General features: G+C 61.6%; 49 protein-coding genes, 1 other RNA gene and 1 pseudogene (2 of these 51 cut by a window edge). 26 read left to right on the forward strand and 25 right to left on the reverse strand.

Features of this window, described 5'->3' with window-relative positions:
* From ftsZ to ligA, 7 genes are all read left to right on the forward strand, one after another.
* Positions 1–608: the 3' portion of a cell division protein FtsZ gene (gene ftsZ / locus IP85_RS21430; protein ID WP_054151758.1), read on the forward strand. 1,141 nt of this gene lie to the left of the window's left edge; only the last 608 of its 1,749 coding nucleotides appear in the window; its start codon lies beyond the left edge, outside the window; the stop codon is at positions 606–608.
* Between the two features lie 261 nt (positions 609–869).
* The gene (lpxC, locus tag IP85_RS21435; protein ID WP_054151684.1) at positions 870–1,826 is read left to right on the forward strand and encodes a UDP-3-O-acyl-N-acetylglucosamine deacetylase; all 957 of its coding nucleotides are present in this window, start codon (positions 870–872) and stop codon (positions 1,824–1,826) included.
* Between the two features lie 219 nt (positions 1,827–2,045).
* Positions 2,046–2,912: an outer membrane protein assembly factor BamD gene (locus tag IP85_RS21440; RefSeq protein WP_054151685.1), complete on the forward strand. Its 867-nt coding sequence runs from the start codon at positions 2,046–2,048 to the stop codon at positions 2,910–2,912.
* Positions 2,913–2,945: 33 nt separating this feature from the next.
* Positions 2,946–4,619: a DNA repair protein RecN gene (gene recN, locus IP85_RS21445; RefSeq protein ID WP_054151686.1), complete on the forward strand. Its 1,674-nt coding sequence runs from the start codon at positions 2,946–2,948 to the stop codon at positions 4,617–4,619.
* 58 nt (positions 4,620–4,677) lie between these two features.
* A complete protein-coding gene (locus tag IP85_RS21450) occupies positions 4,678–6,126 on the forward strand; it encodes a phospholipase D-like domain-containing protein (protein WP_054151687.1) in 1,449 nt (482 codons plus the stop codon).
* Between the two features lie 76 nt (positions 6,127–6,202).
* Entirely contained in the window at positions 6,203–7,015 is an 813-nt protein-coding gene (locus IP85_RS21455) for an endonuclease/exonuclease/phosphatase family protein (protein ID WP_054151688.1), read from the forward strand.
* Between the two features lie 63 nt (positions 7,016–7,078).
* Positions 7,079–9,235, forward strand: coding sequence for an NAD-dependent DNA ligase LigA (gene ligA, locus IP85_RS21460; protein WP_054151689.1), 2,157 nt, complete (start codon positions 7,079–7,081; stop codon positions 9,233–9,235).
* Between the two features lie 2 nt (positions 9,236–9,237).
* On the opposite strand, the gene IP85_RS21465 is transcribed toward ligA, so the two are convergent.
* From IP85_RS21465 to IP85_RS21485, 5 genes and pseudogenes are all read right to left on the reverse strand, one after another.
* Positions 9,238–10,086: a GGDEF domain-containing protein gene (locus tag IP85_RS21465; protein ID WP_054151690.1), complete on the reverse strand. Its 849-nt coding sequence runs from the start codon at positions 10,084–10,086 to the stop codon at positions 9,238–9,240.
* Between the two features lie 249 nt (positions 10,087–10,335).
* A complete protein-coding gene (locus IP85_RS21470) occupies positions 10,336–10,746 on the reverse strand; it encodes a hypothetical protein (RefSeq protein ID WP_054151691.1) in 411 nt (136 codons plus the stop codon).
* A gap of 11 nt (positions 10,747–10,757) precedes the next feature.
* Positions 10,758–11,627 carry a TIGR02587 family membrane protein gene (locus IP85_RS21475; protein WP_054151692.1) on the reverse strand — a complete coding sequence of 290 codons (870 nt, stop codon included), beginning with the start codon at positions 11,625–11,627 and terminating at the stop codon, positions 10,758–10,760.
* A 143-nt stretch (positions 11,628–11,770) separates the two neighbouring features.
* Positions 11,771–13,876, reverse strand: coding sequence for a DEAD/DEAH box helicase (locus tag IP85_RS21480; RefSeq protein ID WP_054151693.1), 2,106 nt, complete (start codon positions 13,874–13,876; stop codon positions 11,771–11,773).
* A 168-nt stretch (positions 13,877–14,044) separates the two neighbouring features.
* Positions 14,045–14,577: pseudogene (locus IP85_RS21485) on the reverse strand (GNAT family N-acetyltransferase).
* A gap of 247 nt (positions 14,578–14,824) precedes the next feature.
* Here IP85_RS21485 and IP85_RS21490 point away from each other — a divergent pair.
* Positions 14,825–15,466 (forward strand): 3'-5' exonuclease, encoded by a 642-nt coding sequence (locus IP85_RS21490; RefSeq protein ID WP_054151694.1) that lies wholly within the window; start codon positions 14,825–14,827, stop codon positions 15,464–15,466.
* Positions 15,467–15,509: 43 nt separating this feature from the next.
* Positions 15,510–15,998 (forward strand): CreA family protein, encoded by a 489-nt coding sequence (locus tag IP85_RS21495; RefSeq protein ID WP_054151695.1) that lies wholly within the window; start codon positions 15,510–15,512, stop codon positions 15,996–15,998.
* A 210-nt stretch (positions 15,999–16,208) separates the two neighbouring features.
* Here IP85_RS21495 and IP85_RS21500 read toward each other — a convergent pair whose 3' ends face one another.
* From IP85_RS21500 to IP85_RS21515, 4 genes are all read right to left on the reverse strand, one after another.
* Positions 16,209–16,568 (reverse strand): hypothetical protein, encoded by a 360-nt coding sequence (locus tag IP85_RS21500; RefSeq protein WP_054151696.1) that lies wholly within the window; start codon positions 16,566–16,568, stop codon positions 16,209–16,211.
* 219 nt (positions 16,569–16,787) lie between these two features.
* Positions 16,788–17,252, reverse strand: a complete 465-nt coding sequence (locus tag IP85_RS21505; protein ID WP_006725961.1) for a chemotaxis protein CheW — start codon at positions 17,250–17,252, stop codon at positions 16,788–16,790.
* A 2-nt stretch (positions 17,253–17,254) separates the two neighbouring features.
* Positions 17,255–19,222: a methyl-accepting chemotaxis protein gene (locus tag IP85_RS21510; RefSeq protein WP_054151697.1), complete on the reverse strand. Its 1,968-nt coding sequence runs from the start codon at positions 19,220–19,222 to the stop codon at positions 17,255–17,257.
* Between the two features lie 194 nt (positions 19,223–19,416).
* Entirely contained in the window at positions 19,417–20,205 is a 789-nt protein-coding gene (locus tag IP85_RS21515) for a DUF2189 domain-containing protein (protein WP_054151698.1), read from the reverse strand.
* A 413-nt stretch (positions 20,206–20,618) separates the two neighbouring features.
* Between IP85_RS21515 and IP85_RS21525 the strand changes: the two genes are divergently transcribed.
* Together IP85_RS21525 and IP85_RS21530 are read left to right on the forward strand one after the other, a co-directional pair.
* The gene (locus IP85_RS21525) at positions 20,619–21,218 is read left to right on the forward strand and encodes an SCO family protein (RefSeq protein ID WP_054151700.1); all 600 of its coding nucleotides are present in this window, start codon (positions 20,619–20,621) and stop codon (positions 21,216–21,218) included.
* Positions 21,219–21,304: 86 nt separating this feature from the next.
* Positions 21,305–22,189 carry a 50S ribosomal protein L11 methyltransferase gene (locus tag IP85_RS21530; RefSeq protein ID WP_054151701.1) on the forward strand — a complete coding sequence of 295 codons (885 nt, stop codon included), beginning with the start codon at positions 21,305–21,307 and terminating at the stop codon, positions 22,187–22,189.
* 153 nt (positions 22,190–22,342) lie between these two features.
* Here IP85_RS21530 and IP85_RS22470 read toward each other — a convergent pair whose 3' ends face one another.
* Entirely contained in the window at positions 22,343–22,516 is a 174-nt protein-coding gene (locus IP85_RS22470) for a hypothetical protein (protein WP_054151702.1), read from the reverse strand.
* A gap of 264 nt (positions 22,517–22,780) precedes the next feature.
* Here IP85_RS22470 and IP85_RS21540 point away from each other — a divergent pair, with 264 nt between their 5' ends.
* The gene (locus IP85_RS21540; protein WP_054151703.1) at positions 22,781–24,616 is read left to right on the forward strand and encodes an aminopeptidase P family protein; all 1,836 of its coding nucleotides are present in this window, start codon (positions 22,781–22,783) and stop codon (positions 24,614–24,616) included.
* Positions 24,617–24,619: 3 nt separating this feature from the next.
* Here IP85_RS21540 and IP85_RS21545 read toward each other — a convergent pair whose 3' ends face one another.
* The 6 genes from IP85_RS21545 to pncA all read right to left on the reverse strand — a co-directional run bounded on the left by IP85_RS21545 (position 24,620) and on the right by pncA (position 28,741).
* The gene (locus IP85_RS21545; protein ID WP_054151704.1) at positions 24,620–24,931 is read right to left on the reverse strand and encodes an AzlD family protein; all 312 of its coding nucleotides are present in this window, start codon (positions 24,929–24,931) and stop codon (positions 24,620–24,622) included.
* Entirely contained in the window at positions 24,928–25,638 is a 711-nt protein-coding gene (locus tag IP85_RS21550) for an AzlC family ABC transporter permease (RefSeq protein ID WP_054151705.1), read from the reverse strand. The genes IP85_RS21545 and IP85_RS21550 overlap by 4 nt, the downstream gene beginning before the upstream one ends.
* Positions 25,639–25,838: 200 nt before the next feature.
* Positions 25,839–26,180 (reverse strand): hypothetical protein, encoded by a 342-nt coding sequence (locus tag IP85_RS21555; protein ID WP_054151706.1) that lies wholly within the window; start codon positions 26,178–26,180, stop codon positions 25,839–25,841.
* Between the two features lie 142 nt (positions 26,181–26,322).
* Positions 26,323–27,150 (reverse strand): 3-methyl-2-oxobutanoate hydroxymethyltransferase, encoded by an 828-nt coding sequence (gene panB, locus IP85_RS21560; protein ID WP_054151707.1) that lies wholly within the window; start codon positions 27,148–27,150, stop codon positions 26,323–26,325.
* 2 nt (positions 27,151–27,152) lie between these two features.
* Positions 27,153–28,025 (reverse strand): pantoate--beta-alanine ligase, encoded by an 873-nt coding sequence (gene panC / locus IP85_RS21565; protein ID WP_054151708.1) that lies wholly within the window; start codon positions 28,023–28,025, stop codon positions 27,153–27,155.
* A gap of 89 nt (positions 28,026–28,114) precedes the next feature.
* Entirely contained in the window at positions 28,115–28,741 is a 627-nt protein-coding gene (pncA, locus tag IP85_RS21570; RefSeq protein ID WP_054151709.1) for a bifunctional nicotinamidase/pyrazinamidase, read from the reverse strand.
* A gap of 192 nt (positions 28,742–28,933) precedes the next feature.
* On the opposite strand from pncA, the gene IP85_RS21575 reads away from it, so the two are divergent.
* From IP85_RS21575 to IP85_RS21585, 3 genes are all read left to right on the forward strand, one after another.
* The gene (locus tag IP85_RS21575; protein WP_054151710.1) at positions 28,934–31,273 is read left to right on the forward strand and encodes a glucose/quinate/shikimate family membrane-bound PQQ-dependent dehydrogenase; all 2,340 of its coding nucleotides are present in this window, start codon (positions 28,934–28,936) and stop codon (positions 31,271–31,273) included.
* Positions 31,274–31,413: 140 nt separating this feature from the next.
* Positions 31,414–31,695: a DUF6074 family protein gene (locus IP85_RS21580; protein WP_054151711.1), complete on the forward strand. Its 282-nt coding sequence runs from the start codon at positions 31,414–31,416 to the stop codon at positions 31,693–31,695.
* Positions 31,696–31,809: 114 nt separating this feature from the next.
* On the forward strand, positions 31,810–32,409 hold the full coding sequence (locus IP85_RS21585) for a thymidine kinase (protein ID WP_054151712.1): 600 nt from the start codon (positions 31,810–31,812) through the stop codon (positions 32,407–32,409).
* A gap of 12 nt (positions 32,410–32,421) precedes the next feature.
* Here the strand turns inward: IP85_RS21585 and IP85_RS21590 are convergent, their stop codons facing one another.
* Together IP85_RS21590 and IP85_RS21595 are read right to left on the reverse strand one after the other, a co-directional pair.
* Positions 32,422–33,204: a glycosyltransferase family 25 protein gene (locus IP85_RS21590; RefSeq protein WP_054151713.1), complete on the reverse strand. Its 783-nt coding sequence runs from the start codon at positions 33,202–33,204 to the stop codon at positions 32,422–32,424.
* A 76-nt stretch (positions 33,205–33,280) separates the two neighbouring features.
* Entirely contained in the window at positions 33,281–35,758 is a 2,478-nt protein-coding gene (locus IP85_RS21595) for a UvrD-helicase domain-containing protein (protein WP_054151714.1), read from the reverse strand.
* 300 nt (positions 35,759–36,058) lie between these two features.
* Between IP85_RS21595 and IP85_RS21600 the strand changes: the two genes are divergently transcribed.
* From IP85_RS21600 to IP85_RS21615, 4 genes are all read left to right on the forward strand, one after another.
* On the forward strand, positions 36,059–37,270 hold the full coding sequence (locus IP85_RS21600) for an efflux RND transporter periplasmic adaptor subunit (protein ID WP_054151715.1): 1,212 nt from the start codon (positions 36,059–36,061) through the stop codon (positions 37,268–37,270).
* Positions 37,267–40,416, forward strand: a complete 3,150-nt coding sequence (locus IP85_RS21605; protein ID WP_054151716.1) for an efflux RND transporter permease subunit — start codon at positions 37,267–37,269, stop codon at positions 40,414–40,416. The genes IP85_RS21600 and IP85_RS21605 overlap by 4 nt, the downstream gene beginning before the upstream one ends.
* Before the next feature lie 117 nt (positions 40,417–40,533).
* Entirely contained in the window at positions 40,534–41,943 is a 1,410-nt protein-coding gene (locus tag IP85_RS21610) for an FAD-linked oxidase C-terminal domain-containing protein (RefSeq protein WP_054151717.1), read from the forward strand.
* 73 nt (positions 41,944–42,016) lie between these two features.
* Positions 42,017–45,751, forward strand: a complete 3,735-nt coding sequence (locus IP85_RS21615; protein ID WP_054151718.1) for an AsmA-like C-terminal region-containing protein — start codon at positions 42,017–42,019, stop codon at positions 45,749–45,751.
* Here the strand turns inward: IP85_RS21615 and IP85_RS21620 are convergent.
* The 4 genes from IP85_RS21620 to ssrA all read right to left on the reverse strand — a co-directional run bounded on the left by IP85_RS21620 (position 45,744) and on the right by ssrA (position 47,391).
* The gene (locus IP85_RS21620; protein ID WP_054151759.1) at positions 45,744–46,022 is read right to left on the reverse strand and encodes a ribbon-helix-helix domain-containing protein; all 279 of its coding nucleotides are present in this window, start codon (positions 46,020–46,022) and stop codon (positions 45,744–45,746) included. The two genes, IP85_RS21615 and IP85_RS21620, sit on opposite strands and share 8 nt — an antisense overlap.
* A gap of 62 nt (positions 46,023–46,084) precedes the next feature.
* Complete coding sequence (locus IP85_RS21625; protein WP_054151719.1) at positions 46,085–46,273, reverse strand: DUF4169 family protein; 189 nt, start codon at positions 46,271–46,273, stop codon at positions 46,085–46,087.
* 53 nt (positions 46,274–46,326) lie between these two features.
* Positions 46,327–46,830: an SspB family protein gene (locus IP85_RS21630; RefSeq protein ID WP_054151720.1), complete on the reverse strand. Its 504-nt coding sequence runs from the start codon at positions 46,828–46,830 to the stop codon at positions 46,327–46,329.
* A gap of 184 nt (positions 46,831–47,014) precedes the next feature.
* Positions 47,015–47,391: a transfer-messenger RNA gene (ssrA, locus tag IP85_RS22090) on the reverse strand.
* A gap of 117 nt (positions 47,392–47,508) precedes the next feature.
* Between ssrA and IP85_RS21635 the strand changes: the two genes are divergently transcribed.
* The 6 genes from IP85_RS21635 (at position 47,509) to IP85_RS21660 (ending at position 52,991) form a co-directional block, all read left to right on the forward strand.
* The gene (locus tag IP85_RS21635; RefSeq protein ID WP_054151721.1) at positions 47,509–48,303 is read left to right on the forward strand and encodes a thymidylate synthase; all 795 of its coding nucleotides are present in this window, start codon (positions 47,509–47,511) and stop codon (positions 48,301–48,303) included.
* Positions 48,304–48,326: 23 nt separating this feature from the next.
* Positions 48,327–48,851: a dihydrofolate reductase gene (locus tag IP85_RS21640; RefSeq protein ID WP_054151722.1), complete on the forward strand. Its 525-nt coding sequence runs from the start codon at positions 48,327–48,329 to the stop codon at positions 48,849–48,851.
* A 149-nt stretch (positions 48,852–49,000) separates the two neighbouring features.
* Positions 49,001–50,137 (forward strand): FtsH protease activity modulator HflK, encoded by a 1,137-nt coding sequence (hflK, locus tag IP85_RS21645; RefSeq protein ID WP_054151723.1) that lies wholly within the window; start codon positions 49,001–49,003, stop codon positions 50,135–50,137.
* 1 nt (position 50,138) lies between these two features.
* The gene (locus IP85_RS21650) at positions 50,139–51,095 is read left to right on the forward strand and encodes a protease modulator HflC (protein WP_054151724.1); all 957 of its coding nucleotides are present in this window, start codon (positions 50,139–50,141) and stop codon (positions 51,093–51,095) included.
* A gap of 4 nt (positions 51,096–51,099) precedes the next feature.
* Positions 51,100–51,285 (forward strand): DUF2065 domain-containing protein, encoded by a 186-nt coding sequence (locus tag IP85_RS21655; RefSeq protein WP_054151725.1) that lies wholly within the window; start codon positions 51,100–51,102, stop codon positions 51,283–51,285.
* Between the two features lie 110 nt (positions 51,286–51,395).
* Positions 51,396–52,991 carry a Do family serine endopeptidase gene (locus tag IP85_RS21660; RefSeq protein ID WP_054151726.1) on the forward strand — a complete coding sequence of 532 codons (1,596 nt, stop codon included), beginning with the start codon at positions 51,396–51,398 and terminating at the stop codon, positions 52,989–52,991.
* Position 52,992: 1 nt separating this feature from the next.
* Here IP85_RS21660 and IP85_RS21665 read toward each other — a convergent pair whose 3' ends face one another.
* From IP85_RS21665 to serB, 3 genes are read right to left on the reverse strand one after another with little or no spacing between them, the layout of a single operon-like run.
* Positions 52,993–55,368, reverse strand: coding sequence for an EAL domain-containing protein (locus IP85_RS21665; RefSeq protein ID WP_054151727.1), 2,376 nt, complete (start codon positions 55,366–55,368; stop codon positions 52,993–52,995).
* Between the two features lie 48 nt (positions 55,369–55,416).
* On the reverse strand, positions 55,417–55,980 hold the full coding sequence (locus IP85_RS21670) for a GNAT family N-acetyltransferase (RefSeq protein ID WP_054151760.1): 564 nt from the start codon (positions 55,978–55,980) through the stop codon (positions 55,417–55,419).
* A 9-nt stretch (positions 55,981–55,989) separates the two neighbouring features.
* Positions 55,990–56,880: a phosphoserine phosphatase SerB gene (serB, locus tag IP85_RS21675; RefSeq protein ID WP_054151728.1), complete on the reverse strand. Its 891-nt coding sequence runs from the start codon at positions 56,878–56,880 to the stop codon at positions 55,990–55,992.
* On the opposite strand from serB, the gene miaA reads away from it, so the two are divergent.
* Positions 56,879–57,671, forward strand: partial view of a tRNA (adenosine(37)-N6)-dimethylallyltransferase MiaA gene (miaA, locus tag IP85_RS21680; RefSeq protein WP_054151729.1) — the 5' portion only. The gene runs 122 nt beyond the window's last position; the window shows 793 of its 915 coding nt (coding positions 1–793); the start codon lies at positions 56,879–56,881; its stop codon lies off the right edge, out of view. The genes serB and miaA overlap by 2 nt on opposite strands.

Here is a 57,671-nt window from a genome sequence, read left to right on the forward strand (position 1 = left end):
AACTCGAAATCGCAACTGCCCGCCAGCCGATCATGAGCCAGCCGCAGCCCGCTTCGCAGCAGGAATTCCGTCCGGCAAGCCGCCTGTTCGCTTCGCCGGCTCCGGAAGCAGCTCCCGCTCCGCAGATGGTCCAGCCGGTTGCTCCGGCTCCCGTCATGAGCCAGCCGGCACCGGTGGTGCAGCAGCCCGCTCCGGTCATGCAGGCGCCGGTCGCTCCGGCACCTGTCATGACAGAGCCGCGCATGGCAGCTGAGCCCGTCCGCATGCCGAAGGTGGAAGACTTCCCGCCGGTGCTGCGCGCCGAGATCGACCACCGCGCCCAGCCGGCAGCACCCGCTGCCCAGGACGAGCGCGGCCCGATGGGTCTCTTAAAGCGGATAACCAATTCGCTCGGTCGTCAGGCTGACGAAGAGACTGTCATGGGTGACATGACCGGTTCTGCGCCGGCTGCTCCGTCGCAGCAGCGTCGTCCGCTGTCGGCCGAAGCCAGCCTCTACGCTCCGCGTCGTGGCCAGCTCGACGATCAGGGCCGTGCCACGCCGGCACGCGCCACCAGCGAAGACGATCAGCTTGAAATCCCTGCTTTCCTGCGTCGCCAGACGAGCTAAGGAAAGCACGACTCACCTTCGAGAGACCCGGGTCGAGAGGCCCGGGTTTTTTGCGTCTCACACTTTGTGACAACACGTCGAATTCTTGAGGATAATCAAGGGACTGCCTTCGTTACAAAGCGAAAGAATCAGTGATTTGGCTCACGTCCCGGTCACACGTATGTATGTGATCGAACACAGGGCCTATCAGCCCTTTGACAAGAGATTGCGACGGGAAGCAAACGATCCACCGCCTCGTCGCTTCATTTTAAGGCTATCGGAATGGCAATTGCTTTGCTCGGATTTCAGACCACGATCGCAGCGTCTCTCACGCTGACGGGTATCGGGGTTCATTCCGGCCGCGAGGTCTCCATCACCCTCCAGCCGGCTGAAGCCGGGACAGGTATCGTGTTCGTCCGCCAACACGATGACGGTTCTACCAGTGAGTATCGCGCAGTGTCTGCGCATGTCGGCAATACCGATCTCTGCACCGTGCTCGGCACCAATCCGGCGCGGTCCGTGGCCACGATCGAACATGTCATGGCCGCATTTTATGCGCTCGGTCTCGACAATGTCGTGGTCGAAGTCGATGGTGCTGAAATGCCGATCATGGATGGCAGTTCGGAAGTCTTCATTGATGCGATCGAACAGGTCGGCATCACGAATCTCGGGGTAAAGCGCCGCTACATTCGCGTCATCAAACCGGTTCGCATCGAGGCCGGTGCGTCCTGGTCCGAGTTCCGCCCCTATGACGGCACGCGTTTCGAGGTCGAAATCGACTTCGACAGCAAGCTGATTGGTCGACAGAAGTGGGAAGGCGACCTGACGGCCGAAACCTTCAAGACCGAATTGTCGCGCGCGCGCACCTTCGGCTTTATGCGCGATGTCGAGCGCCTCTGGGCTGCGGGCTTCGCACTGGGTTCTTCGCTTGAAAACTCGGTGGTCATCTCGGACGACGATACCGTGATCAATGTCGAAGGCCTGCGCTACGAGAAGGACGAGTTCGTCCGGCACAAGACGCTCGATGCCGTGGGTGACCTCGCTCTCGCCGGTGCACAGTTCATCGGCTGCTACCGCTCCTATCGCGGCGGTCACAAGATGAATGCGAATGCACTGAAGGCATTGCTCAGCGACCCGACCGCCTATGAGGTCGTGGAAGCGCCGAGCCGCAGCCACCAGGTTCGCGCCCGGGAATTCGTTCCGGTTCAGGTTTCGGAATTCGCGCCCTGGTCGGCGTAACTACAAGACAGGTCAATCAAAGTTCAACGCCGGCTTCTTCCTGAAGGCCGGCGTTTTGCTGAGCAGGCAAGGATAAAGGCAGAATGGCACTTTCTGGGTGCCCTGCCACAAAAATGCGTTAAAGTCACATCACTGCGTTGCCCTAGTGCCGCTTTTGTGGCTAGAAACGCCAGTTGAAGGCGACGGTTTTCAAGCGGCGCTGCAATCGGGATCTTTCGAATGAATCAAGTGGGATCGGTCGTTGTGAAGAATGCCGTGCGTATTGCGGGCCTGAGCGTGATGTTGTCTTTCGGCGCCGTGCTCGCGGGATGCCAAAGCGACCCTGATATCGACATCAGCAAGCTCGCTGCCGAGACCGAGCCGCCGGAAGTGCTCTACAATCAGGGCCTTGCCAACATCAAGGCTGGCAATATGAGCGAAGCGTCCCGCAAGTTTGACGCGGTCGACGCCCAGAACCCGTTCTCTGAATGGTCGCGCAAGGCACTCGTCATGAGCACCTTCACGAAGTACCGCCTTGGCCGCTATGCCGACGCGATTGCGACCGGCAACCGCTACCTGAGCCTCTATCCGAAGTCCGAGGATGCGGCTTACGCGCAGTATCTCGTCGGTCTGTCCTATTGGAAACAGATTTCCAACGTCACGCAGGATCAGCGCAATTCGGTCAAGACGATCGAAGCGATGCAGCGCGTCGTCAACGACTTCCCCGATTCGGAATATGTCGATGACGCACAGGCGAAGATGCGTTTCGCGCGTGACCAGCTCGCCGGCAAGGAAATGCAGGTTGGACGCTACTATCTGGAGCGGAAGGAATATCTTGCTGCCGTCTCGCGCTTCCGCGTCGTCGTCGAGCAGTATCCGAACACCAACCAGATCGAAGAAGCTCTCGCCCGTCTGGTCGAGTCCTACTATGCGATGGGCGTCGTTTCGGAAGCCCAGGCTGCGGCGGCCGTGCTCGGACACAACTATCCGGACAGCCAGTGGTATGCCGACAGCTATGCGCTGTTGCAGAGAGGCGGCCTTGAACCGCGTGAGAATTCCGGTTCGTGGATCACCCGCGCCGGTCGCAGGCTGCTGATCGGGACCTGACGGTCTTAAGTCACGAAGTGAGAAACTGAGCCTATGCTGGTCCAGCTGTCGATCCGCGATATCGTTCTGATCGAGCGGCTGGATCTTGCCTTCGAGACCGGTCTATCCGTGCTGACCGGTGAAACCGGCGCCGGCAAATCCATTCTTCTCGACAGCCTCTCGCTGGCCCTTGGGGGCCGCGGCGACGGCTCGCTCGTGCGCCATGGCGAGGACAAGGGGCAGGTCACTGCCGTCTTCGATGTCGGCGGTAGCCATCCGGCCCGGACACTGCTGAAGGGCAATGGCGTCGATGATGACGGCGACCTCATCTTCCGACGCGTCCAATCCGCCGATGGCCGCACCCGTGCCTACATCAATGATCAGCCGGTCAGCGTGCAGCTGATGCGCCAGGTCGGCCAGTTGCTGGTCGAGATCCATGGCCAGCACGACGATCGTGCGCTGATCGACACGAACGCCCACCGCATGCTGCTCGACGCCTTTGCCGGTCTGACCGACGAAGCGCTTGAACTCGGGGACAGCTATCGCCGCTGGCGTGAGGCCGAGCGGGCCTACAAGACCCACAAGGCGAAGGTTGAGGCGGCCGCACGCGAAGCCGATTACCTGCGGGCCTCCGTCGAGGAGCTGGAGGGTCTCTCGCCGCTTGATGGCGAGGAGGACGAGCTCGCCGAGCGGCGCTCCGCCATGCAGAAATCTGAACGCATCGCCGGCGATATCGCCGAGGCCTCCGAATTCCTGAATGGCAATGCCTCGCCAGTACCGCATATCGCATCCCTTATGCGCCGACTGGAGCGCAAGAGCCACGAGGCTCCCGGACTGCTGGAAGAGACCGTGCAGCTGCTTGGCACGGCCCTCGACACGCTGTCTGCAGCGCAGATGGAAGTCGAAGCCGCCTTGCGCCGCACGGAGTTCGATCCGCGCGAGCTGGAGCGCGTCGAGGAGCGTCTGTTTGCGCTTCGCGCGGCGGGCCGGAAATATTCGGTTGCCGTGACAGATCTCCCGGCACTTGCCGAAAAGATGGTGGCCGATCTCGCCGATCTCGATGCCGGAGAAGAGCGGCTTGGCCAGTTGGAGGCAGCCGTCCTCGAAACCCGGGCGCATTACGACCATCTGGCGCTGCAACTGTCCGGCAAACGGCAGAACGCCGCCCAGGCGCTTGCCGATGCCGTCATGCAGGAACTGCCGGCGTTGAAGCTTGAGCGTGCGCGCTTCATGGTCGAGGTCTCAGCCGACGCCGAGAACGCGACCGCGGACGGTATCGACACGGTCGAGTTCCACGTTCAGACCAACCCCGGCACGCGACCCGGCCCGATCATGAAAGTTGCCTCAGGCGGTGAGCTCTCCCGCTTCCTGCTGGCACTCAAGGTGGCGCTTGCGGATCGAGGCTCCGCGCCAACACTCGTGTTCGATGAGATCGACACGGGTGTCGGCGGTGCGGTGGCCGATGCCATCGGTCAGCGGCTGAAGCGCCTGTCTGCCAAGGTACAGGTGCTGTCCGTCACCCATGCGCCGCAGGTTGCGGCTCGCGCGTCGGCACATTTCCTCATCTCCAAGGGTCCGACCGGCGATGCGGGGGACAAGATCGCTACCCGGGTTGCCATCATGGAGCCGGAGCATCGGAAGGAAGAGATCGCCCGCATGCTTGCCGGCGCTTCCGTCACCGATGAGGCGCGGGCGGCAGCCGCCAAACTTCTTGCCGCCGGCGAGTGAGCCACATCCATCCGGCCGTGGTTGCCTTCCACCCTGAAACCTGTTTCGTTGCCGCATCATGATGGACCTGATCCAGATCTACTGGGCCGAAACCCTTGCCGTTCTGTCCGTCGTTTTCGGCACGGTGGCGGCCACCCATGCGGCGATGACGAAACGCGAGGTGCGCTCGGCGCTTGGCTGGGTCGGCATCATCATCCTGTCGCCGCTGGTGGGCGCAATGATCTACGCGGTCGCGGGGATCAACCGCATCCGGCGCGCAACGCTCATCTCCAGACGCGCGCTCGAACTCGACGAAATCTGGCGCAGCCTCTCGCTCTACAGCATCGACCGCGAAACCGTGGCCGCCCAGTTCGGCGACCGATTCGGACCGATGAAACTGCTCGGTGACAGGGTAACCCGGCATCCTCTGTCGTCGGGCAACCACATCGCGATGCTCTCGACCGGGGAGGAGACCTTCGATGCCATGTGCCAGGCAATCGAAGCCGCGCAACACAGCATCATCCTCGAAACCTACATCTTCGATCGCGATGTCGTCGGCCGACGCGTGGCCGACTGCCTGATCGCCGCGCATCAGCGTGGTGTCGCCGTCCGGGTGATCGTCGATGCCGTCGGTGCGCGTTACAGCGTACCCAGCATCATCGGCTATCTCGAAGAGGGGGGCGTTCCGGTCGCCGTCTTCAACGGGCAGGTCATCATGGGCCTGCGGCTGCCTTACGCCAATCTGCGGACGCACCGGAAAATCCTGGTGACGGACGGGACCACAGCTTTTGTCGGCGGCATGAATATCCGTGCGGGGTTTACCGGGCCGGATGGCGCGCGCGACACCCATTTTCGGGTGACCGGACCTGTTGTCGCCGACATTCTGGCGGTTGCTGCCGAAGACTGGCACTTCGAGACCGGTGAAGTGCTGCTGGGGCCGGAATGGGGCGTCCGGCTCGATGACGCGGTGCCGGGGGCAGGGACCGCTGTTCGGGCGGTGGTATCCGGCCCTGACACCCATATCGAGACGAATCATCGGCTTCTGCTCGGCGCGTTTTCCGTGGCCGAACGGTCGATCCGGATCGTCTCTCCATACTTTCTGCCCGACACGACATTTATTGCGGCACTGAACACGGCTGCCCGTCGGGGCGTTCAGGTGGACGTGATCGTGCCCTCGCAGAACAATCTGGCGATCGTTGCGCGTGCAATGATGGGGCAGTTCGACCAGATCCTGCGCGAAGGGTGCCGGGTGCATCTGGCGGATGGTCCATTCGATCATTCGAAGCTGATGGTCATCGATCGGCAATGGTGTTTCATTGGCTCCTCCAATCTCGATTCGCGTTCGCTGCGACTGAATTTCGAGATCGATCTTGAGGTCTATGATCGTGACCTTGCCGCGCAGATCGAAGACCGGATCGATCTCAGGCTGTCCAGCGCCGGGCAGGTCACTCTTGATACACTCCGCACACGATCTCTGCCCAATCGGATGATTGATCGCTTGTTCTGGCTCGGATCGCCCTATCTTTGATCGAGGACGGCGTTTAGTGCGTGGCCTCAACCGCAACCGGCCCCCGGCCCAACCGACGACGGATGCAACAGGTGTGATGAAGAAGACCAAGCCGAGCCTCGCCCGCACGATGGTGACATCCATTCGCAATCGCAGATGGCGTCCAGCGGAGCGGGTGGTCCAGGCACAGGTCGATGGTTCGTTGACCGTCGCTTCCTACAATGTGCACAAATGCGTCGGCACAGACGGCCGATTTGATCCCGAGCGCATTATCGACGTTATCAGGGAAATCGGTCCGGACGTGATCGCGCTGCAGGAGGCAGACCAGCGTTTCGGCGAGCGCTCCGGGCTTCTCGATCTCAATCGGCTGCGGCTGGAGACTGGCCTTCTGCCGGTACCGGTACTCACCGGGCCGAAGTCGCATGGATGGCGGGGCAATGTGCTGCTGTTTCGCGAAGGGATTGTGCGTGACGTGCATCAGGTGGCACTGCCCGGTCTTGAGCCGCGGGGCGCTCTGGTGGCGGAAATCGATATTGAAGGCCGGGCCGGGCTGCGGGTGATTGCGGCGCATCTCGGATTGTTGCGCTGGGCGCGCCGCCAGCAGGCGGATGTCATTCTCGATCTCTTGCAGAACCGCGCCGAGCGGGCCACGCTCTTGATGGGAGATTTCAACGAGTGGCGGCTGGGGCCCGGCTCGGCGCTCACACGGCTTGAGCCGGTTTTTGGGCCGTTACCGCCACCAATCCCGAGTTTTCCGGCTCGTCTGCCGGTTCTCTCGCTCGATCGGATCATGGCGAACCGGTCCGGCCTGATCGTCGATCTGACGGCCCATGATACACCTCTTGCCCGCCTTGCTTCCGATCATCTGCCGCTGACGGCAAGGCTCGATCTCAGCAAGGTGGAGGAGTGAGCGCACGCTCTTTTCATTCGCCGATTTTCCGCTAAACCCGACTGAAGAAATGCGGAGGTTGCCATGGCTTTTGAGACCATTCCTGTCGAGGCCTTGACCGAGGAACAGGCGAAGGCCGAATTGCAAAGGCTGGCAAGCGAGATTGCCCATCATGACGCGCTTTATCATGGCAAGGATAAGCCGGAGATCTCGGACGCGGATTATGACGCGCTGAAGCGGCGCAATGACGCGATCGAAGCGCAGTTTCCGCAGCTGGTGCGGATCGATAGTCCCTCCCAGCGCGTCGGTGCAGCTCCCGCGGGGATCTTCGCGCAGGTGGTTCACGCCCGCCCGATGCTGTCGCTCGACAACACCTTTTCGGATGAGGACGTCCAGGACTTCGTGTCTTCCGTCTACCGCTTCCTCGGTCAGTTGCCGGACAATTCCATTGCCTTTACCGCCGAACCGAAGATCGACGGGCTCTCCATGTCGCTTCGCTACGAGAACCGTAAACTGGTGACGGCCGCGACCCGCGGTGACGGGACGACGGGCGAAAACGTCACCGCCAATATCCTGACGATCAAGGAAATCCCGACCGAGCTTCCGGCGGATGCGCCTGATATCGTCGAGGTGCGCGGCGAAGTCTATATGGCGAAGTCCGACTTCCTGGCGCTCAACGCGCAGATGGAGGCCGAGGGCCGGCAGACCTATGTCAATCCACGCAACACGGCTTCCGGCTCACTGCGCCAGCTCGATCCAAAGGTGACGGCGAGCCGCAAGCTGCGCTTCTTTGCCTATGCCTGGGGCGAGATGAGCCAGATGCCGGCCGAGACGCAATGGGAGATGGTGCAGGTCTTCGGCCGCTGGGGTTTCCCCATCAATCCGCTGACGCAGCGGCTGACGTCGATTTCGTCCATACTCGACCATTACCGCGAGATCGGGCTGCAGCGTCCAGATCTCGACTACGATATCGACGGTGTCGTCTACAAGGTCGACCGGCTCGATCTTCAGGCGCGCCTCGGTTTTCGGTCCCGATCGCCGCGCTGGGCGACGGCGCACAAGTTCCCGGCGGAGCAGGCCTTCACCACGGTCGAAGCCATCGACATCCAGGTGGGCCGCACGGGTGCGCTGACGCCTGTCGCGCGTCTGACGCCGATCACCGTCGGAGGCGTCGTCGTGACCAACGCGACGCTGCATAACGAGGACTACATCAAGGGCATCGGCAATTCCGGCGACCGCATCCGGCCTGACGACCATGACATTCGTATCGGCGATACCGTGATCGTCCAGCGCGCCGGAGATGTCATCCCGCAGGTGCTCGACGTGGTGCTGGAAAAGCGGTCAGAAGACTCCGCGCCGTATGTCTTTCCGAAGACCTGCCCGGTCTGTGGCAGCCATGCTGTGCGGGAGAAGAACGAGAAGACGGGCAAGCTTGATTCTGTCACGCGCTGCACCGGCGGTTTCGTCTGCCGTGCGCAGGCTGTTGAGCACATCAAGCATTTCGTCTCACGCAATGCTTTCGACATCGAAGGGCTCGGGACGAAGCAGGTGGACTTCTTCTTCGAGAGCGACGATCCGGCGCTGATGATCCGCACGGCGCCCGACATCTTCACGCTGAAGACACGTCAGGACCAGTCGCTGACGAAACTTGAAAACATCGATGGGTTTGGTCGTGTCAGCGTGCGCAAGCTGTTCGAGGCGATCGATGCCCGGCGCGAAATCGCGCTCCACCGCTTGATCTTCGCGCTCGGCATCCGCCATGTCGGCGAGACCACGGCGAAGCTTCTGGCCCGCTCCTATGGCAGCTACGCAGCCTTTGCGGAAGCCATGCAGGCGGCAGGGCCAAAGTTTGGCGACGCCTGGAACGAGTTGAACAGCATCGATGGGATCGGCGAGGTGGTCGCCGCCTCGATCGTCGAGTTCTTCAAGGAGCCGCGCAATCTCGAAGTCGTGCAGCGCCTTTTGAGCGAAGTGACGCCCGTGGACGCCGAGGCGCCGGTCGCAAGCGACAGTCCCGTGGCTGGCAAGACCGTCGTCTTCACCGGATCGCTGGAGCGCTTCACGCGTGACGAGGCGAAGGCCCGAGCAGAAGGGCTCGGAGCCAAGGTTGCGGGCTCCGTGTCGAAGAAGACGGATTATGTGGTCGCGGGGCCGGGTGCCGGCTCCAAGCTCGACAAGGCCCGTGAGCTCGGCGTCCAGGTGATGACCGAAGACGAGTGGTTGACGCTGATCGGCGGCTGAGGTCAGGCTGCGGTAATCGCCGTTTCCGCAAGGTCGAGCCGAACGTGTTCCGGCTGATAGGGCGTGCGCGGCAGATCGCGTTCGAGCACGATCCTGTTGCGGCCGGACGACTTCGCGAGATAAAGCGCCTGATCGGCTGCGGCGTAGACGGCCGTGAAATCGCGAAGCGGTGTGATGTCGGCCAAGCCGCCGGATATGGTGACGGCGATCGACTGGTGCATGGACTCGACCAGACGGTTGGCAATGGTTCGCCGTAGCTTTTCTGCCATCGCGATGACATCGGCAAACTCGGCATCCCGAAAGAGGATGGCGAACTCTTCCCCGCCGATACGCGCGACGAGATGGGCGGGTCCGGTGATTTCGCAGAGCGTTCTTGCTACCGAGACAATCACGTCGTCGCCGGCCAGATGGCCGTAGCGATCGTTGATCTGCTTGAAACGGTCGATATCCAGGATCAGCAGATGCCCGCGCTCAACCTGAGAGAGATCATCGATGAAGGCGCGGCGATTGAGAAGGCCGGACAGCATGTCGGTTCGGCTCAACTGGCGGAACTCGAGCCGTGTTCTGGCGAGGTGAATGACCGCATAACCCATGTAGAGCGAGCAGAGCATCGTCAGGACGAAGGATACAATCATGGCGATGCCGCAGCCGATTGCCAGATCGCGCAACAACGGGTTGAGCAAGACATCGAAGGCATGCAGGACAAGCAAGATGCCTGCGACCATGAAGCAGGCGATGATCGAATTACGGATCGACAGTCTGGTCGCAAAGCGGATTACCGCATCCCAGTTGTCGAATTCTGTGAGCCCAATATCGCGGATGACCCACGCTTCAATCCGTTGCTTCAACATAGGTTTTGACCATACAGAATGACTTGAAACGAAAATCGATCAGTCGACGCGAGAGCTTATCTGCCGCCGTCTGCTGTCATGAAATATGTTTGCTCGCAAACATTGCGACCGTCTTACGTCAAGGTGCCGAATGCAACCCTGGCCGTAAAGAGTTCATTTTCATTTATACTAGTATTAATCCCCTAAAAATTAAGGTTCGATGAATCCAAAACCCTGGATTGCATATAGCCGCGTGCCGATCCGAGACGTTCACGGCTCAGTGAAACCGGATGGGACAACCTGCAGCTGATAGAGAGACGGATTGTTGACGAAAAGCAGACCGCCCCGGGAAGTCGACCCGGCAGCGACGTAGTCGAAGGTCATTCCCGCTTCCTCGACCAGCTCAGGTCCGTCGAGGAGCGCCGCCTTTACTTCCACCGCAGCGGCCGCCTGATCACCTGCATTGCGCACCTCGATCATGACGCGCCAGCCTGAGGGCTGGGGATCAATGGCGAGGATCTGGACGGCAAGCTCCGGTGGGCGGTCGTCGCTCGTCATCGCTTCGAATACCATCCAGCCGATCATCGCCACGACAATGGTGGTTGCCGCAAGGCCGGTGAGCCATTCCACCCAATGCGGGCGGATGGGGTCGGTCGCTTTGCTGGCATTGTCACGGGTCATGTCGGGCCTCCTTAAAGAATAAGTCTGGCGGCGGCCGCGCCGATCGCTGCCGGAAAGCCGAGCACGACCAGCGTCAGAAGGGCCTCTGCCATGCCGAGGTCATCCAGCCGACCGAAGGTCCAGAGGCTGTAGAGGCTGACGGCGAGGGCGACAACGTAACCGGGGATGGTGAACCTGACAAAGGCATGCCAGACCGGCGTTTCCTCCTGAAGACTGTGGCCGCCCTTGAAGGCGAGCGCATAAACGAAGCCATGCATCAGCATCATCGACAGTGCCATGAGGGCAAGCGCGTGCCAGATGGTCATTTTATAAGCGAGGAGGATCATCTCCTCTGTTGGCGCCAGATTGAGCGACAGGAAAAGCGCGCCGACGGCCATCATGAAGAGCTCAGTGAGATAGCCCGTATTGGCCTCCTGGCTTGGATCGGCACCGTCCTGCTCGTCATCGGCATCCTCGTCCTGCATGCTGAGCTGGCTTCGGCCGAGCAATGCACCGATGCTTGCCGGTACTGCCTGTAGTGCCACCATGCCGACCCATTCGCGCGGCGCCATATCGAGCGTGATCACCCCGAGCAGCACAAGGATCAGCGCACTGGCGGCGACGCCCATGCCATAGGCAACGATCGCGTCGCGGGCCGATTCGCGCCATGTGGCGGTCCGTTCGAAGCCGATACGGTGGGAAAGTCCGACGAGGAGAGGCAGGTTGAGGACCAGCAGCAGAAGAAGTCGCTCTCGGTCCATGTAGAAGCCGAGGAACCACATCTCCATGGTCATCAGCATGGGGATGGAGAAGAGAAGGGCACCGGCAAGCCCGCGTGCAAGGCCGACGAGAAAGCGGCTTACCCGTGCCGATTCGTGACGTTCATCTGCGACTTCTGCCATTGTTCCACCGTCCCTTGCCGCGCAGGGAATGCGCAAATGGGGGTGGTTGTTCCGTCTGGCGGGAGGTTGACCGGCTGCCGTGAGGCAACCGGTTCATGTCTGGCAGGAGCGTTGCATGTACACGTCCTGCGGCCAGGGGCCGATCAGCCCTTCGGCTTGAAGGTCTTTTTCTTGGGGCCTGCCGATGGGCCACGGTCGTCGAACTTGCCCTTGGGCTTGCCGGCGCCGGCGGGCTTGTCGCCCTTCGGCTTGCCGGCCCAGTCGGGCTTGGCAGGCTTGTCCCAGGAATTCGACGCACCCTTCGGCTTCTTCTTGAAACCGGGCTTGTCGTCGCTCCAGTCGGGACGCTTCGGCTTGGGCGCGTCGCCCCAGACTTCCGAGTCCGTCACCGCCATGGCGTCGCGCGGTGGCCGGGCAGGGCCGTCTTCCTTGCGGGCGTAGGGCTTCTTGTCGCCGAACGGCTTCTTCTCACCATAGGGTGCCTTGTCGCCATAGGCCTTCTTTTCGCCATAGGGCTTCTTGTCACCATAAGGCTTCTTGTCGCCAAAGGGCTTGCGATCGCCTTCCTCTCGCGGTGGGCGGGGGGCGCGCTCCTTCGGAGCCGCGTTGAAGTCCGGCATGCCGGGGAGCTGTGACAGCGTAATGCCGCGCTCAAGCGCCTTGTTCGGGCCAAGCGCGCCCAGGAACGTGTCGAGCGCGCTTTCAGCGATCTCGACGAAGGTTTCCTCCGGCTGCATCTTGATCGCGCCGATCTCGTTCTTGGTGATGTTGCCGTTGCGGCAGAGCATCGGGATCAGCCAGCGCGGCTCGGCATTCTGGCGGCGGCCGACGGAAACGGAGAACCAGACGCTGGCGCCAAAATCGCCCCGCGGCTTGGTCGCCGAGTTGGCCGGGTTGGCATAGTCCGGCTCCTTGCGGGCCTTGCCGGCTTCGAGGCTGACGGGGATCAGATCTTCGGGTGCCGAACGCTTGCCGCGCTGCAAACGCAGGAAGGCAGCGGCCACCTGTTCGGCGCCGTGGGTCGCGATCAGCGATGCGATCATCGGCGCTTCGTCTTCGGTGATCACTTCCGTCAGCATGGGATCGCCCATCAGGCGTTCATCGTCGCGGGCCTGAACTTCGTCGGCGGAGGGCGGAAGCGCCCAGGTCGGGCGAACATTGGCGCCGCCAAGCAGGCGCTCGGCCTTGCGACGGGCACTGTTCGGCACGATCAGCGCCGAGACGCCCTTGTTGCCGGCGCGGCCTGTGCGGCCAGAACGGTGCAAAAGGGTTTCGGAATTGGTCGGCAGGTCCGCATGGATGACGAGCTCGAGGCCCGGCAGGTCGATGCCGCGGGCGGCAACATCGGTCGCGATGCAGACGCGCGCACGGCCATCGCGCATGGCCTGCAGCGCATGGGTGCGTTCATTCTGCGAAAGCTCGCCTGACAGCGCCACGACCGAAAAGCCGCGGTTGTGCAGGCGTGAGGTCAGGTGGTTGACGGCAGCACGGGTGGAGCAGAAGACAATGGCGTTGCGGGCTTCATAGAAGCGCAGCACGTTGATGATCGCATTCTCGCGATCGGGATTGGCGACGGCGAGCGCACGATACTCGATGTCGACATGCTGCTTCTGTTCGGACACGGCCTCGATGCGGCGTGCGTCGCGCTGGTAGCTCTTGGCGAGGTCAGCGATCGAGCGCGGCACGGTTGCCGAGAACATCAGCGTGCGTCGATCGTCGGGCGATTCTTCCAGGATGAATTCGAGGTCTTCGCGGAAGCCGAGATCGAGCATCTCGTCGGCTTCGTCGAGCACGACGACACGCATCTGGGACAGATCGAGCGCGCGGCGGGTAATGTGGTCGCGCAGGCGTCCCGGTGTGCCGACGATGATATGGGCACCGCGCTCTAGAGCGCGGCGCTCATTGCGAATGTCCATGCCGCCGACGCAGGAACCGATGATCGCGCCGGTCTCGGCAAAGAGCCACTCCAGTTCGCGCATGACCTGCATGGCCAGTTCTCGGGTCGGTGCGATTGCGAGAGCCAGCGGTGCGCCGGCGCGCTCGAAACGACCGCCTTCCGGCAGCAGCGTCGGGGCCATGGCGAGACCGAAGGCAACCGTCTTGCCGGAGCCAGTCTGGGCGGAGACGAGCGCGTCGCGACCTTCCAGCTCGGGGTCGATCATGGCCTGCTGCACGGGTGTCAGGGTATCGTAGCCGCGCTTGCGCAAGGCCTCAGCGATCGCCGGAACGATGGCGTCGAAATCAGTCATGGAGTGGTCTTTCGAATGTGATGGATGATGCGGGCCAAAGCACCGCGCCCGCCGATTGCGGGTATGTTGGCGCTGTTCCTACCCGTCTCGACCCAGAAAGTCGAGGGGCAGGGAACGAAAACGCTGCGCTATGGTGAACCATAGGCCTCGCACCACCCGGACACGTCATCAGCGAAGCCGCGCCATGGCCAAGGCCTCGACATAGGCTCCGCCGCGAAAAGCGTAGTCCGCCATCCTCCCTTCCACGGTGAAGCCGAAGCTCTCATAGAGGGCGATCGCGGCGCAATTGTCCGCATAAACGGTCAGTTCAAGGCGTCGCAGGTTCAGCCAGTCATCGGCGATGCCGACGGCTTCGCCGAGGAGCGCGCGCCCGATCCCGCGTCGGGTGAAGTCGTCATGCACGCCCATGCCGAGCGTTGCGACATGGGCACGCCTGCCTTTGGCGGCGACAAACCGATATCGCCGACCACCGTGCCGTCGAATAAGGCCACGAGGTATCGGGCATCGCCGGACTGCTGTTCTATGCCGCGCCTGATTTCCTCGACGCTGTGATAGGGGAGGCGCATGGTGCCCCAGCGGTAGCCTGGCAGATTGTGCAGGTCGGCGATCGCGGCGGCGTCGACTTGAGATCGCGCACGGATCATCAGGCCTTCTGGCCAGGGATGCTCCTCGCGGGAAGCGACGGGATGTGATTGCGGCATTCTTGCTCTCCATGTCGTGGGCGGGAGAGCGAACCGGACGCCTGCTCAACCGCAGGGCGTTCGAGATAAGTAGGTTCTACAGACGCGACCTGACCCGGACACCCTTGCAAAGGGGGATCACAAGAAGGGTCATAGAGGTGGTCGAGTAAGTTTTAGCCATAGGCATATGGTGGAGAGGGCGCAGGCGTCGGTCAAGAGCGACGCCCGGACCCTTGTCCGAATCCGCTTGAGGTTTTAAGGCTTTCGAATGTCCACCTCCCAATTCTCCGGCAAGACGATTGCCATCGACTTCGAGACCGCGACCGAGGCGCGTGCCAGTGCCTGCTCCATCGGCCTCGCCTTTATCGAGAACGGCCGCGTCGTGCGCGTCGAGGAGCGCCTGATCCGGCCGCCGGAAAACCGCTACTCGCCCTTCAACGTCGCCATTCACGGCATCCGGCCCGAACATACGGCCAATGCGCCCGAGTTTCCCGATGTGATGGCAGAGTTCTCCGGTGACTTCGAGGGCGCGCGCATGATCGCCCACAATGCCTCCTTTGATTTTTCGGTGCTGAGGGCCTGCCTCGATTTTTCGGGACTGGAGTATCCGGAGCTGTCCTATCTGTGCAGCGTCAAGCTCGCCCAGCGCCACTGGCCCTCGCTCGGATCGCACCGGCTGAACGTGCTGGCCGCGCATCTCGGCTTCAGCTTCCTGCACCACAATGCCGCCGAAGATGCGCGCATCTGCGCCGAAGCCTGCCTTGCCATGGCTTTGGAGGCCGAGGTTGAAGACCTCTTCGATCTCGCTGTGACGCTCGGGCTCAATCCGGGGCGTTTGCACCGGCATGGCTATGATGCCTGCTCCTTTGCCCGCAAGCCGAAGAAGAAATCGCTCGCCTTGCAAGCGTGACCGGGCATCCTATCTTCAGGGATATCACGAAGGAGTGAAGTCCATGTCGATTCGCAAAGCCGCCGCCGCCGCCGCCATTCTCGCCTCGACGGCGATCCCCGCATCGTCCGAAGTCGTCGGCAAGGTCGGCGTGGACTGGGTCGGCAATGACATCGTCATCGAAGCGATGACCGATCCCGAAGTGAAGGGCGTTACCTGCCACGTCACCTATTTCGATCGCTCGATCATCGATCGGCTGTCCAAAGGCAACTGGTTCGAGGATCCCTCGAACAACTCGATTGCCTGCCGCCAGACGGGACCGATCGAAATCGGCGATATCGATCTTTCGGAGGATGGCGAAGAGGTCTTCCGGGAAGGGCTCTCGATCATCTGGAAGTCGCTCGTCGTCAATCGCATCTACGACAAGAAGAACGATACGCTGATCTATCTTGCCCATTCGCGACAGGTTGTAGAAGGCTCGGCCAAGATGGCGATCTCGACCGTGCCGCTCTTCAATCAGACGGTCGTCTGGACATCGGGCAAGCCGAACTGACAGACCAGTTTTGGGGAGAATCGGGATCGGCATGCCCGGTGTGACATCTGTCACTTCAATGGGGCGATACAGTGGGTCATGCATTTTGAACCGGCTCCGCGTTACCCCCAATTTCGCAGCCGGACGGAGAGCATCCTGTTCAACTCTCCACACAAAGACGCCCTGGAACCTTGCGGATCCAGGGCGTTATTGAACGTTACGTAAGCGAGCTTACTTAACGTAGACGACCTTGCCACCGTTTGCGGCCGTCTCGACGTCGATGACGTTCATGGTTTCGATGCTCTTTTCCTGCAGAGCTGCCATGATAGCCGGATCAGCGCTTGCTTCAGCCTGCGCTTCAGACAGGGCGCTCTGGTCGTTGACCATGGCTTCGAGGCGCGTATGCTGCTGACGGTTCTGATCATTGTTCAGGCTGTCAAGGTAAACGATGTTCACGCCTTCAGCCATCGTCGTGGAATTGGTGGTGGTCGTCGTGTCGACCATCGGTGTAGCGGTCTGCGCGAGAGCAACGCCCGAAACAGAGGCGATAGACATAGCACCGGCGAGCGCGAGCTTTACTGCATTATTCATGATGTTTCTCCTTGGTTTCTTTTCAGAAACTTCCGCGTCGTTGGAAGTCATGGAGAAACGTCAAAATGCCGCGACGGTTCCGTATTTGGTAAAATAAGTGTTGACTATAACTTTTAGTCCCGCTCGCCCAGGCGGATATCCAGCGGGCCTGTCTGCTGCGCAAACGGGAACGAGCCCCGACAATGTCGAGGCTCCTTCCTGGGAAGAAATAAGATCTGATCAGGCGGCCTGAGCGAGCTCGTCGGCGATGACGGTGTCGAGGTTGAGGAAGCAGACCATCGACTTCTCAAGTGCGACGATGCCGCGGCAGAAGGCGCGCTGGGCTTCCGGGATGATCTCCGGTGCCGGCTGCAGGTCTTCACTCTTGATCGTCATCATGTCCGAGACCTGTTCGACCAGGAGACCGACCAGCTTGCCGGCGATGTCGGTGACGATGATCGCTGCGCGTTCCGACGGTTCGGTCATCTTCATGCCGAGACGGCAGGCCATGTCGATGACCGGAATGACGGCGCCGCGCAGGTTGATCAGGCCGAGAACGTAAGGGGGAGTATGCGGCATCGGGGTGACCGGTGCCCAGCCGCGGATTTCGCGGATGGCCATGATGTCGATGCAGAATTCCTGGTCGCCGAGGTGGAAGGATACGATTTCCAGATAGGCGCCCGACTGTTTGATGGCATTACTCATGTTCAGAACTCTTCCCAGTGTTCCTGTGCTGCGGCAGCAGAGGCTGTTGCCGTGGCGGTACGGTTGAACGATCCCGCAACCTTGTTCATCAGCGCCCGTGCGGGAGACGGTCTCTGAGGGGAGGCGGCACGCGCAGCCTCCTGATATTGGTCATGAGCAGCCCCGCCCAAGTTCACCTTGAACTGTCCGACAAGGCGCGAAAGGTTTTCCGCGTCACTCGCCAGCGTGTGGCTCGCCGCATTGGTCTGCTCCACCATAGCGGCATTCTGTTGCGTGACCTGGTCCATCTGGCTGACGGCCGAATTGATCTCGCTCAGTCCAACTGATTGTTCTCTCGCGCTGGTAACGATTGCCTTAACGTGCTCGTTAATTCGTAAAACATCTTCGCCAATCCGATGCAGAGCCTGTCCGGTCGCCGTCACCAGCTCCACCCCGGAGCGCACTTCGTCATTGGAACGGCTGACCAGGGTCTTGATGTCACGCGCCGCATCGGCCGCGCGTCCGGCCAATGCCCGGACTTCCTGTGCCACGACGGCGAAGCCCTTGCCGGCGTCGCCGGCACGGGCCGCCTCGACGCCCGCGTTCAGGGCGAGAAGGTTGGTCTGGAAGGCGATCTCATCGATGACGTTGATGATCTTGCCGATTTCCTCGGTCGCATCCTCGATGCGGTTCATCGCGGACATGGCGTCATTGACGACGGCGCCGGATTTCTCGGCGTAGTCCTTCGCGTTATCGACCATATGGCTGGCTTCTTCGGCCCGGTCGGTTGCGCTCTTGACGGTCTCGGTGATCTCGGAAAGGGCGGCGGACGTTTCCTCGAGCGAAGCGGCCTGCTGCTCCGTGCGGCGCGCAAGATCGTCTGCGGCGCTCTTCATCTGCTGGCTGTTGGCGCGAATCGAGCTGCTGTTGGTCGCGATCTCGGTCATCACCCGCTTTAGGTTGGTGGCCACTTCGTTGAAATCGATCCTGAGCCGCTCCAGATCCTGCGGGAAGGGGCCGGCGATGGTTGCGCAGAGATCCCCCTCAGACAGGCGGGTCAGTCCTTCGCCGAGCGCGTCGACCGCGAGCTTGAGGGCGCGTGTATCGGCTTCCATGGTTGCCGTGCGGCTCTCCCGCTCAGCCTCGTTCTGCCGCCGCTGGGAAAGGCTTGCTTCCTCCAGGTCATGCTTTTCGATAGCCGCCTTGCGGAAGATATCGGCCGAACGGGCCATGCCGCCGATTTCGTCATGCCGGTCAGTCCCGGCGACTTCCGTCTGGTAGTCGCCATCCGTGATGCGTTGCATGCTTGTGCGAACGAGCCGGATGCCGTTGGCAATCGAGTTGCCGTGAATGAGCTGGAGTGCGATCACCGAGAAGAAGGCGATACTGCCCAGCCCAAGCTGGAAGGTCAGCGCCTGATTGCTTCTGCGTGTCGCCTCGTTGACATAGTCCTCGACCAAATTGCCACCGAGGGCCGAGATGTTGTTGAGCACGTTGCCCAGACGCTCGCCCGCACCGTCGATCGCATCGTCGATGGCGGCGTATTCTTCTTCCGGCGCGCCGGTCTCGACCATACGTTTCAGGTCGACCTGGATGGCTTGCGCGACGGCATTCAGGTCGGCTTCGTAGCTAGCCACTTCGCCCGGCGAACCGGCTTCCGCAGCGACAGAAGCAAGGACGGACGCACCATCCTGAAGGAGCGCGACAGCGGCGTTGATGATCTCGACACGCTCCGGCTGGATGCTTCCTTCCCCGCTGTCGATGATCGTGTCCATGGCCGCCAGCACCATGTTGGCATTGGCGAGGCGCATCTCGTTGATGCGCTCGACTTCATTCTTGATCTCGATTGAGTCGTGGATTGCGGTCGATATGCGTGCGTTCTGGTACCAACCGACTGCCAGCATCGAGCCGATGCCCAGCACTGCCGCGGCGCCCAGCGTCATAAGGCGCTGTTTGACGGACAGGTCTTTACCCGTGATGAGATTGACCATGAAACTCCCCAGCCCTTGTCCCGACTGCCCCTGCACGCCGGTGACGTGTCATGCGCAATCCGGAGAGGAGTATCCCGGCGGACGATCATGTCCGCTTGGCTCATTTGAGCCAAAACGCCGATGCAGAATCTCTAATATTAGTTAATCAGGAACTAATAATGCAGCCAGCGGTCGAATTCTTTGTGTCTCGCGAGTTAGGTGGCTGTGATTGCGCGACGATAAAGGTGCCATGTCGCGTGTCCTGCGACCGGCAAGACGACCAGCAACCCGAGAAAAATCGGCGCCATGGCGAGTATGGCCAAGGCGGCAATGATCAGTCCGAAGACGAGCATGGGGGCTGCGTTCTCGATCACCGTGCGCATGCTGGTCAGCATGGCGGTGACGAAATCCACATCGTGATCGAGAAGCAGCGGCATCGAGATGACCGTGGCGCTGAAGAGGATCATTGCAAGGACTGCTCCAACCACAGTGCCCACGGCGAGGAAGAGCAGACCTTCCGGGGTGGTGAGCACGACATTGACGAATGCGTCGAGGGTTGCGGGAACACGGAAGCCGAGGAACAGCGCCATCAACAGGCGAACCTGGTAGATCCAGATCCAGAAGATGAAGAGCACGACGAAGGCCATCCAGGACAGTTGCCGCTCGCGTTGGCGAAAGACTTCAGCGAGGATCGCCTTCCAACTGACGGGTTCGCCAAGCCTGTGCCGGCGGCTGATCTCGTAGAGACCAACGGCAATGAACGGTCCGATCAGCGGGAAGCCGATCGCGACCGGAATGATCATCCATGGCAGGTGGTAATAAGTAAGCATCACGGCGATGAAGATGCCGCCTGCCGCATAGATTGCACCAAAGAACAGGCCGTAGGCGGGATAGGTGCGAAAGTCACTCCACCCGTCGGCAAAGGCGGCACGGATGTCGTTCATGCGGAGCCGGTTGATCTGCAGCTTCGGCAGAGAGCCCCGATCAAGTGCCTGCTGTTCCATGCGTCCCTCCCAAGACATGCGGTGCTGCGACAATCTGTCAGAAACTACCACGTGTGTTCCTTGATATCCGTCAAATCGCAAGGCCCGGAGTTCAAATTCTCGCGTTTCATCCTGAAGGAACTGCGCTATCATGGCGTCATGTCCGATTTCGCGCGCTCACAGAAATGGTTGCCTCTGACCGCCCTCATGCTTGCAGGGACGTTGTTCACTGTGACTGTCTTCCTGGGCTGGCTGCACTATGGCTCGGACATCTTCCTAAGCTTGATCGAATCCGGTCTGGCCTATTGCTTCTAGCCATCGTGGTCCGTGACAAATCAGCGCTCGTTCCAGCATTTACAGCGAGTTGAATTGCCTTCTTTCGCCGGGAGGCTTATCCGGCTGGGCGAGAAGTTTGATTTCAAGGGAATGCCATCATGAAAGCGGTCAGGGTCATCTTGTGGGCGGCGGTGGTCGTCATGGCGGGTGTTCTCGGCTGGCTGACCTACTCGGTCACGCAGTCGGATCAGAAGACAGCGGAGGCGCCCTTCGGCGTGCCGTTTGAGCTCGTCGACCAGAACGGCCAGCCGATCACCGAACAGGCGTTCCGCGGCAAGCCGACGGCGCTTTTCTTCGGCTTCACCCATTGCCCGGAAGTCTGCCCGACAACGCTTTTCGAGTTGGATGGCTGGTTGAAGCAGGTCGATCCCGACGCCAAGGGTCTGCAGGCTTATTTCGTGACTGTTGATCCCGAGCGGGATACACCGGAGATCCTCGGCCGTTATGTCTCCAACGTCACGGATCGGGTGAAGGCGATTGCTGGGGAACCCGACAAGGTCGCAGAGGTCGTCAGGGGGTTCCGGGTCTACGCGAAGAAGGTCCCGCTCGATGAGGCACAGCCCGATGGTGACTACACGATGGATCATACTGCTTCGATTTTCCTGCTCGATGCCGAGGGACGCTTCAAGGGCACGATCGCCTATGGCGAGAACCCGGATACGGCCGTCAAGAAGCTTGAAAACCTGATGAAGGGCTGATCTCAGCTGCTTCGCCGGAGGTTGCCATGGCGTCATTTGCGTTGTACCGCAACGCCTGACCGCCCAGACCTTCGAGGAAGACGACCGTGAGCGAAATTCGCCTCTATGTGAGCACCACCGAAAAAAACGCCAACCGGATCCTCGATCTGATGAGCTTTGCTTTCGGCGAAGAGGATTTCGCGATCGCGACCACCGAGGTCGATGAGAAGGCGGATGTCTGGGAAGCGTCCATCTATATGATGGCGGACCAGGAAGAGGAGGTCAGGCCACGTGTCGAGGACCTGCTCGCCGAGGAATTCTCCGATGCGACGATCGTGCGGGAGGTTATCCCGGACATCGACTGGATCGCCAAATCGCTCGAGGGATTGAAGCCGGTGCGCGCCGGTCGCTTCCTGGTGCATGGTTCCCATGACCGGGACAAGGTGCAGATGCATGATGTCGCGATCGAGATCGACGCTGGCCAGGCCTTCGGGACGGGTCATCACGGCACAACGGCAGGCTGCCTGGAAGTCATCGAGAAGGTGGTTCGCTCTCGCAAGGTCCGCAATGCGCTAGACCTGGGTACGGGCAGTGGCGTGCTGGCAATCGCCGTGCGCAAACTGCTCCCGGTGCCGGTGCTGGCGACGGACATCGATCCGATCGCCGTCCGCGTCGCCAAGGAGAACGCGCGTCGCAACCAGATCGTCGAGGGCATCGACTTCCGCACGGCGCCCGGGTTTCACTCGACGGCTTTTCGCGAGCATGGTCCGTTCGATCTCGTCATTGCCAACATTCTCGCGAGGCCGCTGATCAAGATGGCACCGCAGCTGGTCGCACATCTCGCGCCGGGTGGCTCCGTCATCCTCTCCGGTATCCTTGCCGAGCAGCGCTGGAAGGTGATTGCGGCCTATAGCGGCCAGGGCCTGTCGCATGTGAAGACGATCTGGCGCAATGGCTGGGTGACGATCCACTTCACGCAAGGGAAGGGCTGACACCTTACGTCAGCCAACGAAGAATATAAAAAAAAGGCGGCCCGCAAGGAGCCGCCTTTTTGGCATCGGCATCATGCCGCGCCGAAGTCCGCGAGCGTGGGAGGAGCGCTCAAGCGGATGCTAGACTGTACGGACGTTCAGACCGTCAAGTGATCAGATGATCGAGTGCTGGTGCGGACGACGGCGCAGTTCCTCGCGCTTCAGGCCCATGGCCTCCAGCGATGCGTCATCGAGCGACAGGAGAGCGCCCGTCGTATAGAGATCGGCACGGCGCTGGCGTGCCTCGACGAGATTGCTGAGGGCGGTGCGCAGGAAAGACTTGGCCATCTCTCGGTTCCTTTTCCGTTGTGGACGCTGGTTTGTCGCGTCCTCGATGACCCTGATATAGTCTGTTCTCGCTTGTTCAGTCAGAGGGGCTAGAGCACGGGAGACTTGCGAATGCTGCATAGCAGCATAAGCTCTGCCTGAATTTGCGGCATAACAATAGCTGCTGACGCGCATATGCTGCGAAAGCGTGCGGCGGTGGTGGTGGGGGCGATGCGGCCTTGCTATAAGCCCTGACAGAATCCGAAACCCATCGCGAGCCATGCCATGTTTCAGTCCTTTGAGGTCAAGTCCACGCCGCATCACGGCAAGTCCAGGATCGCAGCCCTTCGCGCGCTGTTTGCCGAACTTCAGATCGATGGACTGCTCGTGCCGCGCTCGGATGAGTATCTCGGAGAATATGTGCCTGAGTCCGCCGAGCGTCTCGCCTGGGCGACGGGCTTCACCGGTTCCGCCGGCATGTTGATGGTAACCGAAACGCTCGCCGTCGTTTTCGTCGACGGCCGCTATGTCACGCAGCTTGCCCAGCAGGTCGATGCATCGGTGTTCACGCCGGGCGACCTCGTCGGCGAGCCGCCGCACAAGTGGATCGAAAACCGCGCATCGAAGGGTTTCCGCCTCGGCATCGACCCCTGGACCCATACGGGAGCGGAAGTCCGCCGGCTGGAGAAGGCGTTGGCCGACAAGGGCGGCAGTCTGGTGTTCCTGCCATTCAATCCCGTCGATCGCCTTTGGACCGACCGTCCGGCCGAGCCCAAGGGCGCGGTGATGATCCAGGCGCTGAACCAGGCCGGTGTTTCTGCCGCCGACAAGCTGAAAACCATTGCCGCCGATCTCCGCGACAAGAACCTGGCGGCTGTGCTGATTGCCGATCCCTCGTCGGTGGCCTGGATCTTCAACCTGCGGGGTAGTGACGTGCCGCATACGCCGCACCCGCTTTCGCGTGCGATCATCAAGGCAGACGGTTCGGCCGAACTCTTTCTCGACAGTGCAAAGACCAATCTCGAAGTCGAAAGCTATCTGCGCGATCTGTGCGTACAGGTGGATCCGGCTGTTCTGGCCGAACATATCGAGCGAGTGGCGCGGGACAGTGCGCGCATTCTGGTCGACCCCGACCTCACGCCCTACGCACTTTCGCGGATGATCCGCGAGAGCGGTGGTGAAGTTGTCGAAGGCAACGACCCGGCGAAGCTCGGTCGGGCGGTCAAGAACATGGTCGAGCTCAACGGTTCGGCGGCCGCACACCTGCAGGACGGTGTGGCAATGGTCGAGTTCCTTCACTGGTTCAACGAACAGCCGCATGGCAGCCTGACGGAAATTGCGGCGGCGCAGAAACTCGAAGCGGTGCGCGCAGCGGTTGGCGAGCGGATGCAGAACCCGCTCAAGGACATTTCCTTCGACACGATCTCCGGTGCCGGCGAGAACGCCGCCATCATGCACTACCGTGTCACCACCGAAAGCGACCGACAGATCCGTTCGGCCGAGATGTTCCTGATCGATTCGGGCGCGCAGTATGTGAACGGAACCACCGACATTACCCGCACGCTCGCTGTCGGCGAGGTTCCGGCGGAGCAAAAGCGCTTCTTCACGCTGGCGCTCAAGGGGATGATCGCGATCAGCACGGCGCGTTTCCCCAAGGGCACGCGTGGTTGCGATCTCGATCCCCTGGCGCGTATCGCTCTCTGGAAGGCCGGAGCCGACTTCGCCCATGGCACGGGCCATGGCGTCGGTTCCTATCTCTCGGTGCATGAGGGGCCGCAGAGGATTGCCCGGCTTTCGACCCAGGAGTTGCTGCCCGGCATGATCCTGTCGAACGAGCCCGGCTACTATCGTCCCGGCAGTTTCGGTATTCGTATCGAAAACCTGATCTATGTGCGCGAGGCCGAGGCGATCGAAGGTGGTGATCAGCCGATGCTCGGCTTCGAGACGCTCACCTTTGTGCCGATCGACCGTGCGCTCATCGTCGAGGACCTGCTGACGCGCGACGAGTTGCAGTGGCTGGATGCCTATCATGCCAAGACGCGCGCAGAGCTCTTGCCGTTGATCCGGGACGCTTCGACCCGGGAGTGGCTGGAACAGGCAACGGCGCCCTTTGGGCGCTGAGCGTCAGCCGACGAACTGACGCATCAGCATGACGGCGGCCCAACCGCCGATCAGCATCGGGATTGCACCGAAGCGCAAGCCGATCAGGAAGGCCGCCGCCATGGCGACCTTCACGTCGATCTCGCCATAGAAGAAGGCTGGCGCGACAAGGGTCGTCAAAACCGCTGCCGGAACCGCGTTCAGCGCCGCCTCAAGTCGGGGCGGCATGTGCTTCAAGCGCTTCACCAAAATATAGCCGCCAATGCGGGTCGCGAAGGTCGCAGCGGCGGCGGCCGCGATCAACAGCGTCATGTAGGGCGTGAAGAGTGTGCTCATCGGCTCGCCTCCTCGCGTTCGACCGGAGGTTGGGGCAGCGGCAGCATGGCCGCCAGGAGGACGCCGGCGAGTGCCCCGACACTGATGTGCCAGGGTGAGCCGATCAGATGCTGGGCAATGACGGAGACCACCGCACTGACCGCCACGATCAGCAGGAAATTGCCGCGCTTGCGGAAGCCGAGCACCAGGCCGAGGAAGTAGATCGGCAGCAGCACGTCGATGCCCCAGTCCGCCGGGTCGCCCATCGCCTTGCCGACCAGTCCGCCGACGGCTGTCATGGCGACCCAGGGCGCATAGATCATCACACCGAAACCGACATACCAGGGGAACGAGACGCCGCGGCCGCTTTCGCCACGCGCCAGCGTTTCGGCGAATTGCGGATCGGTGAGCAGGAAGAAGCTCAGCATTTTCTGGGGCAGCGTGAAATGATCCATGAAGGGCGTGATCGCGGCCGAATAGAGGATGTGCCGGAAGTTCACCGCGAGGATCGACAGGATCACGACCCACATGGGCACGGCCTGGCCGAAGAGCTCGATGCCGACCAACTGACTTGCGCCGGCATAAACCGTCGCGCTCATCAGGGCGGCCTCGGCGACGGTCTGTCCATTTGCGACCGCCACGGCGCCAAACAGCACGGCGAAGGGGCCGGCTGATATGATGACGGGCAGGGCCTTCAACGCACCCACGGTGAACTCTGATCGGGACATGGCGCAGTTTCTCACGTTTCTCTGCTGGCTAGCCGCTGTCGGCTTGTCCGACAAACCAATTCCGCTGATGGAACGACCATCGGCATTGATGATTGCCTATTGGCATTGGGTGACTGCCGGCGTCTTGTCGAAAAGACGCATTCAAGGAAGTTCACGGACTGCCCGCGCTCCGGCTTCATCGCCGCGGCTGTCGATTGTGGTCAGATCGACACCGGGCTTCGGCCGTCAATCACGACCCGCTTGCGCTGTGAAATCGGCGGATATCTGAAAATACTGTTTTCAGGTTCCTCCTGAATCAGCGCTCCTTCCACTTCGACCGCGCTGATCCAGGATAGGCCATATTGGGTGGCGAGATCCCGAACGGCTCTCCAATGCGCCGCTTTAGCGGTGTCTCCGGCTCGGATGGCGCTTCTGATATAGGTGATGCACTCGTCGGACAGTCCCACTGTCAGAGGGTGTCCCCACGCCTCGCGCAGCGCACAGAAGTCGCGCCAAACCTCGCCGCTGACAACAAAGATCACGTCAGGGCGATAGTCCTTCATCGTCCTGGCCCGACTGTCACATGAGTGCGTTGCGCGACATCTGTGTCAGCGTTCCCCAGCGCCAACCGCGCTTCATCTAACTCCTGAGAGCAACCGTCGCGGAAACCATTCCGGTCAGCTGAGGGACCCATCGAAATTTTGGCTATTTCTTCGGCCGGATCTGGAACGTGTGTTCCTGGCCAGGGAAGATGCGCTCCTTGACCTCAGCCGCGTAGTCGCTTGCGGCTTTCTCGATCACCTCGGCAAGTTCGCTGTAGTGCTTGACGAAACGCGGCTTGAACTCGTTGAAAAGGCCAAGCATGTCATCGGAGACGAGGATCTGGCCGTCGCAGGCCGGCGAGGCGCCGATGCCGATGGTTGCTGCCTTCACCGTGGTGGTGATCTCGCGGGCGAGCGGCTCGACAGTGCCTTCGATCACCATGGCAAAGGCACCGGCTTCATCGATCGCCTTGGCATCGCGGCGGATCTTGTCCTGCTCGACTTCGCTATGCCCCTTCGAGCGATAGCCACCCGACGTATTCACCTGCTGCGGCATCAGGCCGATATGGCCGAAGACGGGCACGCCGCGGCTGACAAGGAATTCGACGGTTTCCGCCATTTCCGCGCCGCCTTCGAGCTTCACGCCGTCGCAGCCGGTCTCCTTCATAAGGCGGACAGCATTGCGGAAGGCCTGTTCCTTGCTCTCCTGGTAGGAGCCGAAGGGAAGGTCGACGATGACGCAAGCACGCGACACGCCGCGCATGACGGCCTGCCCGTGGGCGACCATCATGTCCATTGTGACGCCGACGGTCGTGTCCATGCCGTAGAGCACCATGCCGAGGCTGTCTCCGACGAGCAGCAGGTCGCAGTGGCGGTCGAGGATGCGGGCGATGGGGGTCGTGTAGGCGGTCAGCGACACGATCGGCCTGACGCCTTTAAGGGCGGTGATGTCGGCCGGGGTGAAACGCTTCTGGCGGGGTGGTGTGCTCATGTTCAGGCGGCCTCCATGCCGGTGGCGGCCGCTTGGCCGATTATGCGGTTATCTAGAAGCTTTGTTTTGCCGAAGCGCACGTAAAGAAGCACGAGGGCGGTCTCCTTGACCGTCTCGATGCGCTCGAGCGTGCGCGGATCGCGGATGGCTACCACCTCCGGCTCGGCCAGCGATTCTGTCTGCAAAAACTCGACGAGTTTTGCTTCCAGGGTCGCGACGTCGCGGATGCCGGTAAGCAGAAGCCTTTCGGCCTCGCCAAGAGTCTTCGGTACGATCACGGCTGCGGCACGTTCGGCGGGCGAGAGATAGACGTTGCGCGAGGAACAGGCGAGGCCGTCGGCTTCGCGGACCGTTGGCACGGGTACGACGCGCACCGGCTGGGCCAGATCTTCGACCATCTTCTGAATGATGGTGACCTGCTGGTAGTCCTTCTCGCCGAAATAGGCGGCATCCGGCTGGACGATGTTGAAGAGCTTGGTGACCACGGTCGCCACACCGGCGAAGTGGCCCGGACGAGCCTCGCCTTCGAGCTCCGAGCCGAGTTTCGGCAGATCGACGACCGTCTGCATCGGTTCGGGATACATGTCTTCCACGCCCGGCGCGAAGAGATAGTCGACGCCGGCCTGTTCCAGCATCGCGCTGTCACGGGCAAGGTCGCGTGGATACTTCGCCAGATCCTCGTTTTTGCCGAACTGAAGCGGATTGACGAAGATCGAGACGACCGTGACGTCGTTTTCGGACTTGGCGCGGCCGACCAGGCTCAGGTGACCCTGATGCAGATAACCCATGGTCGGCACGAAGCCGATGGTCTGGCCGGCGCGGCGGCGGGGCGCGAGCTTCTGTCGCAAAGCGGCGATCGTGGTGATGACTTCCATGACCGGCGTCCTCCCTGTCTTCTCACTGGCTCGGCTCTAGCGCTTGCCGTCAAAAAAGGCAATCGCACGAATCCTTTGCAGAAACTTCCTCAGAAACCGATTCGGCTGCTGTCGATGATCTCGACGTCCGCCTCGCGCATGGCCTCGATTACGTCCTCCACGCCCTTCGCATCGATACCACGGCAACCATCGGCGATCAGGCGGACCTTGACGCCCGGCAGCATGTCCACGGCATCAAGAGCTGAAAACTTCACGCAGTAGTCTGTGGCCAGTCCCATGACGTGGAGTTCGGTCACAGCCTTTGCCTTCAGCCAGTCGGCCAGACCGGTGAGTGCGGCTTTGTCATTGTCGCGGAAGGCGGAATAACTGTCCACGGCGGGGTTCTCGCCCTTGCGCTGGACGAAATCGATGCGGTCTGTGTCTAGATCGGGGTGAAAGTCCGCGTCCTGCGTGCCCTGCACGCAATGGTCCGGCCACATCACCTGCGGCTGCCCGGAGAGTTCGCCCATGTCGAAGGGCTTCTTGCCCGGATGCTGGGAAGCGAAGCTGCCGTGGTTTGCAGGGTGCCAATCCTGCGAGGCAACGACCAGATCATAAGTGCCGTTTGCCATCAGGCGGTTTGCCACGGACACGACTGCGTCGCCGTCTTCAACCGGCAGATTGCCGCCCGGGCAAAAACCGTTCTGGATGTCGATAAGCAGCAGGGCCTTGGTCATGATCGCACTCCCATTCTTGTGCGGCGCAAGATGGCAATCGATAGCGGCGGGATCAAGAGCATTCCACGGTTTCCGGAGAGGTTTCAGAAAATGGAACAATCACGCTTTTGCCACGTTCGGCCTTGGTGATTGTTGTCTTTACCTCAAAAGGTCAGGGCCAATTTTCCATCTCGCATTACGATTGGAACCGGTATGTTTCTCACTATCACCGCTGTCATATTCGGCGTGCTGGGCCTGGTGCTCGGCATCGGTGGCGCACAGCTCTTGCTGCTCGGCGGCAGCCCTTATTTCCTGATCGCCGGCCTTGTTTTTCTCGGGACGGCCTTGCTGCTTGTCCTGCGCAGGGTCGAGGCTCTCTGGCTTTACGGCCTTTTCATTCTTGGCAGCCTCGTCTGGGCGCTGTCCGAAGTCGGGCTCGACTGGTGGCAGCTTGGACCGAGAGGTGGACTGATCGTCGTTCTCGGCCTCTGGCTGATGCTTCCGGCGGTTCGCCGGCAATTGGGGCCGGCCCATCGCCGTGGCCGTGTGGCGGCGGGTCTCCTGCCGGTCGCCGTGCCCGTGCTGATTGCGACGGTGGTCGCTGTCATTTCGCTGTTTACCAACTCGTATGACCGCGATGGTCGGCTTCCGACCGAACAGGTGGCGGCAGCGCCGGCGCTTGGTGGTGACGTGCCCGACGCTGACTGGCACCAGTATGGTCGCACACCCTACGGGCAGCGCTATTCGCCGCTGACCCAGATCGATACCGAAAACGTTCAGGATCTGAAGATCGCCTGGACCTATCAGACGGGTGACGTCAAGCTGCCGGAGGATGTTGGCGAGACGACCTATCAGGTCACTCCGCTCAAGGTCGACGATACGCTCTACCTCTGCACGCCGCACAATTGGGCGATCGCAGTGGATGCCGAGACTGGGCAGGAAAAGTGGAAGTTCGATCCGAATGCCGGCCTCGAACCCGACCGCCAGCACCAGACCTGCCGCGGTGTCACCTACTACCGCGATCCGACAGCCGTTGAAGGCACTGTTTGTGCCGAACGCGTTTACCTGCCGACCTCGGACGCGCGTCTGATCGCGCTTGATGCCGGAACCGGCGCCATCTGCGAGAATTTCGCCAATGGCGGCACGCTGCGTCTCGAGCAGAACATGCCCTACAATCCGGCCGGTTACTACTACTCGACGTCGCCGCCGGTCATCGCTGCTGGCAAGATCATCATTGGGGGTGCCGTCAACGATAACTACTCGACGCAGTCGCCGTCCGGCGTGATCCGTGCCTTCGATGTAAACACGGGCGAACTGGTCTGGAACTGGGACAGCGGCAACCCGACGGAAACTGCTCCGATCGGCCCCGACGAGGCCTATACGCCGAATTCTCCCAACAGCTGGTCGATCTTCTCGGTCGATGAAGCACTCGGCCTCGTCTATATCCCGCTCGGCAATCAGGTTCCTGACCAGCTCGGCATGGGGCGCAGCGAGAGTGTGGAGAAATACTCGTCTTCGATCGTCGCGCTCGACGTCAACACGGGACAGGATCGCTGGGTGCGCCAGACCGTGCATCACGATCTCTGGGACATGGACGTGCCGGCACAGCCCGTGCTTCTGGATTTGACGAATGCCGAGGGTGCGGTGACACCCGCGCTGATTGGCCCAACGAAGCAGGGTGACATCTATGTGCTGGACCGCCGGACGGGCGAGCCGATCATTCCGGTGCGCGAGATCCCGGCACCGGGTGGTGCGATCCCCGAAGACTTCACAGCGCCGACCCAGCCGATCTCGGATCTGACCTTCCGTCCGCCGACACTCACTGAAAGCAACATGTGGGGCCTGACGATCATCGACCAGATGATGTGCCGCATCCAGTTTCATCAGCTGAAATACGAGGGTCAGTACACGCCGCCTTCGCTGGAAGGGACACTCGTCTATCCCGGCAATTTCGGCACCTTCAACTGGGGTTCGGTCGCCGTCGATCCGGAGCGCCAGGTGATGTTCGGCATGCCGACCTATCTCGCCTTTACATCGAAGCTGGTTCCGCGTTCCGACATTCCGCCGAAGGAAGAAGGCGCAACAGGGTCCGAGCAGGGACTGAATCGCAACGAGGGCGCACCTTACGGCGTCGTCATGGGGCCGTTCCTGTCGCCGCTCGGCATTCCCTGCCAGGCGCCGCCGTGGGGCACCATTGCCGGCGTCGACTTGCGGTCGGGCGAGATCGCCTATCAGAAGCGCAATGGTACGATTTACGACATGACGCCGCTGCCGCTGCCCTTCAAGGTCGGAGTGCCAGGTATTGGTGGTCCGATGATCACCAAGGGCGGCGTGGTGTTCCTCGGTGCAGCCGTCGACAACTACCTGCGTGCCTATGACCTGACGACCGGCGAGCAGCTTTGGGAGATCCGCCTGCCAGCTGGTGGCCAAGCGACCCCGATGACCTATGCGCTCGACAACGGCAAGCAGTATGTCGTGATGGTCGCTGGCGGTCATGGCTCCGTGGGCACGGATCCGGGCGACTATATCATCGCCTACTCGCTGCCCGATTGACCATGGTTCAGTAGTCTTGAACCCGCCCGCGATCGCGGGCGGGTTCACTTTCGGCACACTTCAGCGTGTCTGGCCTTGCTGCGAAACGGAACGTTAACCATGTGATTCTACACACATGTCGTAACGTGAGGATGTTTCGCATGAGTAGCCAAGCCATGAACGGCCAGTCCAACCCGACGACAATCGCCTTCTTTCCGCTCGCGAGCCGCCGGGATCTGGTGCGCCGTTCCGCGATCGAACTCGACCGCCTGAATGGCTATGCCGCGACGGAATTCTGGAAGACGACATGCCGCCGGCTCGGCAACGAACTTCTCGAACTCGGTTGCCCGGAAGACGAGATGCGGGCCGAAATCATGGACTTCCAGGCGGCAGTGCAGGTCGAACTGATGTGGCTGCATCGCGAGGAAGCCGCGCAGGGCTGAGTGCCCGAGGTCAGGCGCGATACTTCCTGTTGGCAACGCTGGCCGGTGCTTGTCCGCCATCTCACCTCTCCGGTATGACGGCGCCAGCATCACTCCAGTTCGAGCAGCGCAGCCTTGGCCAAACTTCATTTCATCTATGCCACCATGAATGCTGGCAAATCGACGCTTCTTTTGCAGGCTGCGTACAACTACCGCGAACGCGGTATGCGGGTGGCAATGCTGATCAGCGCGCTGGACAATCGCGCGGGCAAGGGCTTCATCGGGTCGCGGATCGGTTTAAAGGCCGAGGCCGATGCCTTTGGTCAGGAAGAAGATCTCTTCGCCGCAATCAAGGCCGATCACGAGACTTCACCGCTCTCCTGCGTCTTCATCGACGAGGCACAGTTCATGACGACGGATCAGGTCTGGCAGCTTGCGCGGGTCGTCGATGTGCTCGACCTCCCGGTCATGGCCTATGGTCTCAGAACGGATTTCCGCGGTGAACTTTTCCCCGGCTCCAAGGCGCTGCTCGCGATTGCCGACGAACTCACCGAGGCCCGTTCCATCTGCCATTGCGGCCGCAAGGCGACCATGGTCGTTCGTGTCGGCGAAGACGGCAAGGCACAGCGGGACGGTGCGCAGGTGCTGATCGGTGGAAACGAGACCTACACCTCTCTCTGCCGCCGTCATTGGCAATTGGCCTTCGCCGCGGAAGAAGTTACCGCCAGCAAGTGAGCATTTGCAGCGTCAGCCGTTCCGGTTGACCAGCTTCTGCCAGAGCAGCAGTCCGCCGCGCGCCAGAACCCGGCTCAGCTCCAGATAGGCCCGGTAGGGCAGAACCGTGAGATAACGCCAGCGCGGCAGCTTGTGGGCGTTGATGTTGCCCTGGATCTGCGATTCGAAATCGGAATCCTGGCTCGCCACCAATGGGCTGACGAAGGCGCCCTTCAGACCTGATAGATATTCGAGATCGAAGGCGATGTCATAGGCAAGGCGCATCGGCACCAGTTTCTCCGCAATCCAGCGGGCGGCCTTGCGGTTGATCATGTAGGCGCCCGAGCCCTTCTCACGGGTGAGGGCAATTGCCAGCGAGCGACGGTCCGTCAGCTTGCGATAGGGGAATTTCCGGCCGCTGCTGACTGTGGTGAGGCGCAAAATGTCCCAGGCGTCGGCATTCTTCGCTGCAGCATCGATCGTTTCGAGAAAGTCCGGCTCGAATGTCACGTCGTCTTCGAGGATGAGGCAAAGATCCGCGTCGGAGGCGAGAAAGCGGCGTGCGCAATCGACATGGCTCAGATAGCAGCCGACCTCGCCGTGTTTCAGGCGACGGCCATGCAGCAGCTTGTAGGAGAGTTCGGAGAATTCCGGAATCGGGAAGTTGAGGTTGCGCCCGATCACCGCCGGGACACGCTCCGCGACGATGCCAGCGTTGGCCGTCTCGCGGTTCATCACCTCCATGCGATCTTCCGCGCCGTCCATGTTGATCAGGTAGACGGCGAGGTTCAGGCGGCTTTCCGGAAGGACTTGCAAAGCTGTCTCCAATGACAGGGTCGAACAGACTGCCTTCTGCGCAATCCGCACGAAAGCGTCAATAGTGCCTGTCGTCTCAGGCCTTCTCGACGAAACCGTCGAGCACGCGCTTCTGGCCGGCGCGGTCGAAATCGATGGTCAGCTTGTTGCCTTCGATGGCCGAGATATTGCCGTTGCCGAACTTCATATGAAAAACGCGGTCGCCCACGGAAAAGCGTGACGGTTCCGATGTCGTGGACTTGGCGACGAGCTCGCCGTCGATCGTCTTTGCGCGTGGTCCGCTTTCGCCGTAACCGATGCGCTCAACCGCGTGACCCGAGCGGTTGCCCCAGTTGTCGCGTGTGGCGTCGGTCTTGTTGGCTTGGGCGCGCTTCCAGCCTGGCGTCGAATAGCTGTTCTGGAAGGGCTCCTGCTTGTCGAAGCGGGACTGGCCATAGGGGTTGCGGCCATAGCCGCCATAGGAGGTCTCGGCTTCGGCGACCTCGACATGGGCGGGCGGCAGCTCTTCGAGGAAGCGCGAGGGCAGGGTGGATTGCCAGAGGCCGTGAATGCGGCGGTTCGAGACAAACCAGATGTGGCAACGGCGCTTGGCGCGAGTGATGCCGACATAAGCGAGCCGGCGCTCTTCCTCGAGGCCTGAGCGTCCGCCTTCGTCCAGCGCGCGCTGATGGGGAAACAAGCCTTCTTCCCAGCCGGGCAAGAAGACGGTCTCGAATTCCAGGCCCTTGGCCGAATGCAGCGTCATGATCGACACGGCGTCGAGGTTCTCGTTGGTCTCGGCATCCATGACCAGCGAAACATGTTCGAGGAAGCCGCGCAGGCTCTCGAAGGCTTCCATCGAGCGGATGAGTTCCTTCAGGTTTTCCAGACGTCCCGGCGCTTCCGCCGACTTGTCGTTCTGCCACATGGCCGTATAGCCGCTCTCGTCGAGGATCTGCTCGGCAAGTTCGGTATGCGGCGTGTTTTCGAGCAGGGTCTGCCAGCGGCGGAAATCGGTGACGACGTCGAAGAGCGCCTTGCGGGCCTTGGGCTTCAGCTCGTCGGTTTCGATGATGTCTGCTGCTGCCGCGAGCATCGGTATGTCCCGGGCGCGGGCATAGTCATGCAGATTGCGGATCGTCGTGTCGCCGAGGCCGCGCTTCGGCGTGTTGACGATGCGCTCGAAGGCGAGGTCGTCGGCCGGCTGGCATACGAGGCGGAAGTAGGCCATCGCATCACGGATTTCGAGGCGCTCATAGAAGCGCGGGCCGCCGATGACGCGGTAGTTGAGACCCAGCGTGACGAAGCGATCTTCGAATTCGCGCATCTGGAAGGAGGCGCGGACCAGGATCGCCATGTTGTTCAGCGGGTGCTGGTTACGCTGCAGCTGTTCGATCTCTTCACCGACGGCGCGGGCTTCCTCTTCAGAATCCCAGGCGGCATGGACGACGACCTTGTCGTCGTTGGGATCGACGCGGTCAGTAAAGAGGGTCTTGCCGAGGCGGCCCTCATTGTGCGCGATCAGAAAACCGGCGGCACCGAGGATATGCTCGGTCGAACGGTAGTTTCGCTCGAGCTTGATGACCTTGGCGCCGGGGAAATCCTTCTCGAAGCGGAGGATGTTGTCGACTTCGGCGCCGCGCCAGCCATAGATCGACTGGTCGTCATCACCGACGCAGCAGACGTTCTGCGGCACGCCCGGCGGCCGCTGGGCGAGCAACCTGAGCCACATATACTGGGCGGTGTTGGTGTCCTGATACTCGTCGACCAGCACGTATTTGAAGCGCTGGTGGTATTCCTTCAGGACATCAGGGTTCGCCTTGAACATGCGGATCGGATGCAGGAGCAGGTCGCCGAAATCGCAGGCATTCAGGGTCTTCAGACGGTTCTGATAGGCGATATAGAGCTCGCGGCCCTTGCCGTTGGCGAAGGCGCGGGCGTCGCCCTCGGGAATCTGGCTTGGGTCGAGACCCTTGTTCTTCCAGCCGTCGATCATCTGGGCAAATTGCTTGGCCGGCCAGCGCTTGTCGTCCAAACCTTCAGCCTGGATGATCTGCTTGATCAGACGCACGACATCATCGGTATCCAGGATGGTGAAGTCGGAGCGTAGGTCAACCAGTTCAGCGTGGCGGCGCAAGAGCTTGACGCCGATCGAGTGGAAGGTGCCGAGCCAGGGCATGCCTTCGACGGCGCCGCCGACAAGATGGCCGATACGCTCCTTCATCTCGCGGGCAGCCTTGTTGGTGAAGGTCACCGCCAGGATCTGGCTCGGGAAGGCCTTGCCGGTTGCCAGGATATGGGCAATGCGGGTGGTGAGCACGCGGGTCTTGCCGGTGCCGGCGCCTGCGAGCACGAGTACCGGACCATCGACGGTTTCGACGGCTTCACGCTGTTCCGGGTTCAGGCCGGAGAGATAATCGGGCGCACGAGCCTGATCACGGGCAGCCATAGCGCGGGCCGCAATGCCAAGGCCACCGGCAGCAGGAGCGCCAGAAGTGGGGGCAGGGGACGCGGCAGGCTTGCGCGGTGCGGGTTCTTCGTCGAAGAAGGGAATGTCGTCGAAACCGTTACTCATGCGGCTCAATGTAGTGATTCGGGTCGGAAAGGCCAGTGACGGCGTTCTGGTTTTATTCCTTGCGCCGTGTTGCGCACGGATTTCGGCAGGCTTTAGGCTTTAGGCTTTAGGCTTTAGGCTGTGGGATGTGCTAGGCTCCCGTCCGTACGGTTTCGCCCGGCATGCAGGGGTTGCGGGATCACGGCGGCGTGAAAAGACGCGAGATTACAAATCAGTAAGCTTGACGTTCTGGCATTGCCACTGACTGTTTGCGCCCGATACTTAACCGCTGACATTCCGTTTTACATTTTGGAGCCTTGCATGCCGGTTTGGAAGCAACTCGCCATCAGTTTCGCCGTTCTTTTCGTCGGTCTCTGTTCCCTCGTCTATTTTTCACCCGGAGCGGGGCAGGCGCTCGTTTCAATGGGGGTGCCCGCTTCGGCCGTGGCGCTCGTGTCGGGCACGGCAGAAGGTGAAGGGCAGGGACAGCGGGGCCAGGGGCAGGGCGGGCAGCAGGCGCAGTCCGGTGGACAGGGGCAGGGCCAAGGAAGCCGGCGTGGTGGCGGCAATCAGGCCATTCTCGTGGCTACACAGCCAGTCGCCATGGGTGTCGTCAACGACCGCCTGAGCGCCATCGGCGACGGGGAGGCGATCGAGGCGGTGACTGTCATGCCGCAGGCGTCCGGAACCCTCGACGAGATCCTCGTGTCTTCCGGCCAGAAGGTCAGCAAGGGTGACCTCATCGCCCGGCTCGATCGTGAGGAGCAGGTCATCCTGCGCGATCAGGCGGCCGTTGCGCTTCGCAGTGCGAAGGAGAAGGCCGAATCCTACCGCAATCTCCAGAGCTTCTCGCGGCTCGACGTGCTCGACGCGCAAATTGCCGAAGAACAGGCGCAGCTGCAATTGACCACCGCCGAACTCAACCTGAAGCGCCGCGACATCGTGGCGCCGATCGATGGTGTGATCGGTATCGTTGGCGTCAGTGTCGGCGACAATGTCACGAATACGACAGCCATCGTCTCTCTCGACAATCGCAGCCAGCTGCTCGTCGATTTCTGGGCTCCCGAACGTTTCGTCGCGGCCGTGCGGCCGGGCATGCCGGTCGAAGCCAAGTCCGACTCGCGTCCAGGCCAGGTTTTCCAAGGCACGGTCGAAGCGGTCGATAGCCGCGTGGATCAGGCGAGCCGCACGATCCGCATTCGCGCCAAGATCGACAATCCCGACGATGTGCTGCGCGCCGGCATGTCGTTTGCTGTTGCGATGCGGTTTCCCGGTGACAGCTATGCGGCCGTAAACCCGCTCGCGGTGCAATGGGACGGTGAGGGCTCCTTCGTCTGGCAAATTGTCGACAACAAGTCCGTGAAGACGCGCGTGACGATCGTGCAGCGCAATTCTGACCAAATCCTCGTCGAAGCACCGCTCAAGGAAGGCGACGTGGTCGCCGTCGAAGGGCTCCAGCGTGTGCGTGAGGGTGGGACCGTCGAAATTGCCGGCGAAACCCGCGCCGATGCCGAGGAGGTTGCTGTTCGATGAGCGCGAGTGAGAACGGTTCCGAACAGTCCGGGCGCAGCTTTACCGCCCTTTTCGTGCGCCGCCCGGTTCTGGCGGCGGTGCTGAATACACTGCTTGTCGTTGCAGGTCTGGCTGCCCTTGCCGGCATCGAAATCCGCGAATTGCCTGACGTCGACCAGCCTGTCATCACGGTCAGCACGGACTATGATGGTGCTTCCGCGCAGACCATGGACCAGGAGGTGACGCGCATCATCGAGGGCGCAGTCGCCCGGGTCAGCGGCCTCAAATCCATGTCGTCGCGCTCCCAGTTCGGCGAGAGCCGTACGACGCTGGAGTTCAGCGACAATGTCGACTTGGCAGTCGCCGCAAACGACGTGCGCGATGCGCTCGGTCGGGTGCGCAACCAGTTGCCCGACGACACGGACGAACCGCGCATCGTCAAGGCGGACGCTGATTCGCAGCCGATCATGCGGCTTGCCGTGACCTCCACCACGCTCTCGATGGAAGACCTGACGCTGCTGGTGGACAACGAGATCTCGGACCGGCTGGCAGCCGTCGAGGGCGTCGCCGACGTCCAGATCTATGGTGATCAGGAAAAGGTTTTCCGCATTGACGTCAACCAGGCGGCACTCGCCAGCCGAGGCTTGAGTGTGGCCAGCCTTGCATCCGCATTGCAGAATTCCTCGCTCGACGTTCCCGCCGGTTCGCTCGAATCACAGACGCAGGACATCGTTGTGCGGGCGACCGCCAGCCTCGCCACCGTCGACGATTTCGAGAATGTGTTGATCGGTGAGCGCGTGCGGTTGCGCGACGTGGCGACCGTGACGCTCGGGCCCGACGATGGTTCGACCTCGCTGCGTTCCAATGGTGTGCAGGGTGTCGGTCTCGGCATTATCCGTCAGGCGCAGTCCAACACGCTGAACATCTCCGCCGGCGTCCATGGTGCCGTCGAGGGCATGGCGAGCGCCCTGCCGGAGGGTACGCGGGTAATCGTCACGAGCGACGATGCGGTCTTCATTCAGGGCGCTCTGCACGAGGTTGAGATCGCGCTCGGGCTCTCCGCCGTGATCGTGCTTGTGGTCCTCTTTCTGTTCCTGCGCGACTGGCGCGCGACGTTGATCCCGGCGCTCACCATGCCCGTCGCTCTGATCGGCACGCTGGCTGCGATCTATATGGTCGGCTTCTCGATCAACATTCTCACACTGCTCGCAATCGTTCTCGCGACCGGCCTCGTCGTGGACGACGCGATCGTCGTTCTCGAAAACATCGTCCGCCGCCGGGCTGAGGGCATGGGGCCGCGCGCGGCTGCAGTGCTCGGAACACAGGAAGTTTTCTTTGCGGTCCTTGCGACCACGGCCACACTCGCTGCAGTCTTCGTGCCTTTGTCCTTCCTGCCGGGCCAGCTCGGTGGTCTCTTCCGCGAATTCGGCTTCGTGCTGGCCTTTGCGGTTCTGCTCTCGTCGGTCACGGCGCTTACCTTGTGTCCGATGATGGCATCGCGCATGCTCAAACGGGAAGCCGATGACGACCGGGGATTGCTCGGTGCGTTCGGCAAGCGCTTTGCCGGCTTCTATGGCCAAACGCTTCGGGCCTGCCTTTCAAATCCGTTGATCGTCTGCGTCGTTGCTGCGGTGTTCTCCGGCGCCGCCTACCTCGCGTTTACGTCAATCCAGAGCGAGATCACGCCCCGCGAAGACCGCTCGGTTGTGCTGATGCGGCTTTCCACCCCGCAGGGGTCGAGCCTTGCCTATACGCGTGATCAGGTGCAGCGGGTGGAGGAGAACCTGAAGCCGCTCCGTGACAGCGGGGAGATTGTCAGCATATTCTCGATCTCCGGTCAGGGCTCATCCAACAGCGCCTTCATGGTGATAACGCTGGCACCCTGGTCGGAGCGTGAACGCAGTCAGAACCAGATCGTTCAGGACGTCAACGCCGCCGCCGCTCTGGTGCCGGCGCTGCGTGGCAATGTGTTCCAGACCAACAGCCTCAGAATCCGTGGTGCCGGCAGCGGCCTGCAGATGGCGGTCGTTGGTTCGAACCATGAAACGCTGACGGCATCGGCACTGCAGATCGTCGAGCAGTTGCGTGACCGTCCGGAGTTCCAGACACCGCGTCTCGACAATGAGCCGACCCAGGCACAGATCTCGGTGACGATCGACCGCGAACGGGCCTCCGATCTTGGCATAGATATCGGCGCCATCGGCACGTCGTTGCAGGCGCTGCTCGAGGGACGTTCGGTCACCGATGTCTTTGTCGATGGTAATTCGATCCCGGTTCGCCTTGTGTCGAGCACGCAGCCGATCAATGACCCGACGGATCTGGAAAACATCTTCCTCACTACATCCGACGGTCGCGTCGTTCCGATGTCGACGATTGCCTCGCTCCAGGAGAATGCCGTCTCGCCGACGCTGAACAGAGATCAGCAGCTCGCCTCGGTGTCCTTCTCGGCAGGCCTCGGCGACGGCGTTGCGCTCGGAGATGCTGTCGAGATGGTGACACAGATTGCGCAGCCTTTGCTGCCGCCAGGCTCGCGCCTGATCCCGCTGTCCGAAGCGGCGACGCTGGAGGAGAACAGCTATGGCATGGCGCTGACCTTCGGCTTCGCGATCGCGATCATTTTCCTGGTGCTCGCCGCGCAGTTCGAAAGCGTTGTGTCTTCGCTGATCATCATGGCGACGGTGCCGCTCGGGCTTGCCTGTGCCGTCTTTGCGCTTGTTGTCACTGGCTCGACGCTGAACGTCTATAGTCAGATCGGCCTTGTGCTACTCGTTGGCGTCATGGCGAAAAACGGCATCCTGATCGTCGAATTTGCCAACCAGTTGCGTGACAGGGGGCTATCCGTTCGCGAGGCGATCGAAACGGCCTGCACCATCCGTCTTCGTCCCGTGATGATGACGATGATTGCAACCGTGCTCGGTGGCGTGCCGCTGGTGCTGGCGCAGGGCGCCGGTGCGGAGGCGCGCATCGCGCTCGGTTGGGTGATCGTCGGCGGTCTCGGCTTTGCGACCCTCGTGACGCTCTACATCACGCCGGTCGCCTATCTCCTGCTTGCCCGCTTCTCCAAGCCGCATGCCCAGGAAGAGGCGCGCCTGAAGACGGAACTCGAGGATGCCACGCTGAAGATCGCCAATGATCGCGGCGTGCCGCCGAGGGTTGCGGCCGAGTAACAGGAAGAGCGTGCCTGTGCGGCTGTCTGACGACTGGACAATCTCCGAGCCCTATCCCATAGCAGGGACGCACCGATTTCCCGGTGCGTCCCAAGGCTATTATTCGGGAGGTCGCGGATGGCCCGCAAGGATGTGATCGACGGCAAACGCAATGAAGAAGGCATCGCTCTGGCCTTGCCGCTCCTCAAGCAGCGTTTCGGGGAGCGCTTCCAGACAGGTCAGTCGTTTCGCGACCAGCACAGCCACACCACCACCTATCTGCCGTCACAACGACCGGATGGGGTCGTCTTCGCCGAAAGCAGCGAGGATGTTCGAGAGGTCGTGCGGATCTGCGCCACGCATCGCGTGCCGGTCGTGCCCTTCGGCACGGGCTCCTCTCTGGAGGGGCAGGTGAACGCACCTTGCGGCGGCATATCGATCGATTTCAGCCGCATGAACCGGATCCTCGCGGTCAATGCCGAAGATTTGGACTGCACGGTCGAGCCGGGCGTGACGCGTGAGGATCTCAACACCTATCTGCGCGACACCGGTCTCTTCTTCCCCATCGATCCGGGCGCGAATGCGTCGCTCGGCGGCATGGCTGCAACGCGTGCATCCGGTACCAATGCGGTGCGTTATGGCACGATGAAGGACAATGTGCTGGCGCTGACGGTGGTGACGGCCGATGGTGAGGAGATCCGCACCGCGCAGCGGGCCCGCAAGTCCTCGGCCGGCTATGATCTGACGCGGCTGTTCGTCGGTTCGGAAGGCACGCTCGGGGTGATCACCTCGGTTACGCTCAGGCTCCAAGGCATTCCGGCGAAGATCAGCGGCGGTGTCGTGGCTTTCCCGACGCTCGAAGACGCCTGCAATGCCGTGATCATGACGATCCAGATGGGCATCCCCGTGGCGCGCATCGAACTCCTGGACGAGATGCAGATCCGCGCCTGCAACGCTTATTCGAAGCTTTCCTATGCCGAGCGTCCGACCTTGTTCGTCGAGTTCCATGGCACGGAAGAGACGGTGGCGCTCCAGGCCGAACAGTTCGGCGAGATCGCGGCCGAGTTCGGCGGTGGAGAATTTGCCTATACCGCCAATGCGGAAGAGCGAAATCAGCTTTGGAAGGCGCGCCACAATGCCTATTGGGCAAGCCGGGCACTGGCGCCGGAACTTTCGGCCCTGTCGACGGATGTTTGCGTGCCGATTTCGCGTCTCGCGGAATGCGTGACCGCGACGCAGGCTGATATTCGCGAACATGGCTTTCTGGCCCCGATTGTCGGTCATGCCGGAGATGGCAATTTCCACGTCCTGCTGTTGTTCAACGACAAGGACGCCGCTGATGTCGAGAACGCCGAAGCCTTTCTGGAGCGGCTGAACGGGCGGGCGCTTGCCATGGAAGGCACCTGCACCGGCGAACATGGGGTCGGACAGGGCAAGATCAGCTATCTGGAGCAGGAACTGGCCTCCGCACTGCCGGCGATGCGCGCCGTCAAGGCTGGGCTCGATCCTGACAATATCTTCAATCCCGGCAAGATCTTTCGGCTGTGACTGCAAGAGCTTGCGGGTTGCCCCTGCGGTGAATTGCGTTACCTTCGGGCCGTAATCAAGGGAGTAGCATTCGGTGCTCGGACGCATACTGGTAACGCTTGGCGGCCTGCTCGTGGTTGCGCTTTTTGCAGCGCTGCTTGCGCCGTTGTTCGTCGATTGGACCAATTTCCGCCGTGACTTCGAGGATCAGGCGAGCCAGTTGCTCGGCAAGAAGGTCGTGGTCAATGGCGAGGTTTCGGCACGGCTCCTACCGTTCCCGTCCGTCACCATGGAGGATGTCACTGTCGGGACCGACGTGGACGGTACGCCGCTCGTCAGGATCGCCCGCTTCTCGCTCGATGCGGAACTCGCGCCCTTCCTGTCTGGCGAGGCGCGCATCTTCGACATGCGCATCGAGGAGCCGAAGGCGCGTATCCGGCTTTTGCCTGATGGGACGCTTGACTGGTTGCGCGGCAGCAGACCCAGCATTCCGGCGCGCACGGTCGTTCTGGAGAAGGTCTCCGTCACCGGCGGTAGTGTCGAGTTCATCGACGAGCAGTCGGGGCGCAATCGCATGCTCACCGAGTTGGACGCTGCTCTTTCGGCGCGAACGCTTGCGGGCCCCTGGTCGGTCGAGGGCAGGGCCGTATTGGACGGAGAAGCGGCGCAGTTCGGTCTGACGACCTCGGAAGTCTCAGGCGTTGCCCTGCCGCTTCGTCTGCGGATCGAACCTGAAGCGCGTCCCTTCGACCTGATGCTCGAAGGCGAACTGGCGCTGGAAGAGGGAAAGCCGCAGTATGCAGGAAGCTTCTCGTCCACCTGGAAAGTCGCGACACCGGCTGAGGCGCTGGAGCCGGGGCAGACACCTGTGCCTGCACCGCGGATGCGGGGCGAGTTCAAGCTTGCCAATGACAGCATCACGGTTCCGAGCTACCGCCTTGAACTCGGCGAGGTCGTCGACCCTTATGTGATCTCGGGCGAAGCCAAGCTCGACACCGGTGCCAATCCGGAGTTCCTGCTGACGGCCGAGGGCCAGCAGGTCGACGTCAACAGGCTGGCGGCCGATGGCAGCCGGGCCAAGACCTCGCGCAATGGCAGCGTGTCCGTCCAGCAGCGCCTGGCGCTCTTGCTCGCCAGCGCTGCAGAGATCCCGATCCCCAAGGTTCCGGGACGTGCCACGCTGCGCCTGCCGGCGATTGTCGCGGGCGATACCGTGTTTCGCGACCTGCAGCTCGACGTCCGCCCCGCAGGCAACGGCTGGGCCGTGGAAAAGGCCGTCGGCCTTTTGCCGGGCCGCACTCAGGTCGAGGCGAGCGGCCGGCTGACGCTCGTTGGCACGCCATCTTTCGAAGGTAATCTCCTGATCGCATCAACCCAGCCGTCAGGCCTCGCCACTTGGATTGCGGGGCGCGTCGATCCGTCGATCCGAGGCCTTTCCTCGGCCGGATTTTCGGCCTCGGTCAATCTGACGCCCGAACTGCAACGGTTCGAAAACCTGGAGCTTGCGATCGGCGCGGAGCCTCTGAAGGGAAGGATCGAGCGAGAATCGCCCATCGGTCAAGCGGCGAGCCTCTCCATCGATCTGACGGGAGACGGTCTTGATCTCGATGCGGCTCGGGCGATCGTCGCCCTGGTCGTTGGCGAGGATGCCGAACAGCGGCTGCTCGCCGAACGGGTCGCGACCCGTCTGAAGCTCGGCACCCTGCGCGCGTTCGGTGTCAGCGCGGAAGATGTCGAAGCGATCGCCACCTACGAGGCGGGGCAGCTTTCGATCGAGCGGTTCAATCTGGGTAGCGTTGCGGGCAGCGCGATCCGGGTGAGCGGTGCGCTGAGAGAGACAGAGACTACTCCAGTAGGTGAAGCGGAGATCGGTTTCGTCTCTGACGACCCAGGCCCGTTCCTTGCACTGCTGCGGGAACGCCTGCCGGCCAACGCTCTCGTCGATCGCTTGGCCCAGAGCGCGCAATGGTATGCCGACACTGACGTCAAGGGCAGGTTGCAGGTGACGGAGGCGGGTGCCATGACGCTCGGCCTGACTGGCCGCGTCAACCAGACAGCGCTTGCCGCGACAGCCGAGGCTGACGAGATCTCTGCGTTTTTGGGCGGCGGGCAACGCAGTGTAGAAATCCGGCTGGAGAACGAAGAGGCACAGGTCCTGCTCGGGCAGGCAGGTTTTGATCCGCTGCCTTGGACCACCGGTGAAGGTGGTGTCTTGACCTTGACGGTGAATGCCGCAGGTGAAGGCAATGCCGATGCCGTCGTCAGTTTTGCCGGGCCTGTCACCACGCTCGAGGCAACGGCGCAGCTGACGGCTATGGACACGCCTGGCATGCTGGATGGCAAGTGGGATTTGCAGCTCGATAGCCAGGACATCGGCCCCTATCTGATGGCGCTTGGTCTCAGCCTTCCCGACGCGGCAACCGGTCTGCCGCTCAAAGGAGAGACGCAATTCTCGCTTGGCGATGATCAGCTTGCGATCGAAAGCATGACGGGGACGATCGGTGGACAAACGGTCGAGGCTGAGGGGCAGGTGAACCTGACGGGATCCGTTCCGTCGATTGCCGGCACCGTGAGCCTCGATCAACTCGATCTCGACTGGCTTGCGGCGACCATGATCGGCCCGCTCACGGATCCGGTTGATGGCGCCTTGTCGGAGGCGGCTCTTGGCGTCGTCAGCTTGCCCTTCGATCTCGATCTCGGCCTGACCGTCAAGCAATTCTGGCCAGGTGCGGCAGAGGCCATGACGGATGTGTCCGGAACGCTGCGCAACAAGGCCGGTGAACTAAGCTTCGATGACATTGCTGGTGACTGGCTAGGCGGCAAGGCCAAGGGTCGGTTCTCGGTGGCCAACACCGACGGAAACGGCTTCCTGCAAGCCCGCCTCGATCTCGAGGGGGGCGATGTGCTGAGAACGGTCAATTCACTTCGCATCGGACGCGGAATGACCGAGGCCGAAACGCCCGCCGGGCGCATGGATGTGACGCTGGTTGTCGAAAGCGCCGGTAAGACGCCGGCTGAGTTGATCGGTACGGCCAGTGGCTCTGGCGAGGCGCGGTTCAACAGCCTCACGCTCGACCGGCTGCAGCTCGACATCATGCCGGCACTTATTGCCGAGGTGGATGCTTTGGGAACGGAGATCAGTGAGGACAAGGTTCGGGATATCACCGATCGTCTGATCGAGGATGGCCGAACGGAACTGAGGGGATTGGTCCTGCCCTTTGCCTTGTCAGACGGTACGCTGCGCATTCAGGCGGCGAGCCACCAGGCGGATGCGGCCAAGCTCGACGGTGCGCTCAGGCTCGATCTGCGATCCGGCGTGCTCGACGGGGAAATCGGTGTCGCCCTGAACGCCGGAGAGGCCGCCATGGAGGGGGGAGAGCCGAATTTCCGGCTTCTCTTCCGGGGTGACGCGCTCTCGCCCAGTCAGTCACTTGACGTTACAGAACTTACCAATTTTGTCTCTCTGCGCGCCTTCGAGGCCGAGCGGCGGAGGGTTGAGGCGCTGCAGGCAAGCGTTCTCGAAAAACAGAGGCTGAGGCGTGAGGCGGCACTTGCGCGGTCGCGTGCCGAAGAGCGGGCGCGGGCAGAAGCGGAACGCCTGCGGCTGGAAGAGGAAGCGCGGCTCAAGGCGGAAGCGGAAGCGGAAGCCCAGGCTGCGCAAGAGGCCGAAGCAGTTGCTCAACCTGAGGCGCCGGCGGCCACACCGGTGGAGCCCCTGACGACGGACACGGTGCCCGTTGCACCAGTTTTGCCGGTCGCACCGGAAGAGCGCGTGATCCGTCAGCCCTTGCCAGAGATGCGGTTCGAGGGACTGCCTGGGGTCAACTGACCGGATTGCGTTGGACGTTCGCCTCTGCCGGTCGTTCCAAGACCTTCTCCTCCGCCTCCTCAACCGCCTGCTTGAACTCTCGCAACACGAACAGGCGGAGGGCAGAGGAGAGGTTCGAGTCGAGCGGCCGGCTTTCGTCGATTTCGGCGATCAGGGCAGCAAAGCTCAAACCGCGTTTCCTGGCGATGGTCTTCAACTCGTCGAGGAAGGGATCTTCGACCGAAAAACTGGTGCGGTGTCCGTGCAGGGTGATCGAGCGTTTGCGGATCATGGCGGTCACCGTCTGGATGTTCGAGGTATGGCCGTCCCGATGCGCCCAGGCATCTTTTCGGATCAATCCTGCTCGGGCTTCTCGATCCGCCCCTGTTCGTGCTGCCGGGCTGCCTTGTCGTTGCGTGCCTTGGTCAGCGATTTTTCCGCTTTGGTTCTGCCATGGCTGATGCGGTTCTGTTCGGCCACGCTCTCCCGCTCGTCGCGGGCTTTCGCCTTGCGGAACTGACGGAGATTGACGATGTCGGCCATGGTCTCAACTCCACGGAAAAGGCCGGGCAGGGGCCCGGCCGTTCGTCATGTCTTCACTGCTTCTTGCGGAAAGCGTCGAGTGAAACGACGGAGCCTTCCTTCTTTTCTTCCGTCTTTCCGGCTTCCGTCTCTTCCGTCTTGGCGACGGCTTCCAGCGGGTAGGCGGTGATCTCGGCCTCGCCTTCCTCCTCGTCGACCAGCGGCACGTCGAATTCGAGTTCGAAGTTCACGGAGGGGTCGTAGAATCCACGGATGGCGTTGAAGGGCACCACGAGCTTTTCCGGTGTGTCGGAGAAAGAGAGGCCGATCTCGAAGAGGCTGTCGGTTACCTTCAGGTCCCAGAACTGGTGCTGGACAACGATCGTCATCTGCTCGGCATATTTCGCCTTGAGATGCTGGGAGATCCGTACGCCCGGCGCGCCGGTCAGGAAGGTGATGAAGAAGTGATGGTCACCCGGCAGGCGCCCCGTCGCGGCAACCTCGGCCAAGACCTTGCGGATGACGCCACGGAGTGCGTCCTGGGCCAGAATGTCGTAGCGAATATGGTCGTGCCCCATCAGATCCCTGCTTTCGTTATCATGCCGATTTTCAGCGGCTTATGCCACGACGCGGCGGCGCGGAAAAGCCCCGGCGCGTGAAACTGGTTCGCGCAATGTACATCAAATCTCTGCCTGCTGGTAGCAGCGAAATCCGAAGCAAAGTCATGGGGAAAGACTGAGGGTTATTTGTGCGTAGGAGGTAGGTGAAGGCTTCTGTTGCCAGGTGCCTTCGGACCCCGCCTTAAGGGGCTAACCCTAAGGACTTAGAGCGGGTTTCCCGCACCGCCATTAGGCAGCGAGAGCGTAACCCTTAGCGTTGTTGTCGTTTGCAACTACACTTGTGACCCGATAACGGCGGTATCATGCCGAGCAAAAGTTCGATCTTTACGCCCTTGTCGATCCTATTTCGCCCCCATCAAAAGCCGGTCTGAAAAGATATCAGATCCGACCGGTTTTTGGTGGAGGCGCCGGGTACCGCCCCCGGGTCCAATAGGTTTATTACACCGACCGTTTATTGCCATAGCCGGAGCAAGCCCCGGCAAAGGAGATATAGGTGTTTCCGATCCCGATGAAAAGAGGGCGAACGGACCGGAACGCGGATTATGCCGCGCCGACGGGGAAAATCCATGAAACCGCATTGGTTCGGGGCTCCGGCAGCGATAAGGTGACATCGTCAACGACTCGATGAATGGACCCATGCACCAGTATCACGACCTTCTGCGCCACGTTTTGGAAACCGGCAGCGATCGCGGTGACCGCACGGGAACCGGCACCCGCTCCGTGTTCGGTTACCAGATGCGCTTTGATCTGGCGGAAGGTTTTCCGGTCATCACGACGAAGCGCTTGCATCTGAAGTCGATCATTCACGAGCTGCTCTGGTTCCTGAAGGGCGATACGAATATCGGCTACCTGAAGGAAAACGGCGTCAGCATCTGGGATGAGTGGGCCGACGAAAATGGCGACCTCGGTCCCGTCTATGGTGCCCAGTGGCGCTCCTGGCCTAATTATGACGGCGGGCATATCGACCAGATGGCAAAGCTCGTCGAGAGCATCAAGACAAACCCGAACTCGCGCCGCCACATCGTCACGGCCTGGAATCCGGCGCTGGTCGACGAGATGGCATTGCCGCCCTGTCACTGCCTCTTCCAGTTCTATGTGGCCGACGGCCGCCTTTCCTGCCAGCTCTACCAGCGCTCGGCCGACATCTTCCTCGGCGTTCCCTTCAACATCGCCTCCTACGCGCTGCTGACGCTGATGATTGCGCAGGTGACCGGTCTGGAACCGGGTGATTTCGTTCATACGCTGGGCGATGCCCATCTCTACGCCAATCATTTCGATCAGGCGAAGCTGCAGCTGACGCGCACGCCGAAGGCGCTGCCGGTCATGAAGCTCAATCCCGGCGTCAAGGACCTGTTTTCCTTCGCGGATGACGACTTCAACTTGATCGGCTACGAGGCCGATGCAAGCATCAAGGCGCCTATCGCCGTCTGACGGTGTGGTGAAACAGGTTGGACATGGCTGACATCAAGACCGTCATCATCGTTGCCGTGTCGCAGAACGGGATCATCGGCCGCGACGGCGACATGCCGTGGAAGCTCTCGGCGGATCTGAAACGCTTCAAGGCGCTCAGCATGGGCAAGCCGCTGGTGATGGGACGCAAGACCTTCGAATCGGTCGGGTCGAAGCCGCTGCCAGGGCGGCCGCATATTATCGTCAGCCGCAGTCAGGACTTCGACATGCCCGGCGTTGAAACCGTGACGAGCCTGGACGAAGCCCTTGAACGGGGCAGGGCAATTGCGGCCGAGCTCGGTGTGGACGAGGTGTGTGTCGTTGGTGGTGGCGAGATTTACCGCCAGGCACTGGGGTTTTCCGATCTCCTGCATGTGACCCATGTCGAGACGGTCGTCGACGGAGATACCTCATTCCCGACGATCGATCCTGCGACGTTCGAATGTGTCGAGGAAATCGACGTTCCGCCCGGCGAGAAGGACAATTACCCCACGCGCTACGCGATATACCGTCGCAGGGATGCCCGATAACGCAAAATTTGCCCTTTCCGAAGAAGAAGTTGGGCCCCTCGCGTTGAAAGCGGGGGCTTCGATACCTATAACCCTCTGGAACCTCATGCATGTCGGTCGATCGATCAGCGGGCGGGGGACTTGGGAGCTTTTACAGCAAAGAGGTATTGATGCCCTGGAGCAATCAAAACGGCGGCGGCGGCGGTCCTTGGGGCGGCGGCGGTGGCGGCGGTAACAATCAGGGCCCCTGGGGGCAGGGGCCAAACCGACCACGTGGAAACGGCGGCGGCGGCGGTGGCGGCAACCAGCCCCCGGATCTGGAGGATCTGATCCGCCGAGGTCAGGATCGACTGAAAAACATCGTGCCCGGCGGGTTCAACGGCGGTGCATTTGTGATCGTCGGTATCGTGCTGGTCGCCTTCTGGGCGATGCAGGCCGTCTATACGGTTCAGCCGGACGAGCGCGGCGTGGAACTTCGCTTCGGTAAGCCGAAGGAAGAAATTGCGATGCCGGGCCTGCATTTCCATCTCTGGCCGATCGAAGCGGTCGAGATCGTCAAGGTCACCGAACAGCAGCAGAACGTCGGCAGCCGCCCTACATCGAACAATCCCGGCGCCGGCCTGATGCTCAGCGGCGATCAGAACATCGTAAGCGTCCAGTTCTCGGTGCTCTACACCGTGTCGGATCCGCAGTCCTATCTGTTCAACCTCGAAGATCCGACGCAGACACTGCAGCAGGTGTCCGAAAGCGCCATGCGTGAGGTGGTCGGTCGTCGTCCTGCCCAGGACGTCTTCCGCGACAACCGCGAAGAGATCTCGACGCAGGTTCGCGACATCATCCAGGGTACCATGGACACCTATGGCGCCGGCATCGCGATCAACGCGGTTCCGATCGAAGATGCGGCACCGCCGCGTGAAGTGGCCGAAGCCTTCGAAGAAGTGCAGCGTGCCCAGCAGGATGAAGATCGTTTCGTCGAAGAAGCCAACCAGTACGCCAACCAGCGTCTCGGTCAGGCCCGAGGCCAGGCAGCACAGATCCGCGAAGAGGCAGCCGCCTACAAGGATCAGGTCGTCAAGGAAGCAGAGGGTGAGGCGCAGCGCTTCATTTCGATCTACGACGAATATGTGAAGGCGCCTGATGTGACGCGCCAGCGTATCTACCTGGAGACCATGGAGAACGTCCTGCGCAATTCGAACAAGGTGATCATGGGCGATCAGCAGGGTGTCGTACCGTACCTGCCGCTCAATGAACTCATGCGCCAGCCGGGCAACCAAACGACCGGCCAGTCTACGACGGGAGGGAACTGACATGCAGAACCGTCTTCCCTATTTCCTCGTCGCCCTCGGCGTCGCATTGTTCTTCGTCTACTCGTCGATCTTCGTGGTCAACGAGCGTGAACAGGCGATCGTTCTGCGCTTCGGTCAGATCCAGGACGTGAAGAGCGAGCCGGGCATCTATTTCAAGCTGCCCTTTGCCTTCATCGATGCTGATCGTGTCCAGTATGTCGAGGATCGCGCGCTTCGCTTCGATCTGCCTGACATCCGTGTTCAGGTCCGCGGCGGTGCGTTTTATGAAGTCGATGCATTTGCCGTCTATCGCATCAGCGATGCCCGCCGTTTCCGTGAAACGGTGTCGGCGGACCGCGAAGCTGCCGAATCGCGTCTTCGCACCCGTCTCGATGCAGCGCTCCGCCGCGTCTACGGTTTGCGGAACTTCGATGCGGCGCTTTCCGAAGAGCGTGGTTCGATGATGTCCGACGTTCGCAACGATCTCCAGGCGGCGGCTGAAAGCCTCGGTCTGCAGGTCACTGACGTTCGCATTCGTCGTACCGACCTGACGCAGGAAGTCTCGCAGCAGACCTTCGAGCGGATGAAGGCTGAGCGTTTGGCCGAAGCAGAATTCATCCGCGCCCGCGGTAACGAAGAAAGCCAGCGTCGCCGGGCTATCGCCGACCGTCAGGTCGTCGAACTCCAGGCCGAAGCGCAGCGCGATTCGGAAATCCTGCGCGGTGAGGGCGATGCCCAGCGAAACAACATCTTCGCTGATGCGTTCCAGCGGGATCCGAGCTTCTTCGAATTCTATCGCTCGATGCGCGCCTATGTTGCATCCATGAGCAACCAGGGCACGACGATGGTGCTGTCGCCCGACAGCGACTTCTTCCGCTTCTTCAACAGCGGAGCAGGCACGGGCAACTCGGCGACACCGACACCCGCACCAGCGGTTGCCCCGCAACCGGCTACGCCGCCGGCGCCTGCCGGCAACTGACACCATGGACGACCTGCTCGCAGGGATCGCCATATTCATGATCATCGAGGGGCTGGCCTATGCGCTGGCCCCTCGTTTTCTTGTGCGCATGGCCCGGCTCCTGCCGCAGATCCCGGAGGATCAGCTGCGTCTGCTCGGCCTCACCGCGATTACCACGGGCGTGGCAATCGCGTGGTGGGTGCGCGGCTGACAAGATCTGGTCGCAAGTCGAGGTTAGATCTCTTCCGGCAATTGTGATTTTCCCTCAGCCCATTCCGCCTTATGTTCACTACGACCCCAGACAAGCCAGTGAGGAAGCCGATGATGAAACCTGCCCGCGCGTCGCGAATGATTCTATCGGCGCTTCTCACGGGGACGGCCCTGATCGTCGGGACCGTGAGTGCACCGAACCCGGTGGTCGCCCAGCAAGGACCTCAATCCGTTGCCGATCTCGCAGGCGGCCTGCTGGGCGCCGTTGTCAATATCTCGACGTCGCAAAGCGTTGCCGACGAGGGCGATGGTCCGCTTCCGCAGGTTCCGGAGGGCTCGCCCTTTCAGGAATTGTTCGAGGATTTCTATCGGAATCGCGAAGGTGGCGGGACCAACAACAAGGTGAATTCACTGGGGTCCGGCTTTGTGATCGACCCGACTGGTTTCATCGTCACCAACAATCACGTGATCGAAAACGCCGATGACATCGAGGTCATTTTCTCCGACGGTTCGAAGCTCAAGGCGACGCTGGTCGGCACCGACACGAAGACCGACCTTTCCGTTCTCAAGGTCGAGCCGCCGCAGCCGCTGACATCGGTGAAGTTTGGCGATTCCAAGACAATGCGAATCGGCGACTGGGTCATGGCCATCGGCAATCCGTTCGGCCTCGGGGGCTCGGTGACCGTCGGCATCATCTCGGCAAGCGGCCGCAACATCAATGCCGGCCCCTATGACAACTTCATCCAGACGGATGCGGCGATCAACAAGGGGAATTCCGGTGGACCGTTGTTCAACATGAACGGCGAGGTCATCGGCATCAACACCGCGATTATATCGCCGAGCGGCGGCTCGATCGGCATCGGCTTTGCCGTGCCGACGGAATTGGCTGAAAACATCGTCAATCAATTGATCGAGTTCGGCGAAACGCGTCGTGGCTGGCTCGGCGTTCGCATCCAGCCGGTTTCCGACGAGGTGGCGCAGAGCCTGAAGATCGACCGAGCCCGCGGCGCGCTGATCAGCGGCATCGTCGAGGGTGGCCCTGTCGCCAACGGGCCGATCAAGGTCGGTGACATCATCACCACCTTCAATGGACGGGCGATTTCCGAAACACGCGACCTGACCCGTATCGTTGCCGAAAGTCCGATCGGTGAACCGCTCGACGTCGTGATTCTGCGGGACGGGCAGGAGCAGTCGGTGAAGGTGACCCTTGGGCGTCTTGATGATGACGAGGTCGCAAGCAACGAGACGGATCCCGAAACCACCGTCGAGCCCAATGAGGAGGGCACGGCACCCGATGGCGATCAACAGGCGCCTGCAGAGCCTCCGGCCGACGAGGAGGCCCCTGACGGAAACGAGCAGGGCGAGCCTCCGGCTGCGCCCGATCAGGCACAGCAGAGCGCGCCCGTGACGGAAGGCTTGATCGGTGTGGAGTTGACAGCACTTACCGATGCGAACCGTCTGAGCTTCTCGATTGCCGAAGGTGTCGAAGGCGTTCTCATCACCCGCGTGCTTCCCGGCTCCAAGGCCGAAGGCAAGGGGCTGAAGGTCGGCGAGGTGATCGTGGAGGTCGCCCAGGAATTCATGAAGACGCCGCAGCAGGTTGCGGAAAAGCTCACCAACATCAAAGGCGAGGGGCGTCGCAGCGGCTATCTGATGATCGCCGACAAGGACGGCAATCTTCGTCTCGTGGCGGTCCCGCTGGAATAGCTCAGGCGTAGAGCCTCTCGACCGAGGTGCTGTTCTGCCTCAGATATTCCTCGAACTGGTCGACCGGCATCGGTCGGCCGGCGAGGAAGCCCTGGATCTCGCCGCAGCTCATTTGCCGAAGCAGGTCGAACTGACCCCGGGTTTCGACCCCTTCTGCGGCGACGCTCATGCGCAGATCGCGCGCCAGGCGAATGACGGAGTCGACGATGGCGCGGCTGTCGGCATTGGTCTCAAGGTCGGATATGAACGACTGGTCGATCTTCAATTTGTCAAAGCGATACTGGCGCAGGTAGCTCAAGGATGAGAAGCCCGTGCCGAAGTCATCGAGCGCTATGCGAAGCCCGAGCCTTGCAAGGGAGGCAAGGGTCTGTTCGACCCCGATCGTGGTTTCCATCAGCAGACTTTCCGTCACCTCCAGTTCGAGACGGTGAGCGGGCAGGCGGTTCTGCTTCAGCGCGCCTTCAACGAGTGGCAAGAGCCCCGGGCTCAGAAACTGGCGTGAGGACAGATTGACTGCCACGCGGATGTGGTCCGGCCAGTTGACGGCGTGCTTGCAGGCCTGCCGCAGAACCCAGCTGCCGATTGCGCCGATCTGGCCGGATTCTTCGGCGATCGGGATGAATTCGCCAGGGCTGATGGGGCCGAGCGTCGGATGGTTCCAGCGCAGCAATGCCTCGGCACAGACCACCTGCCGGCTCTGGGCGTCGACGAGCGGCTGGAAGTTGACGGTCAGGCTCTCCTGCGCGACTGCGAGCGCCAGTTCCTGTTCGATCAGATTGCGGCGTCGCGCAGCGGCATCCAGCGAGCTATCGAAGAAGCGGTAACGGTTGCGTCCGTCTGTCTTGGCCCGATAAAGGGCAAGATCGGCGTTGCGCATCAACTGGTCCGGATCGGTGCCGTCGATCGGGGCGCAGGCGATGCCGATGCTGACGCCGACATGGGCCGTGCCGCAGCCAAGACTGATCGGTTTGCCAAGCTTTTCGATGATGCGGGAGGCGAGGCCCGCAGCGCTTTGCGGATCGTCGCCAGACATATGGAGGATCGCAAATTCGTCGCCGCCAATGCGCGCCAGCGTGTCGGTCTCGCCGCGGATCTGGCTCAGAATGCTGGCAATGGCGCGCAGCAGTTCGTCGCCGCCGGCATGGCCGAAATTGTCGTTGATGTGCTTGAAACGATCGAGATCCAGCAGCAGGACCGAGAAAGGGTCGCCGAAGCGCTGATAACGCGATACCGCGCGTTCGAAATCTTCGGAAAGGAGAACCCGGTTGCCGACTTCCGTCAACGGATCATGCCGGGCCATGTGTTCGATGCGCAGACGGCTTTCGCGGCTTGCCGTGACATCGCGAGCTACTCCGCGATAGCCGCAGAACTGCCCTTCCTCGTCCTGTATTGCCTTTGCCGTCAAGGACCAGATCGCCAGTTCCCCTCCCAGTTCGACACAGATATCCTGATCACGGAAGGACTGTCTCGTCTCCAGACAGGTGATGAAGTTCTCCCTGCAGTCCATGCCCTCGATCCCGACGGCGGCGAAGGGCATGACCGCGGCGAGCGGCTTGCCGATCACCATGGCTTCGGGGACCTGCATCTGTTCGTAGAAACGGTTGGAGGCGCGAACCAGGTTGATATCTTCGTCGGTGCCCCACAACCAGTCCGCCGCATTCTCTTCGAAGTCGTTCAGCAAGAGATTGATGACGTCTCGCTGTTCGTCGGCTGCAAGTTTGGCCCGGACGCGCTCCGTGAGACTTCGGCAGACCGCGAGCGACGAGCGGATGATGATCGCGGCGAAGATCAGGTAGAGGACGAAGAGATAGGCGCCGACGATGGTCGGATCGCGGGAGAGGGCGATCGCAGCCCCGACGGCAACGGTGCCGCAAAAGACGATCGATGCCGGCGGGATGGTCGCCAGGGCGAAGCCGCCGCCGCCGGCCATGCCGACTGTGAGCGCGATCAGGACCATGCGTTGTGTTTCGTCGGCTGTGTGGTAGGCGGCCACATCAAGGGCTGCCCAGAGGCCGCTCAGGACCGCGGCATAAATGACCGCGCGAACTGTCCCGCGCAGGCTGGCCCGCTCGCGCATGCCGCGTTTGCGATTGCGCCACCAGGAAAGGGTTGTAAAGGCCACGACAGTCAGGATCAGGCCGCAGATCACATAGACTTCGGTCGCGGACGGGCTGCCGTAAAAGGCAAAGACTGTCAGGACTGCGTTGCAGAGGTTGGCCACCATCATCCACGGCGTGCTGGTACCGACGACCGACAGTCGGACTGCGCGGATACGCTCTGCCTCTTCCGCCGTCTGGTCACCTTCACCAAGGCGCAGGAAGCGGTCGTAAAGGTTCGCAATCGGTGCCGCGACATGCGCGGAGAACATCTTCTGCATACGGAAGTTCGTAGCAGATACATTTTAAGTCTCAGTAAATTAGGAATATCACCTTGTTCGGATCTCGATGGATTCGAACTGTGTTCTGAACAATACATGCCGCTTCAGGTGCGGATGCGTTTCGGGGACCTTGGGATGATCGAAATCCTGGCCAATCAGACGCTGCATGCCGATCCTTTGCGTGACAGCGATCGAGCGATGATTGCGGTCCACGGCAAAGGCATGGACGTCGGGTAAGCGGAGGTCGGCGCGCGCGTATTCAATCAGTCGAGATGCCGCTTCGGTAACGTAGCCTCGACCCCAGAAGCGGGTGGCCAGCCGCCAGCCGATCTCGATTGCTCCCTCGGGCAGGATGCCGGGAAGGTCCACGGGTGAGAGGCCGCAGAAGCCCATCGCTTCGTTGGTTACACGATCGGTCAGCGCGTAGAAGCCAAGACCCGTTTCGCTGATCATGTCCCGGTTCCGGTCGAACAGGATGTCGCATTCGGCATGGCTGCGGCGGAGCGGGAAGAACTCCATGACCTTTTCGTCGCGGTTGATCTCGTAGAACAGGTTGCGATCCTCGTCCTGCCAGTTGCGCAGGATCAGCCTCTCCGTCTCGACGATCAGCATGATCAACCCTTATTCGGTCACGAAGTCCGACTTGCGGTAGCCCTGCAGATAGAGAAGCGCGGTGAGATCGCCGTGGTCGATGCGGATCTTCGCCTCGGCGGCTACGGCCGGCTTGGCATGCAAAGCGACGCCGGAGCCGGCGATGCCGAGCATGCCCAGATCGTTGGCGCCGTCGCCGACGGCAATTGTCTCGTTCGGGCTGACGCCGAGGCGGCCTGCGATGTCGAGCAGGGAATCCACCTTGGCCTGCTTGCCGAGGATCGGTTCGGCAACCTCGCCGGTCAGGACGCCGTCCTGCTCGATCAAGATGTTGGCGCGGTTCTCATCGAAACCGAGCATGGTGGCGATCGGTCCGGTAAAGACGGTGAAGCCACCGGAGACGAGTGCGGTGTAGCCGCCTTTCGCCTTCATCGTCGCAATCAGTTCCTTGCCGCCCGGCGTCAGCGTAATGCGCTTTTCAATGACCTCGCCGACGACCGAGATCGGCAAGCCCTTCAACAGCGCCACACGTTCGCGCAGGGCCGGTTCGAAAGCGATCTCGCCGTTCATGGCGCGGGCCGTGATCTGGGAGACCTTGTCCTTCAGACCGACCTCGGCTGCCAGTTCGTCGATGCATTCCTGGCCGATCATCGTCGAATCCATGTCGGCGATCAGGAAGGACTTGCGGCGGGTATCGGCATCCTGGACCGCGACATCGACGGGCTGCCCCTCCAGCGCCTGCCGCAGGGCGCGTTCGGCCTCGATCGGATCAGTGCCATCGGGAAGGGGTATGTCGCAGGCGATCCCGTCGGCCAGCCAGTAGAGGCGCGAGGACGCGACGGCTTCGGTGGCCTTCTCGGCGAGGGCCCGGCTCAGAACAGGGTTTGACGGATTGGCGACAAGCGTGGCAACCAAGGCCATGATGGAAGATCCTGACAAGAACAACGACGCGATCCTGATAACCGGGCCGACCGCCAGCGGCAAGTCTGCGCTCGCGCTTCAATTCGCCCGCCGCCATAACGGAGTCGTCATCAATGCCGACAGTATGCAGGTCTACGACACGCTACGCGTCGTCACTGCCCGCCCGGGCGAGGCAGAGATGGGTGGCGTGCGGCACGAGCTCTATGGTCATGTCCCGGCCGGACGGACCTATTCGACCGGCGACTGGTTGCGTGAAGCGGGTGCGCTGGTCGAACAGTTGAAGCACGAGAAGCGTCTTCCGGTGTTCGTCGGCGGCACCGGGCTCTACTTCAAGGCGCTGACCGGCGGGCTTTCGGAAATGCCCGCAATCCCGGCCGACCTGCGGGTGGAGATCCGCCAGCGGCTTCAAACCGAGGGTGCCGATGCGTTGCATCGGGAATTGATTGAGGTAGATCCGGCGATGGCGCAGCGCCTCAGTCCGGGCGATGGACAAAGGATCGTGCGGGCGCTCGAGGTGTTCCGGGCGACAGGACGGTCGATCGCCGAGTTTCAGAAGCAGTCCGGACCGCAGCTGGTCGATCCGGATCGCGCCCGCAAGCTCGTGGTCCTGCCAGATCGCACGGTGCTGCACGACCGGATCAACAGGCGCTTCGAACAGATGATGGACGAGGGGGCGATCGAGGAGGTCGAAGCGCTTCTGTCGCTTGGCCTTAAGCCGGAGATGCCTGCCATGAAGGCGATCGGCGTGGCGCAAATCGCCAACATGCTTGCCGGCCGGATCACCCGACACG

This window comes from Rhizobium sp. AAP116 (assembly GCF_001295785.1).
GTDB lineage: Bacteria > Pseudomonadota > Alphaproteobacteria > Rhizobiales > Rhizobiaceae > Allorhizobium.

Coding starts and splice junctions, on each gene's coding strand:
- lpxC (WP_054151684.1), top strand. CDS start 870: ATGGCAATTGCTTTGCTCGGATTTCAGACCACGATCGCAGCGTCTCTC.
- IP85_RS21440 (WP_054151685.1), top strand. CDS start 2,046: ATGAATCAAGTGGGATCGGTCGTTGTGAAGAATGCCGTGCGTATTGCG.
- recN (WP_054151686.1), top strand. CDS start 2,946: ATGCTGGTCCAGCTGTCGATCCGCGATATCGTTCTGATCGAGCGGCTG.
- IP85_RS21450 (WP_054151687.1), top strand. CDS start 4,678: ATGATGGACCTGATCCAGATCTACTGGGCCGAAACCCTTGCCGTTCTG.
- IP85_RS21455 (WP_054151688.1), top strand. CDS start 6,203: ATGAAGAAGACCAAGCCGAGCCTCGCCCGCACGATGGTGACATCCATT.
- ligA (WP_054151689.1), top strand. CDS start 7,079: ATGGCTTTTGAGACCATTCCTGTCGAGGCCTTGACCGAGGAACAGGCG.
- IP85_RS21465 (WP_054151690.1), bottom strand. CDS start 10,086: ATGTTGAAGCAACGGATTGAAGCGTGGGTCATCCGCGATATTGGGCTC.
- IP85_RS21470 (WP_054151691.1), bottom strand. CDS start 10,746: ATGACCCGTGACAATGCCAGCAAAGCGACCGACCCCATCCGCCCGCAT.
- IP85_RS21475 (WP_054151692.1), bottom strand. CDS start 11,627: ATGGCAGAAGTCGCAGATGAACGTCACGAATCGGCACGGGTAAGCCGC.
- IP85_RS21480 (WP_054151693.1), bottom strand. CDS start 13,876: ATGACTGATTTCGACGCCATCGTTCCGGCGATCGCTGAGGCCTTGCGC.
- IP85_RS21490 (WP_054151694.1), top strand. CDS start 14,825: ATGTCCACCTCCCAATTCTCCGGCAAGACGATTGCCATCGACTTCGAG.
- IP85_RS21495 (WP_054151695.1), top strand. CDS start 15,510: ATGTCGATTCGCAAAGCCGCCGCCGCCGCCGCCATTCTCGCCTCGACG.
- IP85_RS21500 (WP_054151696.1), bottom strand. CDS start 16,568: ATGAATAATGCAGTAAAGCTCGCGCTCGCCGGTGCTATGTCTATCGCC.
- IP85_RS21505 (WP_006725961.1), bottom strand. CDS start 17,252: ATGAGTAATGCCATCAAACAGTCGGGCGCCTATCTGGAAATCGTATCC.
- IP85_RS21510 (WP_054151697.1), bottom strand. CDS start 19,222: ATGGTCAATCTCATCACGGGTAAAGACCTGTCCGTCAAACAGCGCCTT.
- IP85_RS21515 (WP_054151698.1), bottom strand. CDS start 20,205: ATGGAACAGCAGGCACTTGATCGGGGCTCTCTGCCGAAGCTGCAGATC.
- IP85_RS21525 (WP_054151700.1), top strand. CDS start 20,619: ATGAAAGCGGTCAGGGTCATCTTGTGGGCGGCGGTGGTCGTCATGGCG.
- IP85_RS22470 (WP_054151702.1), bottom strand. CDS start 22,516: ATGGCCAAGTCTTTCCTGCGCACCGCCCTCAGCAATCTCGTCGAGGCA.
- IP85_RS21540 (WP_054151703.1), top strand. CDS start 22,781: ATGTTTCAGTCCTTTGAGGTCAAGTCCACGCCGCATCACGGCAAGTCC.
- IP85_RS21545 (WP_054151704.1), bottom strand. CDS start 24,931: ATGAGCACACTCTTCACGCCCTACATGACGCTGTTGATCGCGGCCGCC.
- IP85_RS21550 (WP_054151705.1), bottom strand. CDS start 25,638: ATGTCCCGATCAGAGTTCACCGTGGGTGCGTTGAAGGCCCTGCCCGTC.
- IP85_RS21555 (WP_054151706.1), bottom strand. CDS start 26,180: ATGAAGGACTATCGCCCTGACGTGATCTTTGTTGTCAGCGGCGAGGTT.
- panB (WP_054151707.1), bottom strand. CDS start 27,150: ATGAGCACACCACCCCGCCAGAAGCGTTTCACCCCGGCCGACATCACC.
- panC (WP_054151708.1), bottom strand. CDS start 28,025: ATGGAAGTCATCACCACGATCGCCGCTTTGCGACAGAAGCTCGCGCCC.
- pncA (WP_054151709.1), bottom strand. CDS start 28,741: ATGACCAAGGCCCTGCTGCTTATCGACATCCAGAACGGTTTTTGCCCG.
- IP85_RS21575 (WP_054151710.1), top strand. CDS start 28,934: ATGTTTCTCACTATCACCGCTGTCATATTCGGCGTGCTGGGCCTGGTG.
- IP85_RS21580 (WP_054151711.1), top strand. CDS start 31,414: ATGAGTAGCCAAGCCATGAACGGCCAGTCCAACCCGACGACAATCGCC.
- IP85_RS21595 (WP_054151714.1), bottom strand. CDS start 35,758: ATGAGTAACGGTTTCGACGACATTCCCTTCTTCGACGAAGAACCCGCA.
- IP85_RS21600 (WP_054151715.1), top strand. CDS start 36,059: ATGCCGGTTTGGAAGCAACTCGCCATCAGTTTCGCCGTTCTTTTCGTC.
- IP85_RS21605 (WP_054151716.1), top strand. CDS start 37,267: ATGAGCGCGAGTGAGAACGGTTCCGAACAGTCCGGGCGCAGCTTTACC.
- IP85_RS21610 (WP_054151717.1), top strand. CDS start 40,534: ATGGCCCGCAAGGATGTGATCGACGGCAAACGCAATGAAGAAGGCATC.
- IP85_RS21620 (WP_054151759.1), bottom strand. CDS start 46,022: ATGATCCGCAAACGCTCGATCACCCTGCACGGACACCGCACCAGTTTT.
- IP85_RS21625 (WP_054151719.1), bottom strand. CDS start 46,273: ATGGCCGACATCGTCAATCTCCGTCAGTTCCGCAAGGCGAAAGCCCGC.
- IP85_RS21630 (WP_054151720.1), bottom strand. CDS start 46,830: ATGGGGCACGACCATATTCGCTACGACATTCTGGCCCAGGACGCACTC.
- IP85_RS21635 (WP_054151721.1), top strand. CDS start 47,509: ATGCACCAGTATCACGACCTTCTGCGCCACGTTTTGGAAACCGGCAGC.
- IP85_RS21640 (WP_054151722.1), top strand. CDS start 48,327: ATGGCTGACATCAAGACCGTCATCATCGTTGCCGTGTCGCAGAACGGG.
- hflK (WP_054151723.1), top strand. CDS start 49,001: ATGCCCTGGAGCAATCAAAACGGCGGCGGCGGCGGTCCTTGGGGCGGC.
- IP85_RS21650 (WP_054151724.1), top strand. CDS start 50,139: ATGCAGAACCGTCTTCCCTATTTCCTCGTCGCCCTCGGCGTCGCATTG.
- IP85_RS21655 (WP_054151725.1), top strand. CDS start 51,100: ATGGACGACCTGCTCGCAGGGATCGCCATATTCATGATCATCGAGGGG.
- IP85_RS21660 (WP_054151726.1), top strand. CDS start 51,396: ATGATGAAACCTGCCCGCGCGTCGCGAATGATTCTATCGGCGCTTCTC.
- IP85_RS21665 (WP_054151727.1), bottom strand. CDS start 55,368: ATGCAGAAGATGTTCTCCGCGCATGTCGCGGCACCGATTGCGAACCTT.
- IP85_RS21670 (WP_054151760.1), bottom strand. CDS start 55,980: ATGCTGATCGTCGAGACGGAGAGGCTGATCCTGCGCAACTGGCAGGAC.
- serB (WP_054151728.1), bottom strand. CDS start 56,880: ATGGCCTTGGTTGCCACGCTTGTCGCCAATCCGTCAAACCCTGTTCTG.